The sequence below is a fragment of the Massilia rubra genome, from assembly GCF_011682065.1.
GTDB classification, from domain to species: Bacteria; Pseudomonadota; Gammaproteobacteria; order Burkholderiales; family Burkholderiaceae_D; genus Telluria_A; species Telluria_A rubra.
Map to the genome: position 1 here is coordinate 1 of NZ_VUYU01000010.1, position 55996 is coordinate 55996.

Genomic DNA, 55996 nt, shown 5'->3' on the forward strand with positions numbered 1-55996 from the left:
CCGGCCCCCCCCAAAAATTCGGCCCACGCGGGCATCTACGGGCCGCCCGCGGGGGGCCCCCCCCCGCGCGGGGGCCCCCCCCGCCGGGGGGGGGGGGGCCCCGTCCGGCCCCCCCCCACGTTTCTTACTTGGCCTCGACTTGCGTGGGCAGCAGGGACGGGTCGCCGAAGATCTGGCGGTAGGCGGCAAAGATCGCGCATTGCAGCAGCAGCATGAACTGCAGCATCAGCCAGAGGATGGCAATCTGCCCGCCCTTGCTGTTGCCCAGCACCATCCCCACCAGCAGCGAGGCGCCGAAGAACATGGCGACCCACGCCATGAGCATCAGCACGAACGGGCGGATCGCCCCGAACAGACCGAACACGCTGTAAAAGGTCGCCTTGCCCGGTTTCATGTGCTGCCAGTAAGCCAGCGGCGGCGCAAAACACATCAGCAGCAGCGCCAGCCCTTGCAGCAGGCCGGCCAGCAACACCACCTGCATGTCGGCCGGGCTGATCTTGATGGCGCCGCGTTCGGCCAGCGGCACGCTCATCTGCTTGATGAAGTCGGGCGAGATCATGAAGGCCGGAATCAAGCCGAGCACGATCGAGATCAACAGGTAAATCAGGCCCAGCTTGCACAGGCGGGTCAGGGCCGGCTGGCGAAAACCGGTCAGCAGCACGCCGGGCGTGACCGACTGGTCTTGCCCGATCAGGTTACAGGCCTGCATGATCGCCATGCCGAACGAGGGAAGCAGCACCATCGTCAGGATTTGCCCCAGCACCGGAATGGTGGCCAGGGTCAGGCTCATCAGGAGAATCGCGAACAGCAGCATCGTGAGGATGGCTGGCTGCTTGCGGAACAGGGCAAAGCCCTGCTTGATCCAGTGCCATCCGGTGATGGCGGGAAGGCGGCTCATGCGAACAATCCTGGAGCGGGGGTGGCGATGCGTTCGCGCAGGATACGCTCGAAATGGGTCGGGTCGTGCGGCGTGAGCATTTCGGCTTCGCGCGGCAGGTACAGGTCGTACAGGCGCGAGAGCCAGAAGCGCAGTGCGGCGGCGCGCAGCATCGGCTGCCAGGCGGCTTGCTCGTCGGCCGTGAACGGGCGCACCGCGTGGTAGGCATCGAGCAGGGCGCGCACGCGGGCCGCGTCGAGCACGCCGGTGTCGACGTCGATGCACCAGTCGTTGACGGTGACGGCCACGTCGAACAGCCAGGTGTCGCAGCCGGCGAAATAGAAATCGAAGAAACCGGTCAGGCGCTCGCCAATGAACATCACGTTATTGCGGAACAAGTCGGCATGGACCGGGCCGCGCCCGAGGCGATGGTAATGGTCGCAGGCCGCGAACGCGCTCTGGAAATGCATCTCGGCGCGCAGCAGATGGGCGTTATGCTCGTCGAGGAAGGGCAGCACCAGCGGCGTGGTCTCGTTCCACCAGTCCAGCCCGCGCAGGTTCGGCTGCTGCAGCGCAAAGTCGCGTCCGGCCAGGTGCATCTTCGCCAGCATGGTCCCGACGGCGGCGCAGTGGACCGGTTGCGGCGCCATTTGCGAGCTGCCTTCGAGTTTGCTGACGATGGCGGCCGGCTTGCCGTGCAGCGGCACCACCAGCTCGCCCGCCTGGTCCGGCACCGGAGCGGGGACCAGCACGCCGCGCTCGGCCAGATGGCGCATCAGCTGAAGATAAAACGGCAGCTGCGCGAATGTCAGGTTCTCGAAAATCGTCAGCACGTACTCGCCGCGCTCCGTATCGATGAAAAAATTACTGTTTTCGATGCCGGAACTGATCCCTTTGATGGCGATAGCGTTTCCCAGAGGAAACTTCTTCAACAACAAAGTCAGGTCATCCAGGGTGACCGCGGTAAAAACTGCCATGTGAAAGCGAAGGGTAAGGTAAGTCGATCGATATCGTTACCCGCGCGCCGGGGAAGGGCGCGGGCCGATGGGGGGGATTACTTGATTGGCGCCGGTGGTGGCGCCGGTGCGGCTTCGGTCGCGGCGGCGGCTTCGCTGGCGGCCTTTTTCTTCTTGTTCAGGTCGAATTCACCGACTTGCCATTGGGGGCCGCGCAGGGCTGAGCCGTTGGCATCCATGCCCGAACTGCCGGCGGCCGGATTGGTGCCCTTCATCGTATAGCTGCTCTTGCCGGATTTAACTTTCACTTCCGTGGTGCGGCCGTTTTCGCGTTTCTCGCTGATTTTCGGCTCGTTGGCGCGCGGCGCCACGATCGCGGGCGCCATGTTGCCATCGTCGAGGCGTTCGAGCTTGGGCGGGGCGTCGCTCGGCTTCGATTGCTGGGCGCCGGCCAGGCTTGCCGAAGCGAGCAGGCACAGGGCCAGGAGATTGCGGAAAGTGGAAGTGCGCAGCATGATAGGGTCGCCTTTTGATCGTGTAGTCCATTGTAACAAACCCCCGCCCCGCCTGTGGAAACACATCGCACAAGCTCCCCGCACTCCTGCACGCGCCATCCTCCCCCTCCAACCGGGGTCTGACCTCTGATTAGCAACAAAACCGCCGAACCGATCACCGGGGTCAGAGCTTTAATTAGCAACACCACGGCTGTAAGCAGTAATGTCGGTTCAAAACTGCGTACAAGCTGCACTTAAGCAAGCAATTGCCGCCCAAAGGTGCCGGACATGGGACAAATCCAGTTCATGCCACGCCATATGTTGCAAGTTAAAGCTCTGACCCCGGTTCCGGGGGGAAACGTTGCTAGTCAGAGGTCAGACCCCGGTTCGGGCTTCGGGGCGGGCGCGCTTTCTGCGATAATGACCGGTACGCTGCCGCGCCCTTTTTTGTCCCGGCTCAACCTCATTTTTGGCACTATGCAAAATACCCTGCTGTTAGTCGACGGTTCCAGTTATCTGTACCGTGCTTTTCATGCCCTGCCCGATCTGCGCAGCCCGGATGGCCATCCCACCGGCGCCATGCATGGCATGGTCAATATGTTGCGCCGCCTGCGCCAGGATTATCCGGCCGCGTTTATCGCTTGCGTGTTCGATGCCAAGGGCAAGACCTTCCGCGATGATATGTATCCGGAATATAAGGCCACGCGCGCGTCCATGCCGGATGACCTGCGCCTTCAAATCGAGCCGATCCACGAAGTGGTGCGCCACATGGGCTGGCCGATCCTGATGGTCGACGGCGTCGAGGCCGACGATGTGATCGGCACCTTGTCGGTCCAGGCTTCCAGGCTGGGCATGAATACCGTGGTCTCCACCGGCGACAAGGACCTGGCGCAGCTGGTCAACGACAAGGTCATGCTGATCAACACGATGAGCAACGAGAAGCTCGACGAGGCCGGCGTGCTGGCCAAGTTCGGCGTGCCGCCCAACCGCATCATCGATTACCTGACCCTGATCGGCGATACCGTCGACAATATCCCCGGCGTGGCCAAGTGCGGCCCGAAGACCGCCCTCAAGTGGCTGGCGCTGCACGACAGCCTCGATGGGGTGATCGCCAACGCGGCCTCCATCGGCGGCGCGGTCGGCGAGAACCTGCGCCAGGCGCTCCCGTGGCTGCCACAGGGCCGCGCCCTGATCACCGTCAAGACCGATTGCGACCTGGCCGGACACATGGTCTCGATCGCCGACACCCTGGTGGCGCAGCCGGAAAACAAGGAGGGCCTGAAGGCCTTCTTCGAGCGCTATGGCTTCAAGACCCTGCTGCGCGAAGTGGTCCAGCGCGACGACGAGGGCGCCCCGCGCGCGCTGCTCAATTCCCCGGAGGGCGACTTGTTCCCGGGCGCGCTGGTGCCGGTCATGCGCGGCGAGTACGAAACGGTGGTCACCGAGGCCGACCTGGAACGCTGGCTGGCCCTGGTCGATGCCGCCGAGCTGACTTCGGTCGATACCGAAACCACCTCGCTCGACCCGCTGACGGCGCAGATGGTCGGCATTTCGCTGTCGGTCGAAGCGGGCAAGGGCGCCTACATCCCGCTGGCGCACCGCTACGCCGGCGTGCCCGAACAACTCGATCGCGAGGCGGTCCTGGCGCGCATGAAGGCATGGCTGGAAGACCCGTCCAAGCCCAAGGTCGGCCAGAACCTCAAGTACGACAGCCATATTTTCGCCAACCATGGCGTGACCCTGCGCGGCATCGTGCACGACACCTTGCTCGAGTCGTATGTGTTCGAGTCGCACAAGCCGCACGACATGGACAGCATGGCCCTGCGCCACCTGGGCTACACCACGATTCCGTTTGTCGATGTATGCGGCAAGGGCGCCGGCCAGATCTGCTTCGACCAGGTGGAACTGGGCCGCGCGACCGAATACGCGGCCGAGGATTCCGACATCACCCTGCGCCTGCACCAGGCCATGAAGGGCCATGTCGAGAGCGACGAAAAGCTCAATTTCATTTATCGCCAGATCGAGCTGCCTACCTCCGTGGTGCTGCACAAGATCGAGCGCAACGGGGTGCTGATCGACGCCGAGCTACTCAATGTGCAGTCGGGTGAACTCGGTGCGCGCATCATGGAGCTCGAACAAAAGGCGTACGAACTGGCCGGCGGCCCGTTCAACCTCGGTTCGCCCAAGCAGATCGGCGAGATCTTCTTCGGTAAACTCCAGCTGCCGGTGATCAAAAAGACCCCGAGCGGGGCGCCGTCGACCGACGAGGAGGTGCTGCAAAAGCTGGCCGAGGATTTCCCGCTGCCGAAAATCCTGCTCGAATACCGCGGCATGTCGAAACTCAAGTCGACCTACACCGACAAGCTGCCCAAGATGGTCAACCGCGAGACCGGCCGCGTGCACACCAACTACGCGCAGGCCGTCGCCGTGACCGGGCGCCTGTCGTCGAACGAGCCGAATCTGCAGAACATCCCGATCCGCACGGCCGAAGGGCGCCGCATCCGCGAAGCCTTTATCGCCGGTCCCGGCAACGTGATCGTCTCGGCCGACTATTCGCAGATCGAACTGCGCATCATGGCCCATATTTCGGAAGACGCGGCCATGCTGCGCGCCTTTGCCGAGGGCGAGGATATCCACCGCGCCACCGCCGCCGAGATCTTCGGCGTGGCGCCGGCCGAGGTGCAGGGCGAGCAGCGCCGCTACGCCAAGGTGATCAACTTCGGCCTGATCTACGGCATGAGCGCCTTCGGGCTGGCCGCCAACCTGGGCATCGAACGCTCGGCGGCGCAAAACTATATCGACAAGTACTTCGCGCGCTTTTCGGGCGTGCGCCAGTACATGGAAGACACGCGCATGCAGGCCAAGGCGCGCGGGTATGTCGAAACCGTGTTCGGCCGGCGCCTGTGGCTGCCCGAGATTAATTCCCCGAACGGCCCGCGCCGCCAGGGCGCGGAACGGGCCGCGATCAACGCGCCGATGCAGGGCACCGCGGCCGACCTGATCAAGCTGGCCATGATCGCGGTGCAGGACTGGCTCGAGGCCGACGCTCTGGGCACGCGCATGATCATGCAGGTGCACGATGAACTCGTGCTCGAAGTGCCGCAGGCGGAACTGGCATTGGTCAAGTCCAGGCTGCCGCAGTTGATGGCGGGCGTGGCGGCCCTGAAAGTGCCCCTGTTGGCTGAGGTGGGTATCGGTAAAAACTGGGATGAAGCGCACTAACTATTAAATAATGACCTACCTACTGAAAGAGGGAACGATGAAGAGCACATTTATCCGCCTTGGCACGGCAAGCACCGTAGTGGCCGCCATGGCCCTGACAGCCTGCGGCGGCGGCGGCGGCAACCCCGGCGCCAACGGCTCCACCACCCCCGGCACCACTCCGCCGACGCTCGGCGGCACCGCCGGCACGCTCAACATTGCGCTGACCGATGCCCCGGCCTGCGGCTTCGACGCCGTCAACGTCACCGTCAAGAAGGTGCGCGTCCACCAGAGCGCGACCGCGGCCGATGCCGATCCCGGCTGGTCCGAGGTGGTGCTGGCGCCGGCGCGCAAGATCAATCTGCTCAACCTGGTCAATGGCGTGCTCGATCCGCTCGGTTCGGTCAGCGTGCCCGCCGGGCGTTACACCCAGGTGCGCCTGATGCTCGATCCGAATACCGGCAACGGCTTCGCCAACAGCGTCACGCCGACCGCGACCAAGGTTGAAACAACCCTGGAAACCCCGGCGGCGGTGCAGGCCGGCGTCAAGATCGCCAGCGACTTCGAAGTCGTGGCGGGCCAGCCGTACAACCTGGTGCTCGATTTCGACGCCTGCCGTTCGGTCGTCAACAAGGCGGGCGGCGGTTATCTGCTGACGCCGTCCGTGAGCGCCATGGCGGCCGCGGGCAGCGGCGTCAGTGGTTACGTCAGCACCTTGTTCTCGGCCAGCGGCGTGGTGGTGAGCGCCCAGCAAAACGGCAGGGTGGTCGGCAGCACCTCGGTCAATCCATCCACCGGCGCGTTCGCGATCAGCCGCCTGAATCCGGGCGCCTATGATGTCGTGGTCGTCGCTTCCGGCCGCGCCGCAGCCGTGATCGGCAATGTGAGCGTGCCCGGCGGCGCCAGCAATATCGTCCTCGGCACGGTGGCCTCGCCGATCACCATGCCGGCCAGCCTGACACGCTCGATCAGCGGCACGGTCAGCATGCTGCCGCTCGCGCCGACCGTCAGGCCGTATGTGAGCGCCTTGCAGACGGTGATCAGCGGCAAGACCGTGGCGATCCAGGCGGTGGATGCGGCCGCCGGCACCGGCGCGTACGCGATCGGATCGTTGCCGGTCGGCGCGCCGCAGTACGCCACCTACAGCGCTACCGCGCCGCTGGTGTTCAGCAGCGCTGTGCCGACTCAGGGCGTGGGCAACTATCGCGTCGATGCGGTCGCCGCCGGCTACAGCGTCAAATCGGTGGCGTCGGTGAATGTCTTGACCGGCGACCAGGCCAATATCAATCTGCAACTGACGCCGTAACATTCCCGTAAGGTAAGGCCTTGCGCCGGGTTTGCCGCCCGGCGCAAGGCGGCGCCATTGGCGCCGAACTGGGCGGCAGACGCTGCGGAGCGGTACAATGCCCGGCTTGCGATCGTCGCAAGTGTCGTTCAAGAGGCTTCCAAATCGATTCGACCCTCATTTCCATCCTGCTGGCAACGACCATCGGGGGTGTGCTCAGCATTTCCGCCGCCGCGGTGTTTTCGTTCGCCTTGCTCTCGAAGATGGTCGAGCGCATGGTCAGCCTGTCGGTCGGGATCATGCTGTCGACCTCGCTCCTGCATGCCTTGCCGGAAGCGTTCGAGTCGGGCGCCGATCCGCGCCGCCTGTTCGCCACCTTGCTGGCCGGCTTGCTGGCATTTTTCATGCTGGAAAAGTTCGCCATCCTGCGCCATTCGCACCATCACGAAGGCGATGGTCACCACCATGCCCACGGGCACGACAAGCGCGAGGCGGGCAAGGCCGGCTGGATGATCCTGCTGGGCGATGGCATGCACAATTTTACCGACGGCATCCTGATCGCCGCCGCCTTCCTGGCCAATCCGGAACTGGGCATCGTGACCGGGCTGGCCATCATCGCCCATGAAATCCCGCAGGAAATCGGCGATTTCATCGTCTTGCTCAATGCCGGCTTTTCGCGCACCCGCGCCTATCTGTTCAACTTGCTGTGCAGTCTCATGGCCGTGGCCGGCGGCTTGCTCGGCTATTTCACCCTGGACCGCGCCAGCGGACTGATTCCTTACGTGCTGGTGTTCGCCTCCTCGGGCTTCCTGTACATTGCCGTGAGCGATTTAATGCCGCAGATGCAAAGACGAGCCACCGTGCGCGAATCCATTCCGCAAGTGTTGTTGATCGGCGTGGGCGTGCTGATCGTCTTGTTTCTCACCAACGGACGATAAACTTCGCAGCGGCATTTTCTTGCCGCTGGCAATGGAGTTTATTCCGCTCCGGATATCAAATTTCTTCCTGTTATTCACTTCGGGCGGCAATGCGCAGCGCATTTAGTCCCTGTCAATCCGGCGCTATTGTTTAGCTCGCCAGTCTCCTTATACTAAGCCCTGAAGCAGTAATCCGGTGAAGCGAGACCACCTTTTGCCTCGTAGCTAGTTTAGGAGGATATATGGCTGAAATCGTCCTGTTTGAACATGCCAATTATCACGGTGCTCATAAACATTTGTTCACTTCAGAAACCAATCTGAATGCACCCGATGATAACTTTTTCAACGACAAGACTTCATCGTTTGTCATCTTGTCGGGCCGCTGGCAGTTCTATCGCGACGCCAATTTCCAGGGGCCGGCGTCGCAGGTATTCGGACCGGGCCTGTATAACTGGACCGAAGCGGTGAATATTCCGAACGATTCCATTTCGTCGGTCCGGCTGGTGTAAGCCTGACATTCGTTGGCGACGAGCGCAGTGGCGCGTATCGGCTGCGCTTGCCGCCTGTTATCTAGTAAGGAGGATATATGGCTGAAGTCGTGTTATATCAACATATTGATTTTCGCGGTCGCGAAAAACATTTGTACGGGTCGGAGTCGAATCTGAATGCGCCGAATGACAATTTCTTTAACGATAAAGTGTCGTCCTTCGTCGTGGTATCCGGCCGCTGGAAATTTTATCGCGACAGCAATTATCGCGGGCCGGCATCGCGCATATTCGGACCGGGCCGCTATTCTTGGGTTGAAGCGGTGGATATTCCCAACGATTCCATCTCGTCGGTGCGACTGATGTCGGCCTGATTCACGGCCGTCGTCAAAACGACAAGCGCAGTACTGAATAATTCCAAGCGCTTGTCATCAAGCTGTCATACAGGTATGCCAGGCTGTGCTCATACAATAACAACAAAGGAGAACGAGAACATGCTCAGTACCGTCACCAGCCACATCAACACTTTCCGCGCCGCGCGGGTCGCGCACCAGTCGCCGTACCGGGCCCAGATGGCCGACCTTCCGGCCACGCTCTACCCCTTCTGGAAGCGCACGGCGCAACACGAATTCACAGGCATCCCACAGGATGCCTTTTTTTTCGCCCGCGCCGCCGAAGGCTTGATGGCGTTTTTCGACTGCGTGCGCGACGCCAGCCTGCCGTGCGGCTTGCCCTCGATGGCGGCCGACTCGGTGTGGCACGCCTGGATGCGCCTCTCGCCGACCGGTTTGAACGCGTTCTGCCGCAAGCACTTTGGGCGCGTCATCCCGCACGTGGAAGCGCCCGAAATGAGCGGCGGCATGGGGCGCGCGCTGGCGGCCTGCCTGGTGCGGGCGCGCCGCATCGAGCGCATGCCGGTGGCCGGCCCCAACCTGCCGCGCCTGTTCGCGCTGGACCGCGTGCTGGCCATGCCGGGCGGCTGCGGCTACCTGCTGTTCAACGGCGAGGTGGCCTCGGTCGCCCTCGACGCGCGCGGGCGCGCGGCGGCCGTGCCGGCATATGCGGAGAGCTTGCGGCCGGCGCAGTTGCTGGCGGCCGGCCTGGTGAGCGAGGATGAATACCGGCGCCACGCGCGCCAGCGCAGCGCGCTTGGGGACAATGGCCCCGGCAACAGCGATGCGGACTGCGGCGCAGCAGCGTGCGACGGCGCGGGCGACGCCGGTTGCGGCGGTGGCTGCGGCGGCGACTGAGGCTGGGTCAGGCGCGCCGGACTGGATTTACGTTCCGGTGGCAATCGGCCGTGCCGGATCGGCGCACCACTCGCTCCACGATCCCGGATACAGCGCGGCGCCGGGCAAGCCCGCCACTTCCAGCGCCAGCAGGTTGTGGCAGGCCGTCACGCCCGAGCCGCACTGCATGATGGCGTTGTGCGGATCGCCCACCAGCGGCGCCAGTTCGGCCTTCAGTTGGGCCGCATCCTTGAAGCGTCCGTCCGGCCCCAGGTTATCCTTGAAGAAGTGATTCTTCGCTCCCGGAATATGCCCGCCCACCGGATCGATGGTTTCGTTCTCGCCGCGGAAGCGGTCGGCCGCGCGCGCATCGAGCACCACGCGTTGGCCGGTCTTGACATTATCGAGCACGTCGGCCGCCGATACGGTGGCGACCAGCGGCGCGCCTTCGGTGAGGCTGCCGGTTTTCGGCGCCGGGGCCTCGGTCGACAGCGCCAGGCCCGCCGCCTGCCAGGCCGCCATGCCGCCGTCGAGCACCGCCACCGCCGGATGGCCGATCCAGCGCAGCATCCACCACAGGCGCGCGGCGAACATGCCGCCGTGCGCGTCGTAGGCGATGACCTGGGTGTCGTCGTCGATGCCCCAGCTGCGCAGGGTGGCGACCAAGTCGGCCCGCACCGGCAGCGGGTGGCGCCCGCGAAACACGCCGTCCGCGCCGCGCCTGGCGCCCGACAGCTCGGTTTCGATATCGGCGAACAGCGCGTGCGGCAGGTGGCCGGCAGCGTAGGCTTCACGGCCGGCGGACAGGTTCATCAGGTCATGGCGGCAGTCGACCATGACCCACGCCGGGTTGTCGATATGGCCGGCCAGGTCGGCTGCGGAAATGAGTGTCGTGTACATGGGCGTCCTTAGAGTTCGCTTGCGATGGGATCGGTCTTGCTGACGGCGGCGCCGCGCGGCGTGCTTCGGGTATTGTAAAACGTCGCGGCGATGCCCGACACAAGAATTACCGCCATCCCCAGCCACACGGTCCAGGTAAATTTATCGCCCCACAGCAACATGCCCCACAGGCTGGAAAACACGATGCCGGTGTACTGCAGGTTGGCCACCACCAGCACCTTGCCGATGCGGTAGGCGCGCGTCATGGCGATCTGCGCGAACAGGGCCGACACGCCGATGGCCAGCAGCAGGGCGGCGCTGTGCAGGCTATGCGCGGTAAATAGCGGCACGGCGGCGCCGCGCCCTTCCAGCAGGGTGCCGGCCAGGCCGGCGGAAGCCGTCATCGCGGAAAAATAGAACACCACGCGAAACTCCGGCTCGCCCAGCTGGCCCAGGCGCCGCACCTGCATGTAGGCCATCGCCGACATCACGCTCGAGAGCAGGCCGACCACGCCGCCGAGCCACTGGTTGCTGGCGATCGCCGGTTGCAGCACCAGGGTCACGCCCACGAAGCTCATGATCACGGCCAGGACCAGCGGCCACTCCACATGGTCCTTGGCACGCCACCAGCCGGCGCAGAACAGGAATGCGGCGATCCAGATCGGCGCCATGTAGTTGAGGGTGACGGCGGTGGCCAGCGGCAGTTTGCCGATCGCGAAAAACCACATCCACAGCGACACCACGCCGACAAAGCTGCGCCACAGATGGTCCTTGATGAACACCGTGCGCAGGCTCAAGCCCTGGTGTTTGACCATGATCAGCAACATGACGGTGCCGATCAGGCCACGGTACATGACGATTTCGGAGGTCGAATACGTGCTTGACGCCAGTTTCACGGCCGCGCCCATGGCGGCGAAGGCGAAGCTGGCAAATAACATCCACAGCGCTGCTGCCATCGGTTCTTTCTTACGTATCGGCGCGGGCCGCGGCGGCGCGCTTTTCGGTGACGGTATTATAAAAAGTGGCGGCCAGGCTGGAGGCGAGGATCAGCACCATGCCAAGCCAGACATGCCAGTCGAAGACGTCGTGCCAGATCAGGATGCCCCAGACGCTGGAAAACACGATGCCGGTGTACTGCAGGTTGGCCACCACCAGCACCTTGCCGGTGCGCCAGGCGCGCGTGAGCGCCATCTGGGCGAATACGCCCGAGGCGCCGATGAACAGCAGCAGGGCCGCCCCGCGCGGCGAATGCGCATGCCAGGGTGCGCCGTCGGGCGAGCCGCCCGGCAGCAGGCTGCCCGCCACGCCGGCGGCGATATTCACGGCCAAGAAGTAGAAGACGACCCGGTATTCCGGTTCGCCGGCGCGGCTCAGGCGCCGCACCATGGTGTAGGCGATGGCGGCCAGCATGCCGGAGACAAGCGCCATCAGCGCGCCGAACCACTGCTGCGCTTCGAAGGCCGGGCGCAGGGCCAGCATCACGCCGCCGAAACTGACCGCGATGGCCGCCAGCAGGGGCAGGGCGATGCGCTCCTTGCCCTGCCACCAGGCCAAGCCGATCATGGCCACGGCGGTCCAGATGGGCGACATGTAATTGAGGGTGACGGCGGTGGCCAGCGGCAGCTTGGTGGCGGCGTAAAACCACATCCACAGCGACACCACCCCGATCGCGCCGCGCCACAGATGGCCGCCTAAGTGCTCGGTGCGCAGCTTGCCGCCCTGGTGGCGGATGAAAAAATACAGGAGGATGATGCCGACCAGGCCGCGGTAGAACACGATTTCGGCCACCGAATACTCGTTCGAAGCGAGTTTGACGGCCGCGCCCATGAGCGAGAACAAAAAGCTCGCAAGCAGGATCCAGAGCGCGGCCACGAAGTCGGCGCCCTACAGCGCCAGGTTACTGCGGTACCACTCGTGGAAGTGCTGCATGCCGTCTTCCATCGGTGACTGGTAGGGGCCGACTTCGTTGACGCCGCGCGCGAGCAGGATGCGGCGCCCGGCATCCATGCGCATGGCGATTTCGTCGTCCTCGATGCAGGTCTCGAAGTAGGCGGCGCGTTCGGCCTCGATGAAGTCGCGCTCGAACAGCACGATCTCTTCGGGGTAGTAGAACTCGACCACGTTGCGCGTCTTTTGCGGGCCGTCCGGCCACAGGGTCGAGACGATCAGCACGTGCGGATACCACTCGACCATGATGTTCGGGTACAGCGTGAACCAGATCGCGCCTTTATCGGGCGGCACGCCGCCACGAAACTTGAGCACCTGTTCCTGCCAGCGCTGGTAGATGGGCGAGCCGGCCTTGCCCAGGCCACGGTTCACGCCCACCGTCTGCACGCTGTAATCGCGCCCGAACTCCCAGCGCAGGTCGTCGCAGCTGACAAAGCCGCCCAGGCCCGCGTGAAACGGCTCGACGTGGTAATCCTCCAGGTAGACTTCGATGAACGTCTTCCAGTTGTAATTACAGGTCTGCACCTCGACATGGTCGAACATATAGCCCGAAAAATCGAAATCACCGGCCACCGACAAGCCCTTGAGCTGGTCCATGACGTTGTAGCCGTTCTGCTCGAACAGCAGCCCGTTCCACTCCTGCAGAGCGGTCTTGGACAGGTTCAGGCACGGCGTTTCCGGAAAGTGCGGCGCACCGATCAGCTCACCCTTGAGATCGTAAGTCCAGCGATGCAGCGGGCAGACGATATTGTTCGCGTTGCCGCGTCCGTTGAACATCAGCGCCTGGCGATGGCGGCACACGTTCGACAGGACCTCGATCCCGTTTCCGTTGCGCACCAGCATGCGGCCCTCATTCTCGGAAGCGAGCGTGGCAAAGTCGCCCGTTTCGGGCACCATCAGCGTATGGCCGACATAGCGCGGGCCATGCTGGAACAATTGCTGCATTTCGCGCTGTAACAGCGCTTCATCAAAGTAAGCATCTACCGGAAGCTGCGCGCATGAGCGCGCCAGCTTGGCGTGGGTAGCCAGATCGGACATCCCAACCCCCCTTTTATATGTGCATCAGCTAAAGAAGAGAAAGAATCCAAAGACCAGTATTTTTAGCGACGGAATACGGTATTTCGGACAGAACCGGCGATTATAGCGCGGAACAAGCTCTGCCGTCTCGGTCCGGCGCGCGAATGTGGTGTGGAGGGAAGTAAATGTTGAGGGAAAAACATGGTTTTCATCGATACAGCCTCAATACGATAAAATGCCATATCGCCACCCGTTAGGATGGATTGTTCTAGAATAAGCGATTAGACTGGCGCGCCGCGCACAAGTTGCATGCCGCGGACTCACATAAAGTAACTATGGCAAAGAAATTATCAGTGGAACCCGCAGCGGCGCCGGAATCGTTCGAACAGGCCATGGCCGAACTGGCCCAGCTGGTGAGCCAGATGGAAGCCGGCCAGTTGCCGCTGGAGGCCTCGGTGGCGGCGTACGCGCGCGGCTCGGAGCTGGTGCGCTACTGCGCCGCCCAGCTCGAAAAAGTCGAGTCCCAGGTCAAGGTGCTCGAGGGCGACATGCTCAAGCCTTTCGCGGCCGATGGCGCCGGCGAGGGCATGCAATGAGCGGCCCTTTCGACGACTGGATGAAAACCGTGCAGGCCAGGGCCGAAGAGGCGCTGGACGCCTTGCTGCCGCCGGCCGACCTGGTTCCGCACAAGCTGCATGAAGCGATGCGCTACACGGTGCTCGGCGGCGGCAAGCGGGTGCGCCCGCTGCTGGTGTTTGCCAGCGGCGCGCTGTTCGGAGCCGATGCGCAGGCACTGGCGCGCGCCGCCGCGGCGGTCGAAATGATCCACGCTTACTCGCTGGTGCACGACGACATGCCGTGCATGGACGACGACGACCTGCGCCGGGGCAAACCGACCGTGCACGTGGCCTACGACGAAGCGACCGCGCTGCTGGTCGGCGACGCCTTGCAGTCGCAAGCGTTCCTGGTGCTGGCCGAAGGCATGGACATTCCGGCCGCGCGCCAGGTCGCGATGCTGCGCCTGCTCGCGCACGCGGCCGGGTCGGGCGGCATGTGCGGCGGCCAGGCGATTGACCTCGACAGCGTCGGCATCAGCCTCACCCTGGAACAGCTCGAACAGATGCACCAGCTCAAAACCGGCGCCTTGCTGCGCGCCTCGGTGGTGCTGGGCGCGCTGGCCGGCGCCGATGTCGGTCCCGACCAGATGCGCGCGCTCGACGCCTACGCCAGGGCGATCGGGCTGGCCTTCCAGGTGGTCGACGACGTGCTCGATGCGACCGCCGATTCGGCCACCCTCGGCAAGACCGCGGGCAAGGACGCGGCGGCCAACAAGCCGACCTATGTATCGATTTTGGGCCTGGAACCATCCAGGGTCTTGGCAGAAAAATTGCGGAACGATGCGCATGACGCGCTCGCGACGTTTGGTGATAAAGCAGATCGGCTGCGCCAGTTGGCGGACCTGATCGTGCAGCGGAAAGCGTAAATGAACTTGCTAGAGACAATCAACGAACCGGCCGAACTGCGCAAGCTGGCGCGCGCCCAACTGACGCCGCTGGCGCACGAACTGCGTCACTTCCTGCTCGATTCGGTGTCCAAGACCGGCGGCCACCTCTCGTCCAACCTGGGCACGGTGGAGCTGACGATTGCGCTGCACTACGTGTTCAACACGCCGCACGACCGCATCGTGTGGGACGTGGGCCACCAGACTTACTCGCACAAGATCCTCACCGGCCGGCGCGAGCAGATGCACAGCCTGCGCCAGTTGAACGGCATTTCCGGCTTCCCGCGCCGCGACGAAAGCGAATACGACACCTTCGGCACGGCCCACTCGTCGACCTCGATTTCGGCCGCGCTGGGCATGGCGCAGGCGGCCAAGATCAAGGGCGAACACCGGCACGCGATCGCCGTCATCGGCGACGGCTCCATGACCGCCGGGATGGCCTTCGAGGCGCTCAATAACGCCGGCGTGCAGGAAGACATCAACCTGCTGGTGGTCCTGAACGATAACGACATGTCGATCTCGCCGCCGGTGGGCGCACTGAATCGCTACCTGGCGCGCCTGATGTCGGGCCAGTTCTACGCGGCCGCCAAGAACGTCGGCAAGTCGGTGCTGCCCGGTCCCGTGCTGGAACTGGCCAAGCGCTTCGAAGAACACGCCAAGGGCATGGTGGTTCCGGCCACGATGTTCGAGGAATTCGGGTTTAACTACATCGGCCCGATTGACGGCCACGACCTCGATTCGCTGATTCCGACCCTGGAAAACATCAAGAAGCTCAAGGGTCCGCAGTTCCTGCACGTGGTTACGCGCAAAGGGCAGGGCTACAAGCTGGCCGAAGCCGACCCGGTGCTGTACCACGGGCCGGGCAAGTTCAATCCGACCGAAGGCATTTTGCCCGCCAAGGCCGGCAAGACCACTTACACCGAAGTGTTCGGCAACTGGCTGTGCGACATGGCCGCTGCGGATAAGCGCCTGGTCGGCATCACGCCGGCCATGCGCGAAGGCTCGGGCATGGTGCGCTTCGAAGAGCTGTTCCCGGACCGCTACTTCGACGTCGGCATCGCCGAACAGCACTCGGTGACCTTTGCCGGCGGCCTGGCGACCGAAGGCCTCAAGCCGGTGGTGGCGATCTACTCGACCTTCTTGCAGCGCGCCTACGATCAGCTGATCCACGACGTGGCGCTGCAAAACCTGGACGTGCTGTTCGCGCTCGACCGCGCTGGCCTGGTGGGCGCCGATGGCGCCACCCACGCCGGCAACTACGACGTGTCCTACCTGCGCTGCATTCCGAACATGGTGGTCATGGCCGCCTCGGACGAAAACGAATGCCGCCAGATGCTCAGCACCGGCTACCAGTACAAGGGCCCGGCGGCGGTGCGTTATCCGCGTGGCGCCGGCATCGGCGCGGTGATCGAAAAAGAGCTGACCACGCTCCCGATCGGCAAGGGCGAAATCAAACGCAGCGGCAGCAGCGTGGCGATCCTGGCGTTCGGCTCGATGGTGGCGCGCAGCGTGGTGGCCGGCGAAGAGTTGAATGCGACGGTGGCCAATATGCGCTTCATCAAGCCGCTCGACGTGGAACTGGTCAAGCAGCTGGCGCAGGATCACGACTATCTGGTGACGGTGGAAGAGGGCGCGATCATGGGCGGCGCCGGTTCAGCCGTGGCCGAAGCGCTGGCGGAGCTTGGCATCCAAAAGCCGCTGCTGATCCTCGGTTTGCCCGATAAATTCATCGACCATGGCGACCCGGCGGCCTTGCTGGCCAGCGTGGGACTCGACGCCAAGGGCATCGCCGCGTCGATCCGCCAGCGCTTCGGCGCCGCCGAGCCTCGCCTGGTGGTCAATAACACCTGAGTGTTGTCCTTTCCGCCAGTGGCGGAAAGGACTTCGCGTACTTCAAGTTAGAGCCTATCTCAGTAGATCGGGGGAAGCTGATGGCGACATGCGCGTAGGCGATGCATGGAAAGAGAGGGCAAGGCGCGAGGAGGCCGCATGGCTAGCCATGCAACGACGAGGGTATTCCGAAGGAATACCGAGGCGGCACTCGCTTGCCAGGCGCGCCAGCAGCGACTCCGATCTACTGAGATAGGCTCTTAATGCGTTTGCCTCCTGTTTATGGCATAGTAGGCCCATGAAAGCGCTTAAAAGCCCCCTTGCCAACGAGCTTCTTGCCGATCCCAAAGCGCGCGACGAGTTGCGTCGCTTCCTGGTGACCAAGCGCTCCAGCGCTGTTTCGACAGATCAGCCAGTTACCGGACAGTTCCAGATTCGTCGCGGCACGTCAGCGGCCACGGTGAAGGCCGTGTTCGTACCGAAGGCAAAAGCCGCCTAGGATGAATATTGCTCTTCCTGCACTGATCGCTTTCCTCCTTCTTCTCCCCGGCTTTATCTTCCGCACGCGCCTGAAACGGGCCGAGCGCACCTCCCTGGATTTTTCCCCGTTCGGCCAAATCGTCGCCGAAGCCGTGCTGTGGTCGTTTGTTGCCCACCTCCTCTGGCTGGCCTTGTCCGACATCGTTTTCAGCCAACGGTTCCAACCCCTGGTGCTGATGAAGCTGCTCTCTGCCTCGCCGTTCAGCCAAGCGGACGCCACCGTAGCGGTCGCGGCGAATTTTGCATGGGTGGCGAGCTACTTCGGCAGCCTGTTTGTGGCGTCGTTTCTTGTCCCGACCTTGGTGCGCGCCACCATTTCCAGGTTTCGGCTGGACCGCTCATCGGCGCCGTGGGGGGCCGTGTTCAGGTTCCACGACGCCCCGTGGTACTACCTGCTGACCGGCGCCGATTTTACCGAGGAAGAGGCGCCCGACTTCATCGTCATTTCCGCCATCGTCGAGATTGCAAAGGAAGCGGTGCTGTATGTGGGCGTGTTAAGCGAATTTTTCGTCGACGCCGACGGCCAGCTCGATCGCCTGGTGCTGCAAGGCGTCTCGCGCCGTCCCATCGCCGCCGACAAAAACGGCGCCGATGCCGATGATGGATCCGAATCCGGCCGTTTTTACGAGGTCGATGGCGACTCGTTCGTGCTGCGCTACAGCGAAACCGTTACGCTCAACGTGCAGTACGTCAAGCTGACCGCCGAGGAGACTGCCGACCCCGCGATACATTCATCGCGGTGAACGATCTGTTCTTCCTGACAGCGCTTGCAGTCGATCGCAACACCGGTCCGACAGCCTAATCGGCCAGCGCTTCGTCCAGCGCCCGCATCGCCGGGGCAATCATGGCCAGCAGCCGCGCGCTGCCGATGCCATCACGGGCCTGCACCGAGATGCCGTGCAGCAGGACGGCGTAACAATCGCCCAGCGCGGCGACGTCGGCGTCCGCCTTCAGTTCCCCATCCTGCGAGGCACGGCGCAGCCGCTCGATGATCGAATCGGTGCGCGCGCGTCGATGTCCGGCCAGCCAGGCGTTGATGGCGTCGTTCCCGCTGCTGTAATTGGTCGCCGCCGACACCACCATGCAACCTTGCGGCGCCCCCGGCCGGGTGTACGCCAGCACCGCGTCGCGCAGCATGGCCTCGATGGCAGCGCGTGCCGGTGCTCGCTGCGCCAGGGCGCGCTCTGCAAACCCGCCTTCATCGGCCTCGTACAGCGCAATCGCTTCGCGAAACAGGTTTTCCTTGGACCCGAAGGCGGCATAAATCCTGGCTGACGCAATGCCCATCACCTGGACCAGGTCGGACATCGACACACCTTCATAACCACGCTCCCAAAACGCATCCCTGGCTTTGACCAGCGCCAGATCGCGGTCGAATTCCCTCGGCCTTCCCGCCATTTACTGCTCCCGCCTGATTCGTCAGCCGGCCAGTATACCGCCTCGCCGTGCGGGCCTGACGTAAAAATCCTCTTGACCGAAACGCCGCCATGTCCTATTCTTTGTCAATCAACAAAGAATAGGAAAACCGATGAAAACCATTCAAGGCCCAAGTATCCACCTGGCCCAGTTCAGCGACGTGGCCGCGCCTTTCAACGACTTGCCTTCGATTGCCGCCTGGGCGGCGCAACTGGGCTACAAGGCGGTACAACTGCCCGCGTGGGACGAACGCTTGTTCGATGTGAAACTGGCGGCCGAAAGCCAGGCCTACTGCGACCAGGTGCGCGGCGTACTGGCCGAGCACGGCCTCGTGATCAGCGAACTGACCACGCACATCTTCGGCCAACTGCTGGCGGTGCATCCGGCCTACGACGTACTGTGCGACGGTTTTGCACCGCCGCAGGTGCGCGGCAATCCGGCGGCGCGCACCGCATGGGCGCGCGAACGGCTGCTGCTGGCCGCACGTGCCTCGCGCCGTCTCGGCCTCACCGAGATGGGCACCTTTTCCGGTGCCCTGGCCTGGCCATATCTGTTCCCCTTTCCTCAACGTCCGCCCGGGCTGATCGAGACCGCGTTCGACGAACTGGCACGCCGCTGGCTGCCGATTCTCGACGCCTGCGACGAGAACGGCGTGAACCTGTGCTACGAAATCCATCCGAGCGAAGACCTGCACGACGGCGTCACCTTCGAGATGTTCCACGAGCGCGTCGGTGGCCACCAGCGTTGCGCGATCCTGTTCGACCCCAGTCACTTCGTGCTGCAGCAGTTGAACTACCTGGACTATCTGGACATCTACAAAGACCACATTCGCATGTTTCACGTCAAGGATGCCGAGTTCAATCCGAGCGGGCGCCAGGGCATCTACGGCGGCTATCAATCCTGGGAAAACCGCGCCGGCCGATTCCGTTCGCTGGGCGACGGCCAGGTCGACTTCAAGGCGATCTTCTCAAAGCTGACGCAATACGATTACGCCGGCTGGGCCACCGTGGAATGGGAATGCTGCCTGAAGCACCCCGACCAGGGAGCGCGCGAAGGCGTCGACTTTGTCAATCGCCACATCATTGAAGTCACCGACAAGGTGTTCGACGACTTCGCCGGCGTGCCGATCGACGCGGCGCAACTGAAACAACTGCTTGGCATCGCTTAGAGCCGGCCGAGACAAGTTCTTAATACACACAGCAAGGAAAACCAATGACGACTCCCACCCACCACGACAGCGCTGTTGCTATGGACCACGCTTACCTCCAGGTAGACGGGCAGCGCCTGCACCTGGTCACCGCCGGCGCCGGCAAGCCGGTGCTGCTGATTCCCGGCTGGCCACAGACCTGGTACGCATGGCGTCATGTGATGACGGCATTGGCGGAAGCAGGTTTCCAGGCGATTGCTGTCGATCCCCCCGGGACCGGCCTGTCCGACCGTGCTGCGGATGGCTACGACACCGGTTCGGTGGCGCGCATCCTGCACCAATGCATGCAGCAACTGGGTCACGCGCGCTACGACGTGGTCGGCCACGACATCGGCATGTGGGTTGCGTATGCGCTGGCGAGCGACTATCCGGCCGCAGTGACGAAGCTGGCGGTGACCGAAGCGGTGATCCCGGGCCTGGCGGCGGCGCCGCCGATCTTCGTGGCGCCGGCCGACAACCGGTTCCTGTGGCACTTCATGTTCAACCAGGTACTCGACTTGCCGGAGTTTCTGATCGCCGGCAAGGAACGCGAGTACATACGCTTCATGTTCGACAAATGGTCGTACCGGCGCGAGCGGGTCGCGGTCGAGGTCTACGCCGATGCCTACTCCAGCCCGGGCGCCATGCGCGCCGGCTTCGCCTATTACCGCGCGATTCCCGAGACGATTCGCCAGAATACGCTGCGCGCCACAAAAAAGCTGGCCATGCCTGTGCTGGCAATCGGCGCCGAACACGCCACCAAAAACGCGCCGCAAGATACGATGCGCGATCATGCTCCCGATCTGCGCGGCGCAGTGCTTGCCGACTGCGGCCACTTTGTGATGGAAGAAAATCCCGAGCAGTTCTTGCTCCATCTGCTGCCGTTCCTTGCGCAGGGGGCGCCGCGATGAGCCTCGATCCCAAGATCGCCGCCTACCTGGCGCAGGGCGACACCGGCGCCGCATCCGATTCGCTGGCCGGCATCCGCGCCGCGACCGAGGTTGGCCTGCGCCGCTTGCACGGGGCGCCGGAGCCGGTAGCGTCGGTGACCGACTACGAGATTGCTGGCGCCGCAGGCAGCCCGATCATGCTGCGGGTCTACCTGCCAGTCAATGCGCCTGCAAGCGGCGCGCGCCCGGCCATCGTGTTCGCCCATGGAGGCGGCTGGTGCCTGTGTTCCGTGGACCTGTACGACAATCCGTGCCGCGCCCTGGCCAATGCGACCGGCTGCATGGTGCTGTCGGTGGACTACCGCCTGGCGCCCGAACATCCGTTCCCGACGCCGCTGGAAGACGTTTATGCGGCGCTCGTGTGGACCACGGAGCATGCGGTCATACTCGGGATCGATCCCGCGCGCATTGCTGTGGGCGGCGACAGCGCGGGAGCGAACCTGGCCGCTGGGACAGCGCTTCTGGCGCGCGACCGTGACGGTCCGGCGATTACGCACCAGTTGCTCATGTATCCGGCGCTGGACGACCGGTTGTCCAGCGCGTCCTGCGGCGAATTCGCCGAGGGCTATTCGCTGACGCTCGAGACAATGCGCTTTTGCTGGTCCGCCTATCTGGGCGACGCAAACGGTGCGGACCCGGACTACGCCGCGCCGTTACGCGCGCAATCGCTGCATGGGCTGCCCCCGGCCACGATCATGGTGTGCGAATTCGATCCCTTGCGCGACGAGGGAGTGGCGTACGCGCAGCGATTGCGGGGCGCGTCGGTCGATGCCTCGTGTATCACGCTGGAAGGCATGATCCATGGTTGCATACACATGCTCGGGTTGACGCCGGCGGCGCGCCAGTTGTTCGATGCGGCGGCCGCCGGTTTGCGCCGGACGGCATGAGGCGCAAAGCTATCGTTTTCTGAAGATGGCATTGATCCGCGCGCGCAGTAGCTGGACCAGGTCATGCTGAAACCACGGATTGCGTTCAAGCCAGGGCGTATTGCGCGTCGAGGGATCCGGCAGAGGGAAATACGTTGGCCTGAACTCGCGCCATGCCTGGTCAGTCATCCGAGCCAAGCTGTCTGCTCTGTCGTGGTTTGGGCAACTCTTGAACCCATTCGTCGACAGCGTCATTGCCAGTAGGGTCGACCGAATCGACGAGCGCCACGAGAAAATCGTGCATCTGTTCCGATGGTCCCTCTTCCATCCACAAACAGCGGATGGTCCACCATTTGTCGAAAACTTCTACCGAAATCCGGTCGGAGCCGAGAATCCGGATTGCGCTTTCGCTCTCTGAAACGCCGTCGTACTCGCGCATCCGCGCCAGGTGCAGAAGCTTGACGGCGAGTGCGCACTCCTTTTCGCCCCACAGATAACTGTTATAGTGAGCGCGGCTAGTCAGGAGATAGTCCAACAATTTCGTTGCGACGTCCGGATTGGCGCGCAGGGGAAAATCTCGCCGCGCCGTCTCTGTCGGCTCGATGAGAAAATACAGTTCATGACGCATGTGCGTCCTTATTCGGCTATGTGGAATTGAGCTGTGGGCTGCGGCTTGTGCTCATTTGCGCTGGCGCGCCAGTTCGGCTTTGAGCCAGGCGGCGCTGGTCACCGCCGGCGTGCCGGGGCAGCGGATCTGGTACGGGTCGCCGCTCATGCTGCTGGTCGAGGCGCCGCGTTCGATGAAGCTTTCGGTGCTGGTCACCAGCTTCTTCTTCTCCAGATAGTCGTACTTCTTTTGCAGGTGGGCGCGCGCCTCTTTGGCGTCATGCCAGCTGCCGTTGCGGTTGAACTGGCACTGCGATTTTTCGACCGCGTCGAGCAGGCGCGTGACTTCGGTGCGGGTGACGTCGGGCGCTGCGGCGAACGCGCTGCCGGTGCCTAAAAGTGCCGCTGCCAGCGTGGCAATCAGTGTTCTTCTCATGGCGATTATCCGCGCTTGCGCTCATGCTGCCACAGCACGTCGCTGCCGCCGGCAAAGCGGTTCAACACGCGCGAGAGCACGAACATCAGGTCCGACAGCCGGTTCACGTACTGGCGCGGGTGCTCGTTGATGGTCTCGGTTTTGCCGAGCGTGACGATGCTGCGCTCCGCGCGCCGGCACACCGTGCGGCACACGTGCGCAATCGAGGCCGCGCGCGAGCCGGCCGGCAGGATGAAGTCTTTCAGCGGCGGCAGGTCGGCATTGTATTTTTCGAGCAGGTCGTCCAGCCGCGCCACATGCTCGTCGGTGATCAGGGTGTAGCCTGGGATGCAGATCTCGCCGCCCAGGTCGAACAGGTCGTGCTGGATCGAGACCAGCTCTTCGCGCAGCTCGGCCGGCATGTCTTCGCACAGCAGCAGGCCGACGAAGGAATTGAGTTCGTCGACTTCGCCCAGGGTGTGCACGCGCACGCTGTCTTTTTCGGTGCGGCTGCCGTCACCGAGGCCGGTGGTGCCGTTGTCGCCGGTGCGGGTGGCGATTTTGGAAAGTCGGTTGCCCATGATTGTTTTCCCGTAGCTGAATCATAATGAGCCAGCATACGACAAAAGCGGCGTTTACGCATACAATCAAGACATGTCCGCATCCCTTCCCATCGATCCCCAACGCCGCCAGCAGGTAGCCCAGGCGCTATTGGCGGTGCTGCCGGAACGCTGCGTGTTGTCCGACCCCGAAGACACGCGTCCCTACGAGTGCGATGGCCTGGCCGCCTACCGCCAGTTGCCGATGATCGTTACCTTGCCCGACGACGAGGAACAGGTGCTGGCGATTTTGAACGTGTGCCGCGAGCTGAACGTGCCGATCGTGCCGCGCGGCGCCGGCACCGGCTTGTCGGGCGGGGCGTTGCCGATGGCCGACGGCGTGGTGCTCTCGACCGCGCGCATGAACCGCATCGTGCGCATGGAGCCATACGCGCGCCTGGCGGTGGTGCAGCCGGGCGTGCGCAACCTGGCCATTTCGGATGCGGCCGCGCCGCACGGCTTGTACTACGCGCCCGATCCATCCTCGCAGATCGCCTGCACCATCGCCGGCAACGTGGCCGAAAATTCCGGCGGCGTGCATTGCCTCAAATACGGACTCACTGTGCATAACGTGCTGCGCGTGCGCGTGGCCACCATCGATGGCGACATCATCGAACTTGGCGGCGAAGCGCTCGACGCACCGGGCCTGGACCTGCTGGCCGTGTTCATCGGCTCCGAGGGCATGCTGGGCATCGTCACCGAAGTGACGGTCCGGCTCATTCCCAAGCCGGCCACCGCGCGCGTGATCATGGCCTCGTTCGACAACGTCGTCACGGGCGGTAACGCGGTGGCCAGCGTGATCGCCGCCGGCATCATCCCGGCGGGGCTGGAGATGATGGACCAGACTTCCTCGCGCATGGTCGAACCGTTCGTGCGCGCCGGCTACGACACCGACGCCGCCGCGATCCTGCTGTGCGAAGCCGATGGCACCCAGCTGGAAGTGGACGAGGAAATCGAACGCATGACGGCGGTGCTGCAAGCGGCGGGCGCCGGTGCGATAGCCGTCTCGCAGAGCGAGGCCGAACGCCTGCGCTTCTGGTCGGGCCGCAAGAACGCCTTTCCGGCGGCCGGCCGCATTTCGCCCGACTACTACTGCATGGACGGCACCATCCCGCGCAAGAACCTGGCGCAGGTGCTGACCGGGATCGCGCAGATGGAGGCCACTTACGGCCTGCGCTGCGCCAACGTGTTCCACGCCGGCGACGGCAACCTGCATCCCCTCATCCTGTTCGACGCCAACCAGCCCGGCGAATTCGACCGCGCCGAAGCCTTTGGGGCCGATATCCTGGCGCTGTGCGTGGAAGTGGGCGGCACCATCACCGGCGAGCATGGCGTGGGCAAGGAAAAGATCAATTCGATGTGCATCCAGTTCACGCGCGCCGAACTCGATGCCTTCTTCGCCGTCAAGCGCGCCTTCGACGCCCAACACCTGCTCAATCCCGACAAGGCCATTCCCACCCTGAACCGCTGCGCCGAATTCGGCAAGATGCGCGTGTCGGGCGGCGTGCTGCCGTTCGCCGGCCTGCCGCGTTTTTGACGATGGAAGACAACGTGCCGCAAATCGAACGATTCAGGGAGCAGGTGCTGGCGGCGGCAAGCGATGGGCGCGCGCTGCGCATTCGCGGCGGCGGCAGCAAGGACTGGTACGGGCAAAATACGGAAGGCGAGATCCTCGATACGCGCGGTCACAGCGGCATCGTCGACTACGAACCGACGGAACTGGTCATCACCGCGCGTTGCGGCACGCCGCTGGCCGAGATCGAGGCGGCGCTGGCCGAACGCAATCAGATGCTGGCCTTCGAGCCGCCGCACTTCGGCACAAGCGCCACCATCGGCGGCGTGGTGGCCAGCGGCCTGTCCGGCCCACGCCGCGCCAGCAGCGGCGCATTGCGCGACTTCGTGCTGGGCGCGGTCCTCATGGACGGCAAGGGCGAGGTGCTCACCTTCGGCGGCCAGGTCATGAAAAACGTGGCCGGCTACGACGTATCGCGCTTGCTGGCCGGTTCCATGGGCACGCTGGGGCTGATGCTGCAGCATTCCATCAAGGTGCTGCCGCGCGCGCTGTGCGACACCAGCCTGCGCTTTGCGATGGACGAAATCGAGGCCCTGCGGCGCCTGAACGAATGGGCCGGCCTGCCGCTGCCCATCTCGGCCAGTTGCTGGCACGCCGGGGTGCTGAGCTTGCGCCTGTCGGGCGCGCAGGCGGCGGTGATTGCTGCCGCGCGCACGCTCGGTGGCGAGCCGGTAGACGACGACCGCGCCTTCTGGGCCGCGCTGCGCGAGCAGCGGCACGCCTACTTCGACGGACCGGGGAGCCTGTGGCGCCTGTCGGTGCCGTCAACCACCGGCGCCATCATCCTGCGCGGCGCACAGCTGATCGAGTGGGGCGGCGCGCAGCGCTGGCTCAAGGTCGATGCCGATGCGGCGAATGCGCAAAATATCCGGCGCGCGGTGACGGCGGTGGGCGGCCACGCCACCCTGTTCCGTGGCGGCGACAAGGGCGTGGGTGTGTTCCAGCCGCTGGCGCCCGGCGTGGCCAGGATTCATCAACGCCTGAAGGCGGCCTTCGATCCGTCGCAGGTTTTCAATCGCGGACGGATGTACTGATGCAAACCAATCTCGCCGATTTCATCAAGGGCACGCCGGACGGCGACGAAGCCGAAGCGATCCTGCGCGCCTGCGTGCATTGCGGCTTTTGCACCGCCACCTGTCCCACCTACCAGTTGCTGGGCGACGAACTCGATGGCCCGCGCGGACGCATCTACCTGATCAAGCAGGTGCTCGAAGGCGCGCCGGTCACCGCCAAGACCCAGACCCACCTGGACCGCTGCCTGACCTGCCGCAATTGTGAGACAACCTGTCCCTCGGGCGTGCGTTACGGACGGCTGGCCGACATCGGCCGCCGCGTGGTCGAAGAGCGTGTCCGGCGTCCGCTCGCCGAACGCATCAAGCGCGCGGTGCTGAAAGAAGCGCTGCCGCGCACATGGATTTTCAGGCCGGCGTTCAAGGCGGGCCAGTTGTTCCGGCCACTGCTCTCGCCGGCCTTGCAGGACAAGCTGCCCAGCACGCGCGCCGCCGGTCGCTGGCCGACGCGCGAACATGAGCGCAAGATGCTGGTGCTGCAAGGCTGCGTGCAAAGCACCATGGCGCCCGATATCAACGCGGCCACGGCGCGCGTGCTCGATGCGTTTGGGGTGCAGTTGCTGGCCGCGCCCAAGGCCGGCTGCTGCGGCGCGCTGCGCTACCACCTGAACGACCAGGATGGCGGCCTCGATGACATGCGCCGCAACATCGACGCCTGGTGGCCGCTGGTCGAGCGCGGACAGATCGAGGCGATCGTGATGACGGCGTCCGGCTGCGGGGTCACGGTGAAGGAATACGGGCACCTGCTGGCGCACGACAGCGCGTATGCCGCCAAGGCGGCGCGCATCGCCATGCTCACGCGCGACCTGAGCGAAATCATGCCGCAGTTCGAGGTCGAACTGGGAGCGAAACTGAAAGGGAAAGTGGCGAAGCGGGTGGCGTTTCATCCGCCTTGCACCCTGCAGCACGGGCAGCAGATACGGGGCAAGGTGGAAGGGGTGTTGCGTGCCGCCGGCGTCGACGTCACGCTGTGCGCGGACAGTCATCTGTGCTGCGGTTCGGCCGGCACCTATTCGGTGCTGCAGCCTGCGCTGGCGACGCAACTACGGGACCGCAAGCTGGCCGATTTGCTGGCCACCGATCCGGAAGTCATTGTGTCGGCCAATGTCGGCTGCCAGACACATCTCCAGTCGGGTACTGCGACGCCTGTCGCGCACTGGATCGAGTTGATCGACCAGGCGCTGGCCTGATGTTTACTTGATTCTTACGCGGCCAGGTCGGCTTTTTGTGCAGCGGTGAGGCGCTTGCCGGTGACGACGATGGTGGTCATCTCGCTGTCGGCTTTGATGGCGGCTGCCGGTACGGTTTGTGCTGCGCTGCGGGCGCGCGGTGCTTCTGCCGAGGCCATGGCGGTGACAAAGGTCAGTGCAACTGCGGCGATGACGACGGCTTCCATGTTCTTCACGATGTTCATATCGATCCTTTTTCGTTGTGTTTTGATTTGGTATGCGGGCATTATGCGGCATCGCAACATATAACTCCAATTTCAAATTCGAATGGATATCATTCACAACGTGAATCACGTAAGCACATTATTTGATGATCGATATCTGATTTCTGAATGTCGACCGGGATGGGTGTGAAGTAACAGGAGCCATTCAATCAAGACGGTGTCGTTTGATTGGCGGTGCGCATGAAATCGACGAACGCCCGCAGCTTTCCGGGCATGTGCTCGCGATGCGGATAGTAGAGATGAAAAGCGTCGTCCAGTGCCCAGTGCTGCTTCAGTATGTGCCTCAGCACGCCGTCCGACAGCTCTTGTTTCGCAAAATCTTCGAGGATGAAAGCGATGCCGTGGCCGCGTATTGCAGCCTCCATCACGGAGCGCATTTCGTCAAAAATGAAGCGTCCTTGCACATCGATCTGAACCTTCTGGCCGCGATCTTCGAACGTCCAGTCATACATTCTGCCCCCAACACAAAAGCGCTGGCGTATGCAGTTGTGCTTGAGCAGTTCAGCCATCGTTTGTGGTTCGCTGCGCTCGCGGAAGTAATCCGGTGCTGCCACCACGATTCTTTTTTGTACTGCTCCCAGCTGTACGGAAATCATGTCATTTTGCAGTTTCCTCCCCATGCGTATGCCGATATCGAAACCGGAGCCGACGATATCGCTCAGTTGATTGTCGAGCGATATCTCGACATTAATCAGCGGGAATTGTTCCAGGAACGACGCGATGTGCGGCTCGATCAAGATATGGTAGGCAACGTAGGATGAACTGACGCGTAACATGCCCGACGGTTGATCAGTCGCGAGCAACGCTTGCGACAAGGAGTTTCTGATCAAGGCAAGCGCGGGCCCCAATGCCGCGTTCAATGAGGCGCCAGCCTCGGTCAGGCTGACACTGCGTGTGGTGCGGTTGAACAGCCGCACATTCAGTTGTGCTTCCACGTTTTTGATCGTGCGCGATACCGCGGTCGGCGTGACGCCCATTTCCGCGGCGGCGCGAGCGAAGTTCAAATGCCTGGCGGCAGCCTCAAAGGTCAGCAGACCTGGAAGATGCAGCGGCGGTGCAGGGAGTGCGCCCGAAGGCTCGATTATGACCTTTTTGTTCATACTGTATCTCTATCTATGACTATTCACGTCATTATCGCCGATCCGCATACTGCTCACATCAAGCAAATCAATCCGGCTAGGCAAGCCATCTTTCGAGAAAAGAACCATGAGCAAAATCTTTGAACCCCTGACATTGCGCGGTGTCACCCTGCGCAACCGCTATGCCCTCAGCCCGATGTGCCAGTACACGGCGAAAGATGGTTACGTCAGCGATTACCACACCATCCACTACGGACGTTTCGCTCTTGGCGGCTTCGGCCTGCTGATGGTCGAAGCGACCGCCGTGTCGCCCGAAGGACGGATCAGCCATGGCGACCTGGGCCTGTGGGACGACGCCCATATCCCGGGCCTCGCACGCATCGCCGCGTTTGCCAGGGCCTATGGCGCGACACCTGGTATCCAGATTGGCCATGCAGGGCCTAAAGCGAGCATCCAGAGAGCGTTTGAAGGTAACGGCCCACTGAACGAGGTTGACGCGGCACGCGGTGAACACGCCTGGCCAGTCGTGTCGCCGAGCGCGCGCCCGGTCACCGACGGTTGGCTGGTGCCCACCGCCCTCGATGCCAACGGCATCGCCAAGGTACGTGCGGACTTTGTCGCTTCGGCACGCCGCGCCTTGCAGGCCGGCTTCGATGTGCTCGAGCTGCACTACGCGCACGGCTTCCTGCTCAACGCGTTCCTGTCACCGCTGACCAACGACCGCAGCGATGAATATGGCGGCAGCTTCGAGAACCGCATCCGCCTGCCACTGCAGATCGCTCGCGAAGTGCGTGAGGTCTGGCCGCAGGACAAGCCACTGTTCGTGCGCTTGTCGGCAGTCGATGGCAGCGGCAGCGGCTGGAGCATCGCCGACAGCGTCGCTTTCGCCGAGGCCTTGAAGGCGGTTGGCGTGGACGTCATCGATTGCTCGTCCGGTGGCTTCGGCGTCTACGACTACCCCGACGGCTATGGCTTCCAGGTGCCGTTTGCTGCGCAGATTCGGCGCGAAGCAAACATCGGCACCATGGCTGTGGGCATCATCGTCGATCCGTGGCAGGCCGAATCTGTCATCGCCTCCGGCCAGGCCGACCTGGTCGCGCTTGGGCATGCGGCGCTGCGCGATCCACACTTTCCCTTGCATGCACAGCAGACGCTGGGGGCGGTCAGCCCGGACGCGGCCTATGCCAACTGGAATGTGCAGGCCGGCTGGTGGCTCGACCACCGCGCAAGCAAGCTGGTCCAGTTGGGACCATGGGCGCCGATGGAGGACGCGGCTGCGAATGGCCACAACGATTGAACACGATGCCGGCCAAGGCGGCCGGTTTTTACCATGACTCGCATGATTGCATTAACAACCCGGAGTGAAAACATGAACAAACCTACCTACGTGCAAGATTATCAAGCCATCGTCGACGTACTGAACAAGTACAACGAAGGCTGCAAACAGGCAAAGAGCGGCATCATGAAGCCCGCTTTCAGCGAGCAGGCAACGATGTTTAGCGTCGATGGCGACGGCAAGCTGACCGGCGGCCCGATCCAGGGCCTGTTCGACGGCATCGACAACGCGTTCCGCCCGTCTCCGCAAGCCCAAGGGGGGATCGTCAACGTCGACATCGTGGGCACCGCCGCCAGTGCGCGCATCGACACCAACGATGTCTCGGGCTTCTGCTTCACCGACTTCTTCAACCTGCTGAAGGTCGAGGGCAAGTGGACGGTCGTGAGCAAGATCTTCCACACCCACGTTGCGCCCTGAACCTCCCGTCCGTATGGAACACGCTCGGCAGATCCGGCTTCCCGCCAGGCCTGCCGCCGCCATCGGCAATTGCATGCCCTATCAAAGGCGACTAAATGAAAATGACCTTCTTCAAAACCGTGTTGTTCGCGGCAGTTATTTCTGGCTTGGGCACGGCGGCTCAAGCGGCAGACGTGCAGGGCGGTCAACAGGCCGCTGAGCTCGACGTGTAAGCAGTTGATAAGGACATGCGTTTCGCGTTCTTGCCAACACGGCATGGCAAGCCTGCCTATGTCGCCAGCAGCTTCTCTATATCGCCCACCAGCTCTTCGGGTTTGGTCGCCGGAGCGTAGCGCTTGACCTTACCTTAGCGGTGAGCTACGATTAGCAGCAACAACTAATCCGTAGCTCCGGTGTGGCTTGACCATCTGGAGCGCGGGGGAAAAAGCCGGCGCAAGCCGGTTTTTTCGTTTCCAGGGGGCGCAAATGAATGGGGCGTCGGCACTCCGAACACGTGTGTATGCCCGTTCACGCGCTTGGTCCAGAAGTTGGGCTACTTTGCCAGCAGCTTTTCGATATCCGCCACCAGCTCTTCCGGCTTGGTCGCCGGCGCGTAGCGCTTGACGACGCTGCCGTCTTTCCCGATCAGGAACTTGGTGAAGTTCCACTTGATCCGCTCGGTGCCCAGCAAACCGGGCGCCGCTTTCTTCAGGTGCTGGAACAACGGATGCGCATTCTCGCCATTCACGTCGACCTTGGCAAACAGCGGAAACGTGACGCCGAAGTTCTTTTCGCAGAAGGCGCCGATCTCGCTTTCGCTGCCCGGTTCCTGTCCGCCGAACTGATTGCACGGGAAACCCAGCACCGTCACGCCCTTGTCGCGGAACTGCTGGTACACGGCCTCCAGGCCCTTGTACTGCTTGGTGAAGCCGCATTCGCTGGCCGTGTTCACGACCAGCACCACCTGGCCCTTGTACATGGCCAGGTCCAGCGGCGTGCCCGACAGGTCGGCGGCCTTGAAGTCGAGCGCCCCCGTCACACGATGCCCAGGTGCTCGGTACCGGCCGACAGGTCGCGGTTCTTCGCTTCCTTGCCGTTCAACTTGATGTTCAGGCGCAGGTCATTGACCGAGTCGGCGTTGCGCAGCGCGTCTTCGTAGGTGATCTTGTCCGCTTCGTGCAGGTCGAACAGCGCCTGGTCGAAGGTCTGCATGCCCAGTTCGCGCGACTTCTTCATGATCTCTTTGATCTCGTGCACATCGCCCTTGAAAATCAGGTCCGAAATGAGCGGGGAGTTGAGCATGATCTCGATCGCCACGCAACGGCCCTTGGCTTCCTTCATCGGAATCAGGCGCTGCGATACCATGCCCTTCAAGTTCAGCGACAAGTCCATCAGCAACTGCTGGCGGCGCTCTTCGGGGAAGAAGTTGATGATCCGGTCGAGCGCCTGGTTGGCGCTGTTGGCGTGCAGGGTGGCCATGCACAGGTGACCGGTTTCAGCGAAGGCGATTGCGTGTTCCATCGTTTCGCGGTCGCGGATCTCGCCGATCTGGATCACGTCCGGCGCCTGGCGCAGCGAGTTTTTCAGCGCGATTTCGAAGGAATCGGTGTCCACGCCCACTTCGCGCTGCGTGATCACGCAGTTCTTGTGCGGGTGGACGTATTCGACCGGGTCTTCGATCGTGATGATATGCCCGTAGCTGTTTTCGTTGCGGTGCCCGACCATCGCGGCCATGGTCGTCGATTTACCCGAACCGGTCGCGCCGACCATGATCACCAGGCCACGCTTGGTCATCACGATGTCTTTCAGGACTTCGGGCAGGCCCAGGTCTTCCAGGCGCGGAATGGCGGTGGTGATGGTCCGCAGAACCATGCCGACGGAACTCATCTGGATGAAGGTCGACACCCGGAACCGTCCCAGGTCGCCCGGGCTGATCGCGAAGTTCGCTTCCTTGGTCAGTTCGAAGCCGGCGGTCTGCTTGTCGCTCATGATCGAGCGCGCCAGGTCGGCGGTGTGGGCCGGCGTGAGCGGCTGGGACGACACCGGGGTGATCTTGCCGTCGATCTTGATCGCCGGCGGAAAGCCGGCGGTGATGAACAAGTCCGAGCCGTTCTTGCTGGTCATCAGACGCAGCAGATCGAACATGAATTTTGAGGCCTGGTCGCGTTCCATTAAATATCCTAAAAATTAGCCGGGGAAGTTTTCCGGCGTTTTGGCGGCCGAACGCGCAGCAGCGCCGGAAATGACGTTGCGGCGAACCAGGTCGGTCAGGTTCTGGTCCAGCGTTTGCATGCCGACCGAACTGCCGGTCTGGATCGCGGAGTACATCTGCGCGATCTTCGCTTCGCGAATCAGGTTGCGGATAGCCGGCGTGCCAATCATGATTTCGTGCGCGGCCACGCGGCCCGAGCCATCTTTGGTCTTGAGCAGGGTTTGCGAGACGACCGCCTGCAGCGATTCGGACAGCATCGCGCGGACCATCTCTTTTTCTTCGGACGGGAACACGTCGACAATACGGTCGATGGTCTTGGCGGCCGAGGAGGTGTGCAAGGTGCCGAACACAAGGTGGCCCGTTTCGGCGGCCGACAGGGCCAGGCGAATGGTTTCCAGGTCGCGCAACTCGCCCACCAGGATGCAGTCCGGATCTTCGCGCAGCGCCGAGCGCAGCGCGTTGTTGAACGAGAGCGTGTGCGGGCCGACTTCGCGCTGGTTGATCAGGCACTTCTTCGAGTCGTGCACGAATTCGATCGGGTCTTCAATGGTCAGGATGTGGCCATATTCGTTTTCGTTGAGGTGGTTAACCATCGCCGCCAGGGTGGTCGACTTGCCCGAACCGGTCGGGCCGGTGACCAGCACCAGGCCGCGCGGACGCATCGCCAGGTCGGCGAAAATGCGCGGGGCGTTCAGGTCTTCCAGGCTCAGGATTTTCGATGGAATGGTCCGCAGTACCGCCGACGCGCCGCGCTCCTGATTGAAGGCGTTGACGCGAAAGCGCGCCAGGCCCGGAATCGCAAACGAGAAATCGCACTCGAGCATTTCTTCGTACTGCTTGCGCTGGCCGTCATTCATGATGTCATAGATCATGCCGTGCACATCCTTGTGCTCCAGCGGCGGCAAGTTGATGCGGCGAACGTCGCCGTGCACGCGGATCATCGGCGGCAGGCCGGATGAGAGGTGCAAGTCGGATGCCTTGTTCTTGACGGAGAATGCGAGTAATTCGGAGATGTCCATTTATAATCCCTGTGCCGTGAATGGGCGCATGCCGATAGTGTGCGCATTTCGCAACGACCGACCTGCATTGAATTGCCCGCCGAAAATGATTATGTCCACAATCGTCCAGAACTTGCAAGCTGTCGATGCGAGTATTGTTGCTGCGGCCGACGCCGCAGGCCGCCCCCGGAACGCCGTGCAATTGCTCGCCGTTTCTAAGACTTTTCCTGCCGAGGCCGTACTTGAAGCCGCCGCCGCCGGGCAGTATGCGTTCGGAGAGAATTACTTGCAAGAAGCATTAGATAAAATTGCCGCCGTTTCGCACGCCTTGCCGGCCGCGCCGATGGAGTGGCACTTCATCGGCCCCATACAGAGCAACAAGACGCGCCCGATCGCGGCGTCCTTCGCGTGGGTGCATACCGTCGAACGGCTCAAGATAGCGCAGCGTTTATCGGAACAACGCCCGCCGGAACTGGCGCCCTTGAATATTTGTCTGCAAGTTAACATCAGTGGTGAGGCTAGCAAGAGTGGTGTCACGCCGGAAGCATTGCCTGAATTGGCGCGCGCAGTGGCGCAACTGCCACACTTGCGCCTGCGCGGACTGATGGCGATCCCGGAAGCGGAAGCCCAGGTCGACAAGCAGCGCGCCGCGTTTCGCAAGTTGCGCGTGCTGTACGACCGGCTGCGCGCGGACGGGATGGCGCTCGATACCCTGTCGATGGGGATGTCGGCCGATCTTGGCGCGGCGGTGGCGGAAGGGGCGACCATCGTGCGCGTGGGCAGTGCGATTTTCGGGTCGCGCAAATACGAATAACCGCAGTACGGATAACAATGAGGGTGACTATGAAGATTGGCTTTATCGGTGGTGGGAACATGGCGTCGGCGCTGATCGCCGGCCTGGCGGGCAAGCTCGCCGCGGGGACCGATATTCACGTGGTCGATCCGAATGCCGATGCGCTGGCGCGCCTGAACGCGCAGCACGGCGTGAGCACCAGCGGCGCGATCGATGGCGCGCTGGCCGCGTGCGATGCGATCGTGCTGGCGGTCAAACCGCAGCAGATGCGCGAGGTGGCGGCGGCGCTGCTGCCGCAGTTGACGGGCGCGCCCTTGATCCTGTCGATCGCGGCCGGGATTCGCGCGGCCGATCTGTCGCGCTGGCTCGGTGGTTACGGCGCGATCGTGCGCACCATGCCGAATACCCCGGCCTTGATCGGCCTGGGCATCACCGGCATGGTGGCCATGGCCGGCGTGAGCGCGGCGCAGAAGACGGCGGCCGACGACATCATGAAGGCCGTGGGCCAGACCGTGTGGCTCGATGGCGAAGACATGATCGATCCGGTGACGGCGGTGTCGGGCAGCGGGCCGGCGTATGTGTTTTACTTTATCGAAGCGATGCAGCAGGCAGCCGAGGAGATGGGTTTGTCGGCCGAGCAGGGCAAGCAACTGGCGCTGGCCACCTTCACCGGCGCGGCGCAACTGGCGGCGCAGTCGGATGAGGCGGTGTCGCTGCTGCGCGAACGCGTGACGTCGAAGGGCGGCACGACCTATGCGGCGTTGAGCAGCATGGAAGCGAGCGGCGTGAAAGAGAAGGTGGTTGCCGCGATCAAGGCGGCTGCGGCGCGGGGCCGGGAGTTGGGGGATGAGTTGGGGGCGGGGTGAACATCATCGTTTGCGATGCCATGCCATCACTCTAGCCACTACCCGTCGTTCCCGGCCTTGGCGGCCCCCTTGGCGGGAACCCAAGTTCGTAATCTAGCCGGCGGCTGCGGCACAAACTTGGGTTCCCGCCTTCGCGGGAACGACGGTTTTGGTGATAGCGGAAGAACAGGCGCTAGCTGCGCTTTTTACGCACCAGCCCCATCACGCTGCGCGCAGCCTTGATCAGCGACAGGCCCACGGTCAGCATCGGCAGTATCTTGCCCGACTTGGCCATGACCAGTCCGGCCACCGTACCGACGATCCCCAGCGGCAGTTTCATCCCGCCGCCACCGCCACTGAGCATCTTGCCGATCCCGCTGACCGGATGCGTCAATGGCGAGATCAGCGCGCCGAACTCGCGCGCGGCATCCCTGCGCTGCATCGAACACTGCACAATCAACGCCTCGCGCCGTTCGGCCAGCGACCGCTTGTCGTTACTTGTCGGCGCGTTACTCATCGGCGTGCCCCGCATTCCTGACGAAATTGACGTCCTTGTTCAGTTCAGCCACGGTCGCTCCCAGCAGGCGCGGACGGGCGTCGAAACTGCGCTTGACCTGCAGCCCGATCGCGCCGCCGGCAACGCCGAACAGCAGCGCCAGGGCGCCGATGGCTTCCAGGCGGTAGCTATCCCAAAAGATCACCACCACCAGCAACACCAACAGTAACAGGGCGACGCCGAACAGGATCAGCGACGCCAGTGCCAGCACGACATACCCAAGGAAGCGCTGGAGCTCCTCCTGCACCTCGACCGCGGCCAGTTCCAGCCGCGTTTGCACCATGGCGATCAGGGTCGCCCCGATCCGCCCCACCGATTCGACGATCGCCATGCGCCTTACCTGCGCGAAATCAGCATGCCGATGATGACGCCTGCCGCAGCGCCGATCCCGACCGCTTTCCATGGGTTTTCCTGCACGTACTCGTCGGTCGCCTTGGCCGCGATCTTGGTTTTCTCGACCACCGCTTCTTCCAGGCGAATCAGGTCCGCCTTGGCGGTCGTGATGGTGCGCTCGAACTTGGCCTTGGCCGCTTGCAGCTCGTCGCCGGTCAGCTGGCTGCCGTGGCGCAGCCACTGTTCGGCATCCTGGATCACGGATTTCAGGTCGTTCATCAACTGGTCGCGTGCGCCTGGCTTGGTTGGGATGGATTCGATCATTTTTGTTACCTCGTAAGTGAATTTATAGGAAAGCCCGGTCTGCCCGGCGCGCCGGAGTGAATCTTACACGCTGGCAACGTTGACTTTCCGTGTTATCGGAACAACATCAGCTGAAAGCGTAGTCTAACGCCACACCGGCAAAAAGGGCCGCACCCAACCAATTGTTGTGCCGAAAAGCGGCAAAACAAGCCATGCGTTCGCGTCCACGGATCAAAGTGTAGTGATAAAGCGCCACTGCGGCGGCCACGGCAACGCCGCCGACGAACCATGCGCGCAAGCCTTCGAGCCAGCCGCACACCAGGATGATGGCCAGCGCGGCGCCGTAGCACAGCATGACGGCGGCCACGTCGAAGCGGCCGAAGGTGATGGCTGCGGTGCGGATGCCGATTTTCAGGTCGTCGTCGCGGTCGACCATGGCGTATTCGGTGTCGTAGGCCACGGCCCAGAACACGTTCGCCAGCAGCAGCCACCAGGCCACCGCCGGCACCTGGTTCAGCACGGCGGCAAAGCCCATCGGAATGCCGAAGCCGAAGGCGATGCCCAGGTAGGCCTGGGGAATGGCGAAGAAGCGTTTGAAGTACGGATAGCTGCCGGCGACGATCAGCGCCGCCAGCGAGAGCTGCTTGGTGAGGGTGTTGAGCGGCAGGACCAGCAGGAAGGAGACGATCGACAGGACGGCGGCCACGGCCAGCGCTTCCCAGCTTTTGATGCGTCCGCTGGTGAGGGGGCGTTCGGCGGTGCGCTTGACGTGCTTGTCGAAATCGCGGTCGGCGTAGTCGTTGATGGCGCAGCCGGCCGAGCGCATCAGGACGGTGCCGAGGCAAAAAATGAGCACGACGGCCGGGTCGGGCTTGCCGCGCGCGGCGATCCACAGGGCAATCAGGGTAGGCCAGAGTAGCAGCAGGATGCCGATCGGCTTGTCCAGGCGGATCAGGCGGAAGTACAGCGACAGCTTGTTCATGGTCGGGTCGCGGGCGCGACTGTCGTGGGCGAGGCTGGGATTTTACTGTGTTTGGACGGCGGGGCGTGCGGCCGCGCCATTTTTGACGAGGAGATCGGTTGCGGTTGCCGTCGCGCTTGTACGCGAGCTCAGCGAACCGCCCCGTCGCACTTACTTAGCATGGCCACCAGGGTGGACACCAGTTCGGCCACGATATACGGCTTGGCCACATGCGCCTGGAAACCGGCGTCGAAGGCGCGCTGGCGGTCCTCCGCGCCGGCGAAAGCGGTAAGGGCCACGGCCGGCAGGGCGGTGCTTGAATAGCCGCGCCGCCGGATCTCGCCGATCAGCTGATAGCCATCCATTTCCGGCATCCCGATATCGCTGACAATCAGCTCCGGGGCCTCGCTGTCGAGCAACTCAAGCGCGACCAGCGCCGAGGGGGCGGCCAGCACATAGGCGCCGTGCGCGCCGAGCACGTCCGTGATCAGGGCGCGCGTATCGGCCACGTCTTCCACCAACAGAATGCGGCGCTGCGCAAGCATGCCCGATTGCGCCGCCGGCATCACCGCACGCTGGCGGCCAGGCCCCATGCCCTCGCCCACGGAATCGATGGGAAAAGTGAGCGTAAAACGGGTGCCCAGCCCACGCCCTGGGCTGCTTACCTCGATAGTTCCCGAATGCAATTCGGTAAGCTGCTTGGCGATCGACAGGCCGATTCCCAAGCCGCCATGGCGGCGCGTGAGCGAGGCATCTTCCTGTCCGAATTTGTCGAATACATGCGGCAGGAATTCGGCGCCGATGCCGCAGCCGGTATCTTCGATGACGATTTGCGCGCGCTGCGCCGAAACGACCGAGGCGCGCACGAATACCGAGCCGCCTTCGGGGGTGAACTTGATGGCATTACTGAGGATGTTGTAGAGAATCTGTTGCAGGCGGTACACGTCGGCGCGGATCGTCACCCCGGCCAGCGCGCATTGCGTTACCAGCTTGAGCTGCCTGGCGTCGGTCATGGCCCGCACCGAATCGGTCGCCGCCCGCAGCAGGTCGCCCATCAGGATCGCGTGCAAGTCCAGGGTAAGCTTGCCGGCGACGATCGCGGACACGTCCAGTAGGTCCTCGATCAGCTTGGCCTGCAGCCTGGCGTTGCGTTCGATGACTTCCAGCGAAAATTGCAGGTCGGGTGAATTGCTGTGCTGTATGCGCAGGAGCTGGGTACGACCGATGACGACGCTGAGCGGCGTGCGCAATTCATGCGACAGCAGCGCCAGGAACTCGTCCTTGAGGCGACTGAGGCGTTCTGCATCGAGCCGCGCCGCGCGTTCCGTTTCGATGGCGCGCACCGTGTCGGACACGTCGCGCGCGCAAATCGATGTACCGAGAAAATGACGGTTTTCATCCTCCACCCGTGCCATCGACACTTCCAGGTGCAAGCTCTGTCCATCGATGACGGCGCTCAGTGCGGCTTTCAATGGCGCTGCGCCGGCATGGATACGATCGAGCAGCGCAGCGAGCATGGCTGACCAAAAAGGCAGTTCGGCAGCCGCCTGGTTGTGCCGTGGGTAACACCGGAACAGCTGTTCCGCCCCCGTACTCCAATACAGCACATGGTCGCGTGGCCCCAGCGAGAAAATCGCATCCGACGAGTGCTGCAGCAAGCTGGCCAGGTAGCGCTCCGAGATAAGCGACTGGCGATAGGCCACGTTATCGACCGGTTTCGGCGCCGCCAGCCGGACATTGGCCCGGTCCAGGGTTGTGCGCAGCCGCGCCCGCTGGCGGCTTGCCTGCGCCGCGCGCAGCAATTTTTCGCCCAGGCGGGGATCGTCCAGCGCCACCAGGGACCAGTTCGGCCCCAGCGTGGGAACATAGCGCAATTCCTGTTGGGTCGCCTCGAACCGCTCCCTGGCAGGCATAAAGAGAATCTGCCCGATCGGCCAGACGGCGCGAATCCGGCGCGCAATCGCGGCCGGATTGGCGATGCCCGGCCCGACCAGGACGACCGCTGGTTCCTGGTCCTGGCCGATCAATTTCCCGATGCGTTCGAGCGCATCGGCGGGCGTTGCCTGCACAGCGTCGAGTTGCTGTTCCTTGAGCGCCTGCGCGAGCGCCTCAGGGACCTGCGCGTGCAGGTCCGGAACAATGAGAAAGATGAGTTTGTAGTTCACCGCGTCGTTACAGTAAAGGCAAGCCGAGCAAGGATCGCCCGGCCCAGATTTTCAGCATATCGGTGGTGGGCGCCATCACATGCCCGGCGCGCGCATCGCGCAGCATCTGGCCCACGCGGCTGTTCTCGCGATAGGCGATGCCGCCGCACATCGTCATCGCTTCATTGCTGACCGCCACGGCGGTCTCGGCGGCATCGGCCTTGCAGGATAAAATGAACGGCAGTGCCTCGGGATCGCCGCGGTCGCCGCGCTCGCCGGCCGCGTACAGCAGTTGCCGCGTCTTTTCCACCGACCTCCACATGTCGGCATACTTCATCTGCAAATGGTCGAGGTGGCGCAACGATTCGCCGGTATGGTCGTAACGCCGCGTGCGCATATGCTCGCCGACGGCCTCCAGCGCCGATTGCGCAATGCCGAGATAACTGCCCGCCATCGCCATGAGGAAGTAGGGCGCGATGACTTCAAACACGTACCAGATCTGGTCGCCGGGGTCGCCCAACAGATTGGCGAGCGGGACCTGTGCATCGTGCAGCCGCATGCCGCGTGACGAGTTACCGCGCATGCCGAAGCCGTGCCAGGGTTCGAGCCATTCCATCCCGGCCGTGTCGCGCTCGACGATCAGGCAGCTCACGTCGCCAATTTCGTCCGAATCCGGATTCAGCGCCGAAATCACGTAGGAATCGGCGTGGCCGCCGTTGGTGACGAATTGCTTGGTCCCGTTGACAAGAAACTGGCCCGCGCCCAGGGTGATGCGCGTATCGGACAGATAGAAATTGGCGCCGGTCCCGCTTTCGGACAGGGCCAGGGTGGTGATATGCTCGCCGCGCGCGATCTTGCTCAGGTAATGCTCGGATTGGTAGGAGGTGGCCTTGGCGGCGATCACCGCCGTCCCCACGCAATGCATGCCGAAGCACAGCGCCGACGAGGGGCAGGCCTTGCCCAGCGTTTCCGTCAGTACCGCCAGCGCCAGAAGACCCTGGCCATGGCCGCCGAGCTGTTCCGGCACTTGCAGGCCCATCAACCCGGCCTTCGACAGGGCTGCCATTGAATGCGCCGGCCAGGCCGCTTCGCTGTCGACTTGCGTGGCGAAAGGCGCGATCTCGCCGGCCACCCTGAGCGCAGTCTCTTTCAGGCCAAGTAATTTTGTCGAAAACATATCAGGCATCCTGTCATGTCGAAAAAACGCCATCGGCGGCAAACAAGGGGACGGTGGCGCCAGGCGGCGCACGACCGTGATCGATGAGATTGTAACGTTATTGTCATTGAAGCTTACTTCCAATAGCGCAATTGAACAGCGTCGCTGTGGCGCGCGCTTTTGCGCACAGGCGACGCCAGTCGCGCCGGCGGGCGGGGGGCGCGTTGCGCAATGCGAAGGGGCTTGGCCGCCGCCGGCCTGGGGACGGGAAGTGCCTCAGGCGGGGTCCGGCGCCACCATCTCAACGCCCGGCAAGTCGCAGGCGGCGACCGCTTCGCACACCGCCTCGATGGCGGCGCGGCGGGTAAAACTCTTGCGCCACACAATAACCACGCGGCGCGACGGCACCGGCTCCTCGAAGGGCACGAAGGCCAGCATATTGCTGCGCGACTGCATGTCCGGCACCGATGCGCGCGGCAGCACGGTCAGGCCGATGCCGCTGGCGACCATGTGGCGGATCGTTTCCAGCGACGAGCCCTCGAAGGTGCGCTGCATGCCGTTGCCGGGCGACGAAAAACGCGCCATTTCCGGGCACACTTCCAGCACCTGGTCGCGGAAGCAGTGACCGTTGCCTAATAACAACATCGTTTCGGATTTCAGATCCTGGGCCGAGACGACTTTGCGCTTGGCCCACGGGTGGTTTTGCGGCACGGCCACCACGAACGGTTCGTCGTACAAGGTTTGCATCGACATGCCATGTTCCGGCAGCGGCAGCGCCATGATGGCCGCGTCCAGTTCGCCCTGGCGCAGCAGTTCGAGCAGGCGCACGGTAAAATTTTCCTGCAAGATCAAGGGCATCTGCGGCACCCGCTCGATGATGTTCTTCACCAGCGGCGGCAGCAGGTAAGGGCCGATGGTATAGATCACGCCCAGGCGCAGCGGCCCGGCCAGCGGGTCCTTGTTCTGCTTGGCCAGCTCCTTGATGGCGGCGGTCTGTTCCAGCACGCGTTCGGCCTGGGCGATGATCTGCGCCCCCAGCGGCGTGACCGAAATTTCGGCCCCGCCGCGTTCGAACAACACCACGCCCAACTCGTCTTCGAGCTTCTTGATGGCGACCGACAAGGTGGGTTGGGCGACGTAACACGCCTCGGCGGCGTGTCCGAAATGTCTCGCACGCGCGACGGCAACGATATATTTCAGTTCAGTGAGGGTCATAAAGGTGAGGGCAGGAAGAGGACAGGCGCGGCGCGACTGTCGTGACACGATATTGCTTATAGCTCAGCAAAGAAATTATATTCTACCGGAATGCAGTCGATATAATTGGGCCGCGGGCGGATTTTCGACCCGCCGACCACTTGAAAGGCGAGCATGTCCACCACTTTTGGCCCGATTGAAGCACAGGCCTACATCCATAAATTGCTGACCGTAATGCATCATCAGGGCGGCTCCGACTTGTTCATCTCGGCCGACTTCCCTCCGAGCATGAAATACCAGGGTTCGATGAAGCCGATGAGTCAGCAAAAGCTGACCGGCGAAGTCACCCGCGCGCTGGCCTTGTCGTTAATGAACGACAAGCAACGCAACGAGTTCGAGAAGGAAATGGAATGCAATTTCGCCATTGCGTTGCCGAATGTATGTCGTTTCCGCGTCAATGTGTACGTACAGCAACAATGCGTTGCGATGGTGGTGCGCACGATCGCGTCCGAAATCCCGAATTTTGAAAAACTCGACCTGCCGGAAGTATTGAAAGAGGTCGTGATGACCAAGCGTGGGCTGGTGCTGGTGGTGGGCGGCACGGGATCGGGCAAGTCGACCACGCTGGCGGCGATGATCGATTACCGCAACGCCAATTCGGCGGGGCACATCATCACGGTGGAAGACCCGGTCGAATACGTCCACAAGAACAAGAACTGCCTGATCACGCACCGCGAAGTGGGGGTCGATACGCACTCCTGGCATGCGGCGCTGAAAAACACGCTGCGCCAGGCGCCGGACGTGATCCTGATCGGCGAGATCCGCGATACCGAGACCATGGAGCACGCGATCGCATTCGCCGAAACGGGCCACCTGTGCCTGGGCACCCTGCACGCGAACAATTCGAACCAGACCATGGACCGGATCATCAACTTCTTCCCGGAAGAGCGGCGCAACCAGCTGCTGATGGACTTGTCGTCGAACCTGCGCGCGATTGTCTCGCAGCGGCTGGTGCGCACCGAGGATGGCAAGGGGCGCAAGGCGGCCATCGAGATCTTGCTCAATACGGCGACCATCAGCGAGATGATCCTGAAGGGGAATTTTCAGTCGATTAAAGAGATCATGCACAAGTCGCGCGAGCTGGGCATGTGCACGTTCGACCAGGCGCTGTACGAGTTGTACAACCGAGGGCAGATTGGCTACGACGAAGCGATCCGCAACGCCGACTCGGCCAACGGCCTGCGTTTGCAGATCAAGCTGCGCGGCGACCGCAAGGAACCGGGTGGCGCTGTGGGATCGAAATCGAATGATTTGTCGATGGCGATGGATGAGGAAGAGGAAGAGTAAGCCCCCCCGTCGTTCCCGCGCAGGCGGGAACCCAAGTTTATCCGCTTAGCGACGGACTTGGGTTCCCGCCTGCGCGGGAACGACGTGATAGCGAAATCGACTAATACAGTACCTTGATCCCCATGCCCGACTTCGAAAACAAGATCTGCCCCCGCCCTGACCTCGCCGCCCGCGTCGCCGCCCTGCCCAAACCGGTGGTGCTGACCAACGGCGTGTTCGACATCCTGCACCGCGGCCACGTGACCTACCTGGCCCAGGCGCGCGCCCTGGGCGCCTCGCTGGTGGTGGCCGCCAACACCGACGCCTCGGTCAAGCGCCTCGGCAAGGGCGACGACCGTCCCCTCAACAACGCCGCCGACCGCATGGCCGTGCTGGCGGCCCTCGAATCGGTCAGCCTGGTGGTCGATTTCGACGAAGACACCGCCCTCGAAGTGGTCCTCGAAGCGCGCCCCGACATCTACGCCAAGGGCGGCGACTACGACATGCACGCCATTCCCGAAGGCCAGGCCGTATTGGCCTACGGCGGCCAGGCGGTCGCCATCGATTTCGAACACGACCGTTCGACCACCAAGCTGCTGTCGAAAATCCGCACGTAACCAAGGAAACCGCCATGGGTGGAAACGCCATGAAACACGTCGGCGTCACCCGTCAGTCGGCGGCCGATTACACGGCCATCACCACCGCCACGATCGACAAGCTGCGCGCGCTCTTTCCCGGCATCGGTTGCCAGCCGATCCTCGCCTACGGCAGCAAGGAAAGCTTCGGCGACAGCGACATCCTGATCGAATCGACCCACCTGCCGCCCGACTGGATCGAGCAGGTCAAGGCCGCTTTTGCGCCGCAGGACCTGGTCGTCAACGGCGACGTGGTCTCGTTCGACTTCCGCTCGATGCAGATCGACCTGATCACCACCCCGGCTGAAGAAATGGCCTTCGCCGCGTCCTACTACGCCTTCAACGACCTGGGCAACCTGATGGGCCGCATCGCCCACAAGATGGGCCTCAAATACGGCCATGACGGCCTGTGGAAGCTCCTGCGCGACAACGACCAGGTGTTCGCCGACATCCTCATCTCGCGCGACGTCGCCAAGACCTTCGCCCTGCTCGGCTACGACCATGCGCGTTACCTGCAAGGTTTCGACACCCTGGAGGACGTGTTTGAATTTGCCGCTTCGACCCCGTATTTTCACCGCCAGATCTACCTGCTCGACAACCGCAACGCCGCCAGCCGCGTGCGCGACGCCAAGCGGCCGTCGTACACCGCGTTCCTGGCCTGGATCGCGGACAAACCGGAACTGGACCGCTACAGCTGGTCGGCTTGGGACGGCGGTAAAAAATCAGTGGAGCGCGATGCCGAACGGGCCGACTGGGAACAGCGCATCTTCAGCGGCATCTTCCCTGAAGCGCGCCCGCAGTACCTGGCGGCGATCGACGAACACGAAACGCACAAGCGCGCGAAAGTGGTCTGGAACGGCGCCATCGTCGGCGCGCAGACCGGCTACCAGGGACGAGAACTGGGCGAGTTCATGGCCGCGTGCCGCGCCAGCTTCCTGGACGCGCCGCACGACGCGGCGCTGTCGTTCGAGCAGTGGGTGCTGACCCTCGCAGCGGGCGACATCAGCGCCCACATCGGCGCATATCAACACAGCTGGCGCTAGCGCTACTCATCTTCTTCACGCGCCGCCAGCTTGCGGCGCAGTTCCTCGCGTTCCGCATCGAACAGGAACGGCAGTTCCAGCCACTGCTCGTACAAGAGCGTGACCCAGTCCCAATGGCCGACCTCGGGAATATGCCGCTCCATCCGCGCGAACAAGCGCATGATGTCGGTGGCGCAGGCCGGTTCCGTGGTGGCGATGCGGGCCAGTACCCGGATCGCCGCGCAGGTGGTCCAGTCCATCGGCCCGAACAGGACCGAGACCAGCGCGCGGCGCCGCTCCGACCCCTCCCAGCCGCTGTCGATCTGGCCCAGCACATACGCCGCCGCCAGCTGCACGCGCGGCAGCCATTCGAGCGCGCGCACGTCCTGCGGCAGCGGCGGCGGGTACACCATCGCCGCCAATATGTCGCGCACATGGCGCGTGCCGAAGCGCGCCGCCACGTGGCTGGCCGCGGCCCAGTTCTCGTTCGGGTTGTAGGGCGCCAGCGCCAACGCCGCGATGGCGTCCCGCACCGCCGCGTCGGGCGCCGGCAAGGCCGGATGCGGCACGGTGCCCTCGTACGCCCACAGCGGATAATCGACCGGCGCCAGCGCCAGGCGCGGGTCGACGGCCGGAAGCGGGCCGAAAGTAATCTCCAGCTTCACCGGGGGATTGCGTCCCGCCAGTTCGAGCGCGAATGCAAGCCGGTTGCTCGGCGCTTCCATGACAGTGGCGGAGATCGCCATCGCGCCCCCGCTGTCGTCGGTGTTGCCGTTTTCCCGCCAGCGTTCGAGCAGGGTGCGCAGCAGGTTGGCGCCGGCGTCGTGCGATTGCGCCAGCCGTCCACGCTCGCGGAACACCAGCAGGTGCGCGCGGTTATCGCCCTTGCGCATCGCCTCCCACAAGCGCTCCATCCAGGCTTCGTCGCCATCGAGCTTGTAACGGCAGTACCAGGACGAGGGCAGCGCCCACGCCTGCTCGCTCTCGGACGCCAGCACGGCCTCGTACCAGAACAGCGCCTTGTGCCAGTTGCCCGCCTCGAAGCAGGTGTCGCCCGCTTCCAGCTTGGGCGTGATGTCGGCCGGATCGAAGCTGCCGGCGTGGATGAAGGCTTGTTCGGATTCGTCGAAGCGCCGCATGCAGCGCAGCAGCAGGCCGATGGCGTTGGCCTGCTCGGCGGAGGCGGCCTGCCCGATCGGGCCGGTGATCGCCAGCGCCGCATCGACATTGCCGGCTTTGCGTTGCAGGCCGGCGCGCACCAGCAGCAGGGTGGGCGACGGCGCATAGCCGGCGCTGGCGCGTTCGGCCAGGCTTGCCCAGCGCCCCATGTCGCGCACGGTGCCGGCCGAAGATTGGTGGGCCTCTTCGACGCTATTGAGCGCCGTCGCCAGCAACTGCATCATGCTCGTTTCGCCGATACGGGCGAGCGCGCCGTCCTGCTCGAGCCAGTCGAGCGCCCATGCATGCAGATAGGTCGCGTGCCCGGCGGCACGCGAGATCTGCAGCAGCAGGTCGAGCGCCTCTGGCGTCTTGCCCTGGCGCTGCCAGAACCAGGCGCGCAAGGCTTCGCTGTTGACAAAGCGCTCGTCGCCGACCGGCAGCAGGGCATCCACATCATCGCCGGCCGCGTCCAGGTAGCGCGCGGCCAGCGCCTGCCAGTCGGCGCGGCCTGGATCGACTTCCAGCAGGACGGCCAGGTGCGATGCGCCGTGGGCCAGGTTGGCGCCGGTTTCGAGTTCGGTGCTGGCGACGATCAGGTTGAATTCGGGCGTGCCCTCGCGCAGGGTGAGCTCCGGGCCGGCGTCGGCCGGCGGGTGCGCATCGTTTGGCGCGCTCACATCGCTTGGCGTCGCGGACCCTACTCCGGCGTTGTTGATTTTTTCTTTTTTGCCTGTTATCTGGCCGGTGAGTTTCTTAAGCCAATTCATGTAGCTGTCCCGATAGTGATTGAATAAGTAAATCGCGGATGATATTGTCGCACGCGGGCAATACCGCCACTGATGCGTGCATAATCGGTCATCGACCGCATGACCAATGCAAAAAACGAATTGGAAAACGATGAAAGCGCAGCGCACTTTTTTGTATGGCATCACCCTTGCGGCAGGGCTGTGCACGTCCTTGCCAGCAATGGCCGTCATCATGGATGGGAAAGCGGTCGAGGACGCGGCCAGGTTGATTGGGGTGGGCATTCCTTTCCTTGTATGCTTGTTCGGCCTCGGTTTTTACCTGTATTTTTCGCGCCGGCCCATGCACGAAAAGATGACCATGCTGGCGATATATAATCTGCTGGCACTGATACTCGCACTGATCATTTTGCCAGGCGAGCTCGGCTGGTCCTGGCTCGCGGTCTGGATCGCGCCGGTGGTGGCGGTGATGGCGTATACGTTTGCTTTTCCGATTGTTCCGGCAAGCGATACCGCGCCGGAACCAGCGCCGCTCGATCATATGTCACACCAACGCTTTTCCGACCGATCATGAGCATGCACCATGCAGCTTTACTCGGCCTTTTCGCTGGCGCGCTGTGCGGCGGCGTGGCCGCTGCCGGCAATCCCGATCTCGAAGTGAATTTGATGAAAGCCATGAAATTTGACAAGGCATCGGAAAAACGCATCGGCAGCTCCGGAAAAGCCATCCAGGCCTATATGAAAGCCGGCTATGTCAATCAACGTCCGAACGGGCGCGCCGATTACACCGATTATTACCTTCTCAATAAGCCGGCGACCTTGTTGGGACACCCGCTGGTGCTGATTGAAGAGGAATACATGACGCGTTACGCCGGCTGCTGCGTCAGCAAGGGGATTGGCGTCACGGTCGGCGTGGCGGGCAGCCTCGGGGCGCTGAAAAAATTCGCGGCGCAGAATCGCTGCACGCTGGAAGAAAATGTCGATCCCGGCAAACAATTGCGCTCGTTCGGCATCAAGAATGCTCTTCCGAAGGGCACATATGCGTCCCTGAGTTGCCGCGTGCGCGATGCTGAACAACATGCTCGATAGCCGTGCCGACGCGTATGCCTTGCTGCGCGCGCTTGGCGCCAGCGCGCGCCTGCTGCGTCACCTGCAACTGGTGGGCGAAGCCACCGATGCGCTGATCGATACCTACAACAGCCTGCAACTGCGCTTCGACGCGCGCCTGATCGAGCTTGGCGCGGCGGTGCACGATGCCGGCAAGATCACCTTCCCCGAAGAACTCGACGGCCCCGGTTCGCGCCACGAACCGGCCGGCCAGGCCCTGATGCTGGCCAACGGCGTGCCGCCGGCGGTGGCGCGCTGCTGCGTGTCGCACGCGGCGTGGCAGGAACCGGGCAACTCGTTCGAGGAATTGTCGGTCGCGCTGGCCGACAAACTCTGGAAGGGCAAGCGCGAAGAAGAACTCGAGCTGCGCGTCATCGATATGATCGCCGCACAACGCGGCCAATTGCGCTGGGATGTGTTCACCACGCTCGACTCGGCGTTCGAAGACATCGCCGCCGGTGGCGGCGAACGCCTGCGGCGCAGCATCGTTTAAGTCAGTCGCCGCACCGATTCGCGCACCACCAGGCTCAGTGCCGGCAGCGCCACCTTCACCTCGTCATGCCCGATCATCCCCAGCATCATGGTGCCGATGCACGAACCGACGTCGTACAAGGGCTGGCGCACCGTGGTCAGGGGCGGGGTGGTGTACATCGAACTATGCAGGTCGTCAAAACCGATGATCGACACGTCTTCCGGCACGCGGATGCTGCGCCGGTACAGCGCCAGGCGCGCGCCGTAGGCGGAGAGATCGTTGGCCGCGAAGATGGCCGAAAAACGCGCCCCCGAAGTAAGCAGCTGGTTGACCGCCTGCAGCCCGCCCGACTCCTGGAAGTCGCCCGCCACGATCAAGTCCGGATCGGGTTCGATGCGGTGTTTCGCCAGCGTGTCGCGGTAGCCGGCCAGGCGCGCATGCGCATCTTCCTGGTCGTCCGAACCGCGAATGAAGGCGATGCGCCGGTGCCCCTGTTCGATCAGCAGTTCCATCGCCTCGCAGGCGGCGCCGTAATTGTCGAGGAAAAAACCGAAAACCCGCTCGCCTTCGAGCTTGCGCCCGAACGCCACGATCGGCACGCGCTGCGAAAAGTCGAGGATCTGGGTGTCGCTCATGTTCCCGGTCAGGATCACCACGCCGTCCACGCGCCGCCCGATCAGCAGTTCGACCCGTTCGGCTTCCTCGGCCGCGTGCCAGTGCCCGCTCATGATCAGCAGCGCGTAGCCGGCCGCCTTGACCGCATCCTCGATGCCGACCATGGCGTCGTTGAAGTAGCCCGACACCAGCGACTGCGTCAATACGCCGATGGTGCGCGTGCTGCCCATCTTCAGGCCCTGCGCCACCAGGTTCGGCTTGTAGTTCAGGCGTTCGATGGCGTCTTCGATGCTGCGCCGCTTGGCGTCCGACACGCGCGCGGTGCCGTTCATGAAGCGCGACGCGGTGGCCGGGGACACACCGGCGGCATGCGCCACCTGGTGCAATGTAACGGGGCCGCTGTGAATAGTCCTCATTGTCTGGTTCTCATCGTCGTTGGCACAAGTGTTCCACCAGCGCGCGGTGCGGCGGCAGGTCGGCCAGCGCATGGCCGGCCAGTTTGGCGATCATCGCAAATTCGCCAGCCGCTTCGTCGCGCCGCGCCGGATGGCAGGCGCTTGGATGCAGGCTGGTGGCGAACTCCATCCCGTACAGCACGTACTGCCAGCTCGACGTCGGATACATCTCCACGTCGGCCACGAAGTCGAGCCGGTGCGGCGCACGGCAGCGCCACATGGCCAGCTTGTCGCGCAAGGATTCGGGAATCGAGCGCGGGTCGGTGTTGTCGGTCCAGAAGGCCGAATCGGTGCGCTGCGACAGGCAGTAGTGCAGCTTGATGAAGTCGACCACGCGCTCGTAGCGCTCGCGCATCAGGCGGTTGTACTGGGCCGCCACCGGGGCGGTGTCGCCGTTGAACGGGAACAGGTGGCCGATCAGGTAAGCCGCCGTTTCGATCAGGCCGATGCCGGACGATTCGAGCGGCTCCAGGAAGCCGCCCGAGAGGCCGACCGCCACGCAGTTTTTGATCCACTGCACGTCGCGGTAGCCGATGTTGAGTTTCAGCTGGCGCGGCGTGAGGCCGTCGGCCGCCGCCCCGATGTACTGGCGCAGCACCTGTTCGGCGCGTTGGTCGGTGGTGTGGCGGCTCGAATACACGTAGCCGATGCCGCGCCGCTGCTGCAGGCCGATGTCCCAGGTCCATCCGGCTTCGTGCGCGGTGGAGATGGTGTACGACGGGATCGGGGTGTCCGGCGCGGGGTAGGGCACCTGCATCGCCAGCGCGCGGTCGACGAACAGCACGTCATCCATCTTGCGAAACGGTGAACCCAGTGCTTCGCCGATCAGCGCGGCCCGAAAACCCGTGCAGTCCACGTACAGGTCCGCGCCCAGCGCGCCATGTTCGCGCGTGTGCACGCAGGCGATCGCGCCGTCGGCCTCCAGCTCGACCCGTTCCACCGTGGCCTGCACATGGCGCACGCCGAGCGAGCGGCCATGCTCGGCCAGCAGGGCGGCGAAGCGCCCGGCGTCGAAGTGGTAGGCGTAGTTCATCGGCCCGGTGTAGTCGGCGTCGGCCAGGCGTTTCGGCCCGTGCGCGGCGTCGGCCACGCGTTTTTGCATGGTCGCCGCCTGCGCGAACGGCACGCCGGCGCCGGCCGTGCCCTGCAGCCAGTGCGGCAGCAGTTCCGGCCCGCCCTGGCGCTGGCTGGGCTGGCTGAACGGATGGAAGTAGTGGTCGGCGCCGGGCGCGCCGGCCGGGCGTACCCAGTTGTTGAAGCGTACGCCCTGCTTGAAGGTGGCCTGGCATTCGCGCACGAAGCGCGCTTCGTCGATGCCGATCGCCGCCAGGGTCGCGCGGATCGAGGGAAAGGTGCCTTCGCCCACGCCGATGATGCCGATCTCGGGCGACTCGACCAGGGTGATGGCTACGCCGGCCGCGCCGGCGTGCGCCGCACCCAGGGTGCGCGCCAGGTAGCAGGCGGTCAGCCAGCCGGCAGTGCCGCCGCCGACGATCAATACGTTATGAAACGCTTTCATGAATTGCCCCTTTTTGTGGCGATGTGTGGCAGATATGACAAATCGGCTCGCACCATAATATTTCGTTTGACTTTGGAATGCACCGAAATGTACCATGAAATCGTTTTCACGCAATCTGAAAACGTTTTCTCGCCCAGCCAAGTTTTGAACAACAAAAATCGGACAATTCCGAATGGAGACTGCATGAAATCTACCGCCACCCAGGCGTTTCGCCGCGCTCGCGCCCCAATTCAACTCGCCATCCTGACATTGCTCGCAGGCATTAGCGCGGCCCATGCCCAGGATGTGGCGCAAGCCCAAGCAGCGCCCGCGGTCAGCAAGAGCATCGGCAGCGCCGACTCGAACGTGATTCCCGAAGTCGTCGTCACCGCGACCAAGCGTTCGACCCCGCTGCAAAAAACCCCGATCGCCATCACCGCGATCAACGCCGCCGCGCTGCAGGACAACCACGTACAAACCATCCAGGACGTCGTCAACCTGGTGCCGGGCTTCCAGGCCACCGGCCAGGGCGACCATGGCGTGATCACCATGACCCTGCGCGGCATCGGCAACGACAGCGCCAAGACCGAATACGCCGATCCCGAAGTGGCCAGCTTTGTCGACGGCATCTACTCGCCACGTCCGGAAGGCGCCACCTCGCTGCTGTTCGACCTGGAAGCGATCGAAGTGCTGCGCGGCCCGCAAGGCACGCTGTGGGGCCGCAACTCCACCGTCGGCGCGGTCAACATGCAGACCGCCAAGCCGGTGATCGGCGAGCGTTCGGGCAGCGTCGAAGCGGGCATGGGCGACTACAAGCGCCTCGGCACGCGTGGCGCCGTGAATATTCCGCTCGGCGAAACCGCTGCCCTGCGCATCGCCGCCGTGCACGAACAGCACGACGGCTACATCGATTACCAGAAGCTGCCGTCGATTTCGCTGGCCGACCAGCGCGCCGCCTTCAAGGCCGGCGGCGGCAAGGATGCCGACTTCCGTCCGATCAATCCGAACCTGTTCGTCGCCGGCGGCCCCAAATACGGCGCCCAGGACCAGACCGCGGTGCGCCTGTCGCTGCTGTGGAACATCGCGCGCGACGTGAAGTGGAACGTGTCGTACGAAAAATTCGCCGACCGCGGCACCCCGAGCATGAATTTGCTGCAAAACCCGCGCGCCGGCACCGACCTGTGGTCGACCCTGGCCGACGTGGCGCCGACCCTCAAGCGCGATACCGACGCGATCCGCTCGCGCCTCGAATACACCATCAACGACTCGCTGGCGCTGCACTACATCGCCGGGGTGTCGCGCTTCTCCGGTTCGTCGACCTTCGACCAGGATGGCGGCGCCGCCGTGCCGACCAGCTTCGCCACGGGCGCGACCTACCAGGCCAACAACACGGTCTCGTCGAACTACAAGAACCACAGCCACGAACTGGAACTCCAATCGCTCGGCAAGCAGAATATCGACTGGCAGCTCGGCCTGTACTACGCGGCTGAAAAGAACGACATCCGCTTCGACATCCCGATCTTCAGCGGCACCCAGGAAGGCACCGTCAACTGGCAGGGTTCCTTCATCCAGCCGAAAGAAACGGTGGCCTCGAGCGCCGCCTTCGGCCAGGCGACCTGGAATGCGACCGAGAAGCTGCACCTGACCGGCGGCCTGCGCTACACCAAGGACAAGCGCACCAACGAAGGCGGCAACGGCTACACCTGGAACGGCGACAAGAACGTGGCCCAGGTGCCGCTGTCGCCATCGATCGATCCGCGCATTCCCGGCCAGGGCTACAGCCCCGGCTCGCCATCGAACGATGGCGTCTACCACGGCAGCAAGGTCACCGGCCTGGTACGCGTGAACTATGAACTCGACCGCAGCAACATGGTCTACGCCAGCGTCGCCACCGGCTACAAGTCGGGCGGCCTGCAGGATGGCGGCCGTCCGTACGGCGCCGAAACGCTGACCAACTATGAAATCGGCAGCAAGAGCACCCTGATGGGCGGCATGGTCAAGGTGAACAATGCGGCCTACTACTCGGACTTCAAGGACTTCCAGTTCAGCGCCCCGGTCACCAATCCGGACGGCACCCGCGGCCTGGCCACCAACAACGCCGAAGGCGCCACGGTGTGGGGCCTGGAGTCGGAAATCGCGGCCAAGCTCACCCGCGACGACAAGCTGCAACTGACCTTGGCCTATACCCGCGCCAAGCTGGGCAAACTGATTGGCGGCACCAACGACTACACCCTGCCGGTGTGCACCGTGCCGGGCATCAGCACCTGCCTGGACGTGAGCGGCAACGCCATGCCGCACGCACCGAAGTTCTCAATGCAGCTGCAGTACCAGCACACCTTCGAACTGGCCGGTGGCGCCACGGTGGTGCCGCGCATCTCGACCCACTACGAAACCGCCTCCTGGCTGAGCGTCTTCAACCTGGGCGAGGGCGACCGCCAGAAAGCCTACACCCGCACCGACCTGGGCCTGCGCTACACCAACAACAAGTGGTGGGTCGATGCCTTCGTGCGTAACGTGGCCGACAAAAACATCAAGACCAGCGCCGGCAATTCCTTCGGCCCGTACATGGCGCAGTACCTGCCGCCGCGTACCATCGGCTTTAATACCGGCGTCGACTTCTAAGTCGCGTCAAGCTGTCCGCTTCCCCCGGGAGGCGGAACACGGCGCGGCGTGCCCGGATGGGCGCCGCGCGTCCCGTCATCGCCCCACCGATATCGAGCTCTACCATGAACCAATCCAACCAATTTCCCGCCGACTTTACGTGGGGAGTCGCGACCAGCGCTTTCCAGATCGAAGGCGGCGCCAACGCTGACGGCAAGGGGCCATCGATCTGGGATACTTTTTGCCTGAACCCGAACAACATCAAGGACCAGAGCGACGGCACCGTCGCTTGCGACCATTACCACCGCTATCGCGAAGACGTGAGCCTGATCTCGTCGCTGAACGTGGACGCCTACCGCTTCTCGATGGCCTGGGCGCGCGTCCAGCCGAGCGGCAAGGGCGCCTGGAACGAAGCCGGCTTCGATTTCTACGACCGCCTGCTCGACGAACTGGCCGCGAAAGACGTCAAGGCCCACCTGACCCTGTACCACTGGGACCTGCCGCAAGGCTTGCAGGACGACGGCGGCTGGATGAATCGCGACACCGCCTACCGCTTCGCCGACTACGCCCAGGAAGTGGCGCGTCGTTTCGGCAACCGGATCGAGGCCATCGCCACCCATAACGAGCCGTGGTGCAGCGCCAATCTGGGCTACGGCAATGCGCAGTTCGCGCCCGGCGTGACCGACGCCAGGCAGGCGATTCAAGTGTCGCACCACCTGCTGCTCTCGCACGGCCTGGCCATGAGCGCCATGCGCACCGCCGCCACCTCGGCGCGCCTCGGCATTGTGCTGAACCAGTGGACGGCCGATCCGGCCACCGATTCCGAGGCTGATCGCGCCATGGCCGAACTGGAATACGCGCGTTCGGTGCAGTGGTTCATGGACCCGATCTTCAAGGGACATTACCCGGAACTGGCGCTGCGCGCGCACGGCGAGAACGCCCCCGTGGTGCACGAGGGCGACATGGCCGCCATCGCCCAGCCGATCGACTTCCTCGGCGTGAATTACTACTTTCGTTCCTTCTGCAGTGCGGAGACCCCGCCGCGCACGCCGCCCGGCAAGCTCGGTTTCACCGACATGGGCTGGGAAATCTATCCGCAGGGCCTGACCGAACTGCTGGTCAAGCTCAATGCCGAATACATGCTGCCGCCGATTTACATCACCGAAAACGGCATGGCCAATCCGGATGCGGTCAGCGACGGCAAGGTGGCCGACCCGGAGCGCATCGCCTACGTGCAGATGCACCTGGATGCGCTCAAGGCGGCCATGGAGCAGGGCGTCGACGTGCGCGGCTACTTCCTCTGGAGTTTACTCGACAACTTCGAATGGAACTCCGGCTACGCCAAGCGCTTCGGCATCGTGCATGTCGATTACGCGACCCAGGAGCGCACCCTCAAGGACAGCGCCATCTGGTACCGCGATTTCCTGACCGCCCAGCGCCAGCGCTGATCGACCGTTCTTCCATTGGAGGCAACATGGTTCCTGATTCCTATGCCGATGGTCCGCGCCTGCTGGCCGACATCGGCGGCACCAACGCGCGCTTTGCGCTCGAACAGGGCGCCGGGCGGGTGGGCGACGCGCACACCCTGGCCTGCGCCGATTACGAGCACTTCGACGACGCCGTCCGCGCCTATTTAAACCGCTTGCCGGCGCGGCGCGTGCGCCACGCGGTGATCGCGATCGCCAATCCGGTCGACGGCGACGCCGTCCAGATGACCAATCACCACTGGGCGTTTTCGATCAGCGCCTCGCGCGCCGCGCTGGGCCTGGACACCCTGCTGGTGGTGAACGACTTCGCCGCGCTGGCGATGGCGCTGCCGGCCCTGGGCCCGGCCGACCTGCAACAGATCGGCGGCGGGCAAGCCCTTGCCGCCGGCGTGATCGGCCTGGTGGGCGCCGGCACCGGCCTGGGCGTGGCCGGCCTGGTGCCGGTCGACGGACGCTGGGTGGCGCTCCAGAGCGAAGGCGGCCACGTCGCCTTTTCGCCGTTCGACGAGCGCGAAGTAGCGGTGCTCCAGCATTGCTGGCAGCGTTACGAGCACGTCTCGGCCGAGCGTATCGTCTCCGGTCCGGGGATCGTGTTGATCCGCGAAGCGCTGGCCGCGCACCGTGGCCTGCGGGTCGACGCCAGCCTGTCCACCGCCGACATCGTCGAGCGCGCGCTGGCCGGCAGCGACCCGCTGTGCCGCGAAACGCTGGACTGCTTTTGCGGTATGCTCGGCACTGTCGCGGCGAACCTGGCGGTTACCCTGTGCGCGCGCGGCGGCCTGTATATCGGCGGCGGCGTGGTGCCGCGCCTGGGCGCGTACTTTGCCGGCTCGCCGTTTCGGGCGCGCTTCGAGAGCAAGGGCCGCTTTTCCGCCTTTGCCTCGCAGATCCCGACCCTGGTCATCACCGCTCCCTATCCGGCCATGCTGGGCGCGGCGGCGATTTTATCGGAGCACCTGGCCGACCTGGCGCCGCCGCGCGCCATGCCGCGCGCCGTAGCGCCATTGCCGCTGCCTATTCTTGAAACGGAAAACGACCATGCACGCTTCTAAACCGACCGTCTGGCCCTTGTTGTGGGTGCCGACCGGTTACTTCACGATGGCGCTCGGGTACGTCATGCTGACCTCCGTCACCGCCATCATGTTCAAGAATCTCGGCATGGACAACGGCAAGGCGGCCGAGTATTCGAGCTTGCTGATCCTGGCCTACACGATCAAGCCGCTGTTCGCGCCGTTCGTCGAAATGTACCGCACCAAGAAGTTCTTCGTGCTGTGCG

At 63.6% G+C, this 55996-nt stretch carries 57 protein-coding genes (1 of these 57 cut by a window edge); 31 read left to right on the forward strand and 26 right to left on the reverse strand.

Annotated elements, in window-relative coordinates:
• Positions 1-124: 124 nt before the first annotated feature.
• The 3 genes from F0185_RS16450 to F0185_RS16460 form a co-directional block, all read right to left on the reverse strand.
• The gene (locus tag F0185_RS16450; protein ID WP_167226182.1) at positions 125-898 is read right to left on the reverse strand and encodes a BPSS1780 family membrane protein; all 774 of its coding nucleotides are present in this window, start codon (positions 896-898) and stop codon (positions 125-127) included.
• Complete coding sequence (locus tag F0185_RS16455; protein WP_167226184.1) at positions 895-1854, reverse strand: homoserine kinase; 960 nt, start codon at positions 1852-1854, stop codon at positions 895-897. Before F0185_RS16455 ends, F0185_RS16450 begins: the two co-directional genes overlap by 4 nt.
• A 77-nt stretch (positions 1855-1931) precedes the next feature.
• Positions 1932-2348, reverse strand: a complete 417-nt coding sequence (locus F0185_RS16460; protein ID WP_187362563.1) for a hypothetical protein — start codon at positions 2346-2348, stop codon at positions 1932-1934.
• Positions 2349-2804: 456 nt separating this feature from the next.
• Between F0185_RS16460 and polA the strand changes: the two genes are divergently transcribed.
• The 6 genes from polA (at position 2805) to F0185_RS16490 (ending at position 9465) form a co-directional block, all read left to right on the forward strand.
• The gene (gene polA, locus F0185_RS16465; protein ID WP_167226186.1) at positions 2805-5549 is read left to right on the forward strand and encodes a DNA polymerase I; all 2745 of its coding nucleotides are present in this window, start codon (positions 2805-2807) and stop codon (positions 5547-5549) included.
• 37 nt (positions 5550-5586) lie between these two features.
• The gene (locus tag F0185_RS16470) at positions 5587-6834 is read left to right on the forward strand and encodes a DUF4382 domain-containing protein (protein WP_167226188.1); all 1248 of its coding nucleotides are present in this window, start codon (positions 5587-5589) and stop codon (positions 6832-6834) included.
• Positions 6835-7001: 167 nt separating this feature from the next.
• Entirely contained in the window at positions 7002-7751 is a 750-nt protein-coding gene (locus tag F0185_RS16475; protein ID WP_187362569.1) for a ZIP family metal transporter, read from the forward strand.
• Positions 7752-7972: 221 nt separating this feature from the next.
• Positions 7973-8239 (forward strand): beta/gamma crystallin-related protein, encoded by a 267-nt coding sequence (locus tag F0185_RS16480; protein WP_167226190.1) that lies wholly within the window; start codon positions 7973-7975, stop codon positions 8237-8239.
• Positions 8240-8316: 77 nt separating this feature from the next.
• Positions 8317-8589: a beta/gamma crystallin-related protein gene (locus F0185_RS16485; RefSeq protein ID WP_167226192.1), complete on the forward strand. Its 273-nt coding sequence runs from the start codon at positions 8317-8319 to the stop codon at positions 8587-8589.
• Between the two features lie 120 nt (positions 8590-8709).
• The gene (locus F0185_RS16490; protein WP_167226194.1) at positions 8710-9465 is read left to right on the forward strand and encodes a UCP032817 domain-containing protein; all 756 of its coding nucleotides are present in this window, start codon (positions 8710-8712) and stop codon (positions 9463-9465) included.
• 27 nt (positions 9466-9492) lie between these two features.
• Here the strand turns inward: F0185_RS16490 and F0185_RS16495 are convergent, their stop codons facing one another.
• From F0185_RS16495 to F0185_RS16510, 4 genes are read right to left on the reverse strand one after another with little or no spacing between them, the layout of a single operon-like run.
• Positions 9493-10344 carry a sulfurtransferase gene (locus tag F0185_RS16495; protein ID WP_167226196.1) on the reverse strand — a complete coding sequence of 284 codons (852 nt, stop codon included), beginning with the start codon at positions 10342-10344 and terminating at the stop codon, positions 9493-9495.
• Positions 10345-10352: 8 nt separating this feature from the next.
• A complete protein-coding gene (locus F0185_RS16500; protein ID WP_229477062.1) occupies positions 10353-11279 on the reverse strand; it encodes a DMT family transporter in 927 nt (308 codons plus the stop codon).
• Positions 11280-11289: 10 nt separating this feature from the next.
• The gene (locus F0185_RS35470; protein ID WP_167226198.1) at positions 11290-12195 is read right to left on the reverse strand and encodes a DMT family transporter; all 906 of its coding nucleotides are present in this window, start codon (positions 12193-12195) and stop codon (positions 11290-11292) included.
• Between the two features lie 12 nt (positions 12196-12207).
• Entirely contained in the window at positions 12208-13308 is a 1101-nt protein-coding gene (locus F0185_RS16510) for an aromatic ring-hydroxylating oxygenase subunit alpha (protein WP_167226200.1), read from the reverse strand.
• A gap of 314 nt (positions 13309-13622) precedes the next feature.
• On the opposite strand from F0185_RS16510, the gene F0185_RS16515 reads away from it, so the two are divergent.
• The 5 genes from F0185_RS16515 (at position 13623) to F0185_RS16535 (ending at position 17901) form a co-directional block, all read left to right on the forward strand.
• Positions 13623-13883 (forward strand): exodeoxyribonuclease VII small subunit, encoded by a 261-nt coding sequence (locus tag F0185_RS16515; RefSeq protein ID WP_166892634.1) that lies wholly within the window; start codon positions 13623-13625, stop codon positions 13881-13883.
• Entirely contained in the window at positions 13880-14770 is an 891-nt protein-coding gene (locus F0185_RS16520; RefSeq protein ID WP_167226201.1) for a polyprenyl synthetase family protein, read from the forward strand. The genes F0185_RS16515 and F0185_RS16520 overlap by 4 nt, the downstream gene beginning before the upstream one ends.
• Positions 14771-16639 (forward strand): 1-deoxy-D-xylulose-5-phosphate synthase, encoded by a 1869-nt coding sequence (dxs, locus tag F0185_RS16525; protein WP_167226203.1) that lies wholly within the window; start codon positions 14771-14773, stop codon positions 16637-16639.
• 277 nt (positions 16640-16916) lie between these two features.
• Positions 16917-17117: a hypothetical protein gene (locus F0185_RS16530; RefSeq protein WP_167226205.1), complete on the forward strand. Its 201-nt coding sequence runs from the start codon at positions 16917-16919 to the stop codon at positions 17115-17117.
• Position 17118: 1 nt separating this feature from the next.
• Positions 17119-17901 carry a hypothetical protein gene (locus F0185_RS16535; protein WP_167226207.1) on the forward strand — a complete coding sequence of 261 codons (783 nt, stop codon included), beginning with the start codon at positions 17119-17121 and terminating at the stop codon, positions 17899-17901.
• A gap of 55 nt (positions 17902-17956) precedes the next feature.
• Here the strand turns inward: F0185_RS16535 and F0185_RS16540 are convergent, their stop codons facing one another.
• Positions 17957-18556 carry a TetR/AcrR family transcriptional regulator gene (locus tag F0185_RS16540; protein WP_167226209.1) on the reverse strand — a complete coding sequence of 200 codons (600 nt, stop codon included), beginning with the start codon at positions 18554-18556 and terminating at the stop codon, positions 17957-17959.
• Between the two features lie 130 nt (positions 18557-18686).
• Here F0185_RS16540 and F0185_RS16545 point away from each other — a divergent pair, with 130 nt between their 5' ends.
• Genes F0185_RS16545 through F0185_RS16555 form a run of 3 tightly spaced genes read left to right on the forward strand, consistent with a single transcriptional unit; the run spans position 18687 to position 21597 of the window.
• Positions 18687-19742 (forward strand): sugar phosphate isomerase/epimerase family protein, encoded by a 1056-nt coding sequence (locus tag F0185_RS16545; protein WP_167226211.1) that lies wholly within the window; start codon positions 18687-18689, stop codon positions 19740-19742.
• Between the two features lie 44 nt (positions 19743-19786).
• Positions 19787-20671 carry an alpha/beta fold hydrolase gene (locus tag F0185_RS16550; protein WP_167226213.1) on the forward strand — a complete coding sequence of 295 codons (885 nt, stop codon included), beginning with the start codon at positions 19787-19789 and terminating at the stop codon, positions 20669-20671.
• Positions 20668-21597, forward strand: coding sequence for an alpha/beta hydrolase (locus F0185_RS16555; RefSeq protein WP_167226215.1), 930 nt, complete (start codon positions 20668-20670; stop codon positions 21595-21597). Before F0185_RS16550 ends, F0185_RS16555 begins: the two co-directional genes overlap by 4 nt.
• A 160-nt stretch (positions 21598-21757) precedes the next feature.
• On the opposite strand, the gene F0185_RS16560 is transcribed toward F0185_RS16555, so the two are convergent.
• Genes F0185_RS16560 through F0185_RS16570 form a run of 3 tightly spaced genes read right to left on the reverse strand, consistent with a single transcriptional unit; the run spans position 21758 to position 23178 of the window.
• The gene (locus F0185_RS16560) at positions 21758-22204 is read right to left on the reverse strand and encodes a hypothetical protein (RefSeq protein WP_167226217.1); all 447 of its coding nucleotides are present in this window, start codon (positions 22202-22204) and stop codon (positions 21758-21760) included.
• Between the two features lie 51 nt (positions 22205-22255).
• Complete coding sequence (locus tag F0185_RS16565) at positions 22256-22618, reverse strand: YfeK family protein (protein ID WP_167226219.1); 363 nt, start codon at positions 22616-22618, stop codon at positions 22256-22258.
• A gap of 5 nt (positions 22619-22623) precedes the next feature.
• Complete coding sequence (locus F0185_RS16570) at positions 22624-23178, reverse strand: cob(I)yrinic acid a,c-diamide adenosyltransferase (protein WP_166892667.1); 555 nt, start codon at positions 23176-23178, stop codon at positions 22624-22626.
• 73 nt (positions 23179-23251) lie between these two features.
• On the opposite strand from F0185_RS16570, the gene F0185_RS16575 reads away from it, so the two are divergent.
• Genes F0185_RS16575 through glcF form a run of 3 tightly spaced genes read left to right on the forward strand, consistent with a single transcriptional unit; the run spans position 23252 to position 27029 of the window.
• The gene (locus F0185_RS16575) at positions 23252-24733 is read left to right on the forward strand and encodes an FAD-linked oxidase C-terminal domain-containing protein (RefSeq protein ID WP_167226221.1); all 1482 of its coding nucleotides are present in this window, start codon (positions 23252-23254) and stop codon (positions 24731-24733) included.
• 2 nt (positions 24734-24735) lie between these two features.
• On the forward strand, positions 24736-25803 hold the full coding sequence (glcE, locus tag F0185_RS16580) for a glycolate oxidase subunit GlcE (protein WP_167226489.1): 1068 nt from the start codon (positions 24736-24738) through the stop codon (positions 25801-25803).
• Positions 25803-27029: a glycolate oxidase subunit GlcF gene (gene glcF, locus F0185_RS16585; RefSeq protein ID WP_167226223.1), complete on the forward strand. Its 1227-nt coding sequence runs from the start codon at positions 25803-25805 to the stop codon at positions 27027-27029. The genes glcE and glcF overlap by 1 nt, the downstream gene beginning before the upstream one ends.
• Before the next feature lie 14 nt (positions 27030-27043).
• Here glcF and F0185_RS16590 read toward each other — a convergent pair whose 3' ends face one another.
• Positions 27044-27253 (reverse strand): hypothetical protein, encoded by a 210-nt coding sequence (locus F0185_RS16590; RefSeq protein WP_167226225.1) that lies wholly within the window; start codon positions 27251-27253, stop codon positions 27044-27046.
• Between the two features lie 188 nt (positions 27254-27441).
• A complete protein-coding gene (locus F0185_RS16595; protein WP_167226227.1) occupies positions 27442-28392 on the reverse strand; it encodes a LysR family transcriptional regulator in 951 nt (316 codons plus the stop codon).
• 106 nt (positions 28393-28498) lie between these two features.
• Here F0185_RS16595 and F0185_RS16600 point away from each other — a divergent pair, with 106 nt between their 5' ends.
• Both F0185_RS16600 and F0185_RS16605 read left to right on the forward strand, forming a co-directional pair.
• The gene (locus tag F0185_RS16600) at positions 28499-29668 is read left to right on the forward strand and encodes an NADH:flavin oxidoreductase/NADH oxidase (RefSeq protein ID WP_167226229.1); all 1170 of its coding nucleotides are present in this window, start codon (positions 28499-28501) and stop codon (positions 29666-29668) included.
• A 72-nt stretch (positions 29669-29740) separates the two neighbouring features.
• Complete coding sequence (locus F0185_RS16605) at positions 29741-30124, forward strand: nuclear transport factor 2 family protein (RefSeq protein ID WP_167226230.1); 384 nt, start codon at positions 29741-29743, stop codon at positions 30122-30124.
• A 532-nt stretch (positions 30125-30656) separates the two neighbouring features.
• Here F0185_RS16605 and F0185_RS16615 read toward each other — a convergent pair.
• Genes F0185_RS16615 through F0185_RS16625 form a run of 3 tightly spaced genes read right to left on the reverse strand, consistent with a single transcriptional unit; the run spans position 30657 to position 33334 of the window.
• Entirely contained in the window at positions 30657-31142 is a 486-nt protein-coding gene (locus tag F0185_RS16615) for a glutathione peroxidase (protein ID WP_167226232.1), read from the reverse strand.
• On the reverse strand, positions 31139-32275 hold the full coding sequence (locus tag F0185_RS16620) for a PilT/PilU family type 4a pilus ATPase (protein WP_166870445.1): 1137 nt from the start codon (positions 32273-32275) through the stop codon (positions 31139-31141). Before F0185_RS16620 ends, F0185_RS16615 begins: the two co-directional genes overlap by 4 nt.
• A 15-nt stretch (positions 32276-32290) precedes the next feature.
• Entirely contained in the window at positions 32291-33334 is a 1044-nt protein-coding gene (locus F0185_RS16625; RefSeq protein WP_166870447.1) for a type IV pilus twitching motility protein PilT, read from the reverse strand.
• 91 nt (positions 33335-33425) lie between these two features.
• Between F0185_RS16625 and F0185_RS16630 the strand changes: the two genes are divergently transcribed.
• Positions 33426-34127 (forward strand): YggS family pyridoxal phosphate-dependent enzyme, encoded by a 702-nt coding sequence (locus F0185_RS16630; protein ID WP_167226234.1) that lies wholly within the window; start codon positions 33426-33428, stop codon positions 34125-34127.
• 29 nt (positions 34128-34156) lie between these two features.
• A complete protein-coding gene (gene proC / locus F0185_RS16635) occupies positions 34157-34972 on the forward strand; it encodes a pyrroline-5-carboxylate reductase (RefSeq protein WP_167226236.1) in 816 nt (271 codons plus the stop codon).
• Positions 34973-35144: 172 nt separating this feature from the next.
• Here the strand turns inward: proC and F0185_RS16640 are convergent, their stop codons facing one another.
• The 7 genes from F0185_RS16640 to F0185_RS16670 form a co-directional block, all read right to left on the reverse strand.
• The gene (locus F0185_RS16640; protein ID WP_167226238.1) at positions 35145-35468 is read right to left on the reverse strand and encodes a hypothetical protein; all 324 of its coding nucleotides are present in this window, start codon (positions 35466-35468) and stop codon (positions 35145-35147) included.
• Entirely contained in the window at positions 35461-35838 is a 378-nt protein-coding gene (locus tag F0185_RS16645; RefSeq protein ID WP_167226240.1) for a phage holin family protein, read from the reverse strand. Before F0185_RS16645 ends, F0185_RS16640 begins: the two co-directional genes overlap by 8 nt.
• A 5-nt stretch (positions 35839-35843) precedes the next feature.
• The gene (locus tag F0185_RS16650; protein ID WP_167226242.1) at positions 35844-36164 is read right to left on the reverse strand and encodes an ElaB/YgaM/YqjD family protein; all 321 of its coding nucleotides are present in this window, start codon (positions 36162-36164) and stop codon (positions 35844-35846) included.
• Between the two features lie 106 nt (positions 36165-36270).
• On the reverse strand, positions 36271-37125 hold the full coding sequence (gene ubiA, locus F0185_RS16655) for a 4-hydroxybenzoate octaprenyltransferase (protein WP_167226244.1): 855 nt from the start codon (positions 37123-37125) through the stop codon (positions 36271-36273).
• Positions 37126-37253: 128 nt separating this feature from the next.
• Positions 37254-39269, reverse strand: coding sequence for a hybrid sensor histidine kinase/response regulator (locus F0185_RS34845; protein WP_167226246.1), 2016 nt, complete (start codon positions 39267-39269; stop codon positions 37254-37256).
• A gap of 7 nt (positions 39270-39276) precedes the next feature.
• Positions 39277-40425, reverse strand: coding sequence for an acyl-CoA dehydrogenase family protein (locus tag F0185_RS16665; RefSeq protein ID WP_223164522.1), 1149 nt, complete (start codon positions 40423-40425; stop codon positions 39277-39279).
• Between the two features lie 255 nt (positions 40426-40680).
• The gene (locus F0185_RS16670; protein WP_167226250.1) at positions 40681-41619 is read right to left on the reverse strand and encodes a hydrogen peroxide-inducible genes activator; all 939 of its coding nucleotides are present in this window, start codon (positions 41617-41619) and stop codon (positions 40681-40683) included.
• Between the two features lie 153 nt (positions 41620-41772).
• Between F0185_RS16670 and F0185_RS16675 the strand changes: the two genes are divergently transcribed.
• The 3 genes from F0185_RS16675 to F0185_RS16685 all read left to right on the forward strand — a co-directional run bounded on the left by F0185_RS16675 (position 41773) and on the right by F0185_RS16685 (position 44602).
• Complete coding sequence (locus tag F0185_RS16675) at positions 41773-42945, forward strand: PilT/PilU family type 4a pilus ATPase (protein ID WP_167226252.1); 1173 nt, start codon at positions 41773-41775, stop codon at positions 42943-42945.
• 122 nt (positions 42946-43067) lie between these two features.
• Complete coding sequence (gene rfaE2 / locus F0185_RS16680) at positions 43068-43541, forward strand: D-glycero-beta-D-manno-heptose 1-phosphate adenylyltransferase (protein ID WP_167226254.1); 474 nt, start codon at positions 43068-43070, stop codon at positions 43539-43541.
• A gap of 29 nt (positions 43542-43570) precedes the next feature.
• Positions 43571-44602 (forward strand): nucleotidyltransferase family protein, encoded by a 1032-nt coding sequence (locus F0185_RS16685; RefSeq protein WP_167226256.1) that lies wholly within the window; start codon positions 43571-43573, stop codon positions 44600-44602.
• A 2-nt stretch (positions 44603-44604) separates the two neighbouring features.
• On the opposite strand, the gene F0185_RS16690 is transcribed toward F0185_RS16685, so the two are convergent.
• Positions 44605-46509: a tetratricopeptide repeat protein gene (locus tag F0185_RS16690; protein ID WP_167226258.1), complete on the reverse strand. Its 1905-nt coding sequence runs from the start codon at positions 46507-46509 to the stop codon at positions 44605-44607.
• A 130-nt stretch (positions 46510-46639) separates the two neighbouring features.
• Between F0185_RS16690 and F0185_RS16695 the strand changes: the two genes are divergently transcribed.
• Genes F0185_RS16695 through F0185_RS16705 form a run of 3 tightly spaced genes read left to right on the forward strand, consistent with a single transcriptional unit; the run spans position 46640 to position 48085 of the window.
• Complete coding sequence (locus F0185_RS16695) at positions 46640-47059, forward strand: hypothetical protein (protein ID WP_167226260.1); 420 nt, start codon at positions 46640-46642, stop codon at positions 47057-47059.
• Entirely contained in the window at positions 47056-47574 is a 519-nt protein-coding gene (locus tag F0185_RS16700) for a hypothetical protein (protein ID WP_167226262.1), read from the forward strand. The genes F0185_RS16695 and F0185_RS16700 overlap by 4 nt, the downstream gene beginning before the upstream one ends.
• A complete protein-coding gene (locus F0185_RS16705; RefSeq protein WP_223164523.1) occupies positions 47564-48085 on the forward strand; it encodes an HD domain-containing protein in 522 nt (173 codons plus the stop codon). The genes F0185_RS16700 and F0185_RS16705 overlap by 11 nt, the downstream gene beginning before the upstream one ends.
• On the opposite strand, the gene F0185_RS16710 is transcribed toward F0185_RS16705, so the two are convergent.
• Positions 48082-49095, reverse strand: coding sequence for a LacI family DNA-binding transcriptional regulator (locus F0185_RS16710; protein ID WP_167226266.1), 1014 nt, complete (start codon positions 49093-49095; stop codon positions 48082-48084). The genes F0185_RS16705 and F0185_RS16710 overlap by 4 nt on opposite strands.
• Before the next feature lie 10 nt (positions 49096-49105).
• Positions 49106-50653 (reverse strand): tryptophan halogenase family protein, encoded by a 1548-nt coding sequence (locus tag F0185_RS16715; protein WP_167226268.1) that lies wholly within the window; start codon positions 50651-50653, stop codon positions 49106-49108.
• 183 nt (positions 50654-50836) lie between these two features.
• Here F0185_RS16715 and F0185_RS16720 point away from each other — a divergent pair, with 183 nt between their 5' ends.
• From F0185_RS16720 to F0185_RS16735, 4 genes are all read left to right on the forward strand, one after another.
• On the forward strand, positions 50837-53254 hold the full coding sequence (locus tag F0185_RS16720; RefSeq protein WP_167226270.1) for a TonB-dependent receptor: 2418 nt from the start codon (positions 50837-50839) through the stop codon (positions 53252-53254).
• A gap of 104 nt (positions 53255-53358) precedes the next feature.
• Complete coding sequence (locus tag F0185_RS16725) at positions 53359-54681, forward strand: GH1 family beta-glucosidase (protein WP_167226272.1); 1323 nt, start codon at positions 53359-53361, stop codon at positions 54679-54681.
• Positions 54682-54707: 26 nt separating this feature from the next.
• Positions 54708-55772, forward strand: coding sequence for a glucokinase (locus tag F0185_RS16730; protein ID WP_167226274.1), 1065 nt, complete (start codon positions 54708-54710; stop codon positions 55770-55772).
• Positions 55759-55996 carry the 5' portion of an MFS transporter gene (locus tag F0185_RS16735; protein WP_167226276.1) on the forward strand. 1097 nt of this gene lie beyond the right edge of the window, so the window shows 238 of its 1335 coding nt (coding positions 1-238); it begins with the start codon at positions 55759-55761; the stop codon falls past the right edge of the window. Before F0185_RS16730 ends, F0185_RS16735 begins: the two co-directional genes overlap by 14 nt.

Excerpts from the sequence above, each read along its gene's own strand:
- F0185_RS16450 (WP_167226182.1), bottom strand. The coding sequence starts at position 898 with ATGAGCCGCCTTCCCGCCATCACCGGATGGCACTGGATCAAGCAGGGC.
- F0185_RS16455 (WP_167226184.1), bottom strand. The coding sequence starts at position 1,854 with ATGGCAGTTTTTACCGCGGTCACCCTGGATGACCTGACTTTGTTGTTG.
- F0185_RS16460 (WP_187362563.1), bottom strand. The coding sequence starts at position 2,348 with ATGCTGCGCACTTCCACTTTCCGCAATCTCCTGGCCCTGTGCCTGCTC.
- polA (WP_167226186.1), top strand. The coding sequence starts at position 2,805 with ATGCAAAATACCCTGCTGTTAGTCGACGGTTCCAGTTATCTGTACCGT.
- F0185_RS16470 (WP_167226188.1), top strand. The coding sequence starts at position 5,587 with ATGAAGAGCACATTTATCCGCCTTGGCACGGCAAGCACCGTAGTGGCC.
- F0185_RS16480 (WP_167226190.1), top strand. The coding sequence starts at position 7,973 with ATGGCTGAAATCGTCCTGTTTGAACATGCCAATTATCACGGTGCTCAT.
- F0185_RS16485 (WP_167226192.1), top strand. The coding sequence starts at position 8,317 with ATGGCTGAAGTCGTGTTATATCAACATATTGATTTTCGCGGTCGCGAA.
- F0185_RS16490 (WP_167226194.1), top strand. The coding sequence starts at position 8,710 with ATGCTCAGTACCGTCACCAGCCACATCAACACTTTCCGCGCCGCGCGG.
- F0185_RS16495 (WP_167226196.1), bottom strand. The coding sequence starts at position 10,344 with ATGTACACGACACTCATTTCCGCAGCCGACCTGGCCGGCCATATCGAC.
- F0185_RS16500 (WP_229477062.1), bottom strand. The coding sequence starts at position 11,279 with ATGGCAGCAGCGCTGTGGATGTTATTTGCCAGCTTCGCCTTCGCCGCC.
- F0185_RS16510 (WP_167226200.1), bottom strand. The coding sequence starts at position 13,308 with ATGTCCGATCTGGCTACCCACGCCAAGCTGGCGCGCTCATGCGCGCAG.
- F0185_RS16515 (WP_166892634.1), top strand. The coding sequence starts at position 13,623 with ATGGCAAAGAAATTATCAGTGGAACCCGCAGCGGCGCCGGAATCGTTC.
- F0185_RS16520 (WP_167226201.1), top strand. The coding sequence starts at position 13,880 with ATGAGCGGCCCTTTCGACGACTGGATGAAAACCGTGCAGGCCAGGGCC.
- dxs (WP_167226203.1), top strand. The coding sequence starts at position 14,771 with ATGAACTTGCTAGAGACAATCAACGAACCGGCCGAACTGCGCAAGCTG.
- F0185_RS16530 (WP_167226205.1), top strand. The coding sequence starts at position 16,917 with ATGAAAGCGCTTAAAAGCCCCCTTGCCAACGAGCTTCTTGCCGATCCC.
- F0185_RS16535 (WP_167226207.1), top strand. The coding sequence starts at position 17,119 with ATGAATATTGCTCTTCCTGCACTGATCGCTTTCCTCCTTCTTCTCCCC.
- F0185_RS16540 (WP_167226209.1), bottom strand. The coding sequence starts at position 18,556 with ATGGCGGGAAGGCCGAGGGAATTCGACCGCGATCTGGCGCTGGTCAAA.
- F0185_RS16545 (WP_167226211.1), top strand. The coding sequence starts at position 18,687 with ATGAAAACCATTCAAGGCCCAAGTATCCACCTGGCCCAGTTCAGCGAC.
- F0185_RS16550 (WP_167226213.1), top strand. The coding sequence starts at position 19,787 with ATGACGACTCCCACCCACCACGACAGCGCTGTTGCTATGGACCACGCT.
- F0185_RS16555 (WP_167226215.1), top strand. The coding sequence starts at position 20,668 with ATGAGCCTCGATCCCAAGATCGCCGCCTACCTGGCGCAGGGCGACACC.
- F0185_RS16560 (WP_167226217.1), bottom strand. The coding sequence starts at position 22,204 with ATGCGTCATGAACTGTATTTTCTCATCGAGCCGACAGAGACGGCGCGG.
- F0185_RS16565 (WP_167226219.1), bottom strand. The coding sequence starts at position 22,618 with ATGAGAAGAACACTGATTGCCACGCTGGCAGCGGCACTTTTAGGCACC.
- F0185_RS16570 (WP_166892667.1), bottom strand. The coding sequence starts at position 23,178 with ATGGGCAACCGACTTTCCAAAATCGCCACCCGCACCGGCGACAACGGC.
- F0185_RS16575 (WP_167226221.1), top strand. The coding sequence starts at position 23,252 with ATGTCCGCATCCCTTCCCATCGATCCCCAACGCCGCCAGCAGGTAGCC.
- glcE (WP_167226489.1), top strand. The coding sequence starts at position 24,736 with ATGGAAGACAACGTGCCGCAAATCGAACGATTCAGGGAGCAGGTGCTG.
- glcF (WP_167226223.1), top strand. The coding sequence starts at position 25,803 with ATGCAAACCAATCTCGCCGATTTCATCAAGGGCACGCCGGACGGCGAC.
- F0185_RS16590 (WP_167226225.1), bottom strand. The coding sequence starts at position 27,253 with ATGAACATCGTGAAGAACATGGAAGCCGTCGTCATCGCCGCAGTTGCA.
- F0185_RS16595 (WP_167226227.1), bottom strand. The coding sequence starts at position 28,392 with ATGAACAAAAAGGTCATAATCGAGCCTTCGGGCGCACTCCCTGCACCG.
- F0185_RS16600 (WP_167226229.1), top strand. The coding sequence starts at position 28,499 with ATGAGCAAAATCTTTGAACCCCTGACATTGCGCGGTGTCACCCTGCGC.
- F0185_RS16605 (WP_167226230.1), top strand. The coding sequence starts at position 29,741 with ATGAACAAACCTACCTACGTGCAAGATTATCAAGCCATCGTCGACGTA.
- F0185_RS16620 (WP_166870445.1), bottom strand. The coding sequence starts at position 32,275 with ATGGAACGCGACCAGGCCTCAAAATTCATGTTCGATCTGCTGCGTCTG.
- F0185_RS16625 (WP_166870447.1), bottom strand. The coding sequence starts at position 33,334 with ATGGACATCTCCGAATTACTCGCATTCTCCGTCAAGAACAAGGCATCC.
- F0185_RS16630 (WP_167226234.1), top strand. The coding sequence starts at position 33,426 with ATGTCCACAATCGTCCAGAACTTGCAAGCTGTCGATGCGAGTATTGTT.
- proC (WP_167226236.1), top strand. The coding sequence starts at position 34,157 with ATGAAGATTGGCTTTATCGGTGGTGGGAACATGGCGTCGGCGCTGATC.
- F0185_RS16640 (WP_167226238.1), bottom strand. The coding sequence starts at position 35,468 with ATGAGTAACGCGCCGACAAGTAACGACAAGCGGTCGCTGGCCGAACGG.
- F0185_RS16645 (WP_167226240.1), bottom strand. The coding sequence starts at position 35,838 with ATGGCGATCGTCGAATCGGTGGGGCGGATCGGGGCGACCCTGATCGCC.
- F0185_RS16650 (WP_167226242.1), bottom strand. The coding sequence starts at position 36,164 with ATGATCGAATCCATCCCAACCAAGCCAGGCGCACGCGACCAGTTGATG.
- ubiA (WP_167226244.1), bottom strand. The coding sequence starts at position 37,125 with ATGAACAAGCTGTCGCTGTACTTCCGCCTGATCCGCCTGGACAAGCCG.
- F0185_RS16665 (WP_223164522.1), bottom strand. The coding sequence starts at position 40,425 with ATGTTTTCGACAAAATTACTTGGCCTGAAAGAGACTGCGCTCAGGGTG.
- F0185_RS16670 (WP_167226250.1), bottom strand. The coding sequence starts at position 41,619 with ATGACCCTCACTGAACTGAAATATATCGTTGCCGTCGCGCGTGCGAGA.
- F0185_RS16675 (WP_167226252.1), top strand. The coding sequence starts at position 41,773 with ATGTCCACCACTTTTGGCCCGATTGAAGCACAGGCCTACATCCATAAA.
- rfaE2 (WP_167226254.1), top strand. The coding sequence starts at position 43,068 with ATGCCCGACTTCGAAAACAAGATCTGCCCCCGCCCTGACCTCGCCGCC.
- F0185_RS16685 (WP_167226256.1), top strand. The coding sequence starts at position 43,571 with ATGAAACACGTCGGCGTCACCCGTCAGTCGGCGGCCGATTACACGGCC.
- F0185_RS16690 (WP_167226258.1), bottom strand. The coding sequence starts at position 46,509 with ATGAATTGGCTTAAGAAACTCACCGGCCAGATAACAGGCAAAAAAGAA.
- F0185_RS16695 (WP_167226260.1), top strand. The coding sequence starts at position 46,640 with ATGAAAGCGCAGCGCACTTTTTTGTATGGCATCACCCTTGCGGCAGGG.
- F0185_RS16700 (WP_167226262.1), top strand. The coding sequence starts at position 47,056 with ATGAGCATGCACCATGCAGCTTTACTCGGCCTTTTCGCTGGCGCGCTG.
- F0185_RS16705 (WP_223164523.1), top strand. The coding sequence starts at position 47,564 with ATGCTCGATAGCCGTGCCGACGCGTATGCCTTGCTGCGCGCGCTTGGC.
- F0185_RS16710 (WP_167226266.1), bottom strand. The coding sequence starts at position 49,095 with ATGAGGACTATTCACAGCGGCCCCGTTACATTGCACCAGGTGGCGCAT.
- F0185_RS16715 (WP_167226268.1), bottom strand. The coding sequence starts at position 50,653 with ATGAAAGCGTTTCATAACGTATTGATCGTCGGCGGCGGCACTGCCGGC.
- F0185_RS16720 (WP_167226270.1), top strand. The coding sequence starts at position 50,837 with ATGAAATCTACCGCCACCCAGGCGTTTCGCCGCGCTCGCGCCCCAATT.
- F0185_RS16725 (WP_167226272.1), top strand. The coding sequence starts at position 53,359 with ATGAACCAATCCAACCAATTTCCCGCCGACTTTACGTGGGGAGTCGCG.
- F0185_RS16730 (WP_167226274.1), top strand. The coding sequence starts at position 54,708 with ATGGTTCCTGATTCCTATGCCGATGGTCCGCGCCTGCTGGCCGACATC.